Below are 57671 nucleotides of genomic sequence, written 5' to 3'. Positions count from 1 at the left end.
AGGACTGAAATTTCACCGTTGCTTCATAAACAAAGAAATTTCCGACCTCTGAAGATGATAAGATGAGTCCTGGTTGTTTCTTATCACTCTTTCCTCTGATTACACCATTTTTCTCCTGTACCCAAGATCCGGTTATAGGAATATATCCAAAGATTGCTGCATTTTGTTCTGTGGCCTGTACTTGAAAATGCTGATCGATATAAATGACTGAAAATACAAATACAAGTAGAATCACGAGCTTCGTCTTTTTTAAATTCTTCATCTCATCACAGCTCCCTTAATATAGTAAACGCTTTCATAAACTCACAATAGAAAAGGGATTAAGACAACGTTCCTTCATCCCTATCATTTTAACTTTATGTCCTCATACACAACAATTGGATCGTAATTTAGACCCTTCAGATATTGCCCCTATTTGAGTACAAGTAAATGCCCCAATCTTATTGCTAAATATAATGATATCTTTTAATTCTTGAAAAGATTGGACGATATCATGAGGATATTTCTTTTTTGCCAGTTGAAATAAAGCAGCCCCCACAAATGCATCGCCGGCTCCAGTTGAATCAATCGCATTTACTTCAATACTTGGAATAAGCTCTTTTTTATTTCCATTTGATACGAGAGTCCCGGTCTTTCCTAATGTGACAGCTATAATGGATGCTCCTAATTGATGAAGGTCATCTATTCCTGCTGTTACATCATGTTTTTTCGTGATAATCCCTATTTCCTCTTCACTTACCTTCACAAAATCAGCTAAGGCGATCGCTTCTTTAGTGAATTCAATAAATTGTGGTGTGCGTTCTTTCCATAAATCTTTTCTGTAATTAGGATCAAACGAAATAAACTTCTTATCTATTTTTGCTTGTTTCAACATATTCAGATATGTGCAGCGAAAGGGATCGTCTAATAGTGCAGTTGCAGATCCAAAATGAATAATGGCAGCTTGGTTAAATGCCGTTTTGTCTATTTCTTTTTCATGAAGATAAGCATCTGCTCCCCGGTTAAAGACGAAGTCACGTTCACCGTTACCTTGTAAGGATACAAATGCCAGGGTGGTTGGATGCTCTCTATCAAATAAAAGCATGGATGTGTCAACATTCACGTTATCCAGTGTTTTTTTTAAGAAATGCCCAAATGGATCCGTCCCAACTTTTCCACAAAACATGGCATTTCCCCCCAAAGATGCGATCGTCGCACATACATTTGCAGGGGCTCCTCCGGCTTGTTTTTCAAAATTTTGCCCATCTATTAAATCAATGTTCACGTCTTTACAGAAAAAATCAATTAACAATTCCCCTATACAAATAATTGAATGTCCTATTGTGTCCAACCTCCTTATTCCCTACTCAGACCAAATAGAAGAAAGCTTTGTTAATTGCAGAGAGTGGATTTTTATACTTCCACGCTGTGATGATAATTCTAGTTTTTTACTTCCTTCCGTTGGAAAAATTAAACTAGTAACGGCTACGGCTCCATCATTTGCAAATACTTCAATTGATGAGGTATCAAGGAAGACTTGCAGTTTTATCCTGTTATGAACCATTGATAATGGTGCATGTTGTATGGCTTGAAAAGAAGATGAGAAGCTGTGTTCACCTGAGTTTGTGCGATCAACAATTAATTCTTCTTTTTCAGTGTCATATCGAATCAGCGTTTCTTCCTTAATTGAATGTTTAATCACACATTCGATTACCGAGGAATCTATGTTTTCAACTTCTATATTTATTTCCTGTAAAGCATCATCAAGAGTAATAGATAGGGGCTGAGTGTTGACTATTACCTCTTCATCATGATGGAAACCATTTTCTCTTAAACTGTTTACTTCTGTTACAGGTTTTTGGATCAATCGAATTCCATTAGTAGTTGAAACTAAGTTTAATTCTCTTGGCAGTGTCATCGCTCCTCGCCAATCAGTCGTCGGAACAAAATTGGCATATCTCCAATTGCTCATCCATCCGAGATATATTCTTCTGCCATCTGACTCAGGGATATCTGACCAACTAACACCTGCATAATTATCTCTGCCATAGTCAAGCCATAACACCGTTTGGGCATCGTTATCATTTTTAAAAGTAGTTCCATCAAAATCTCCAATAAAATATTGAGTTCTTGAACCTTCCCTAAACTCACCGGTATCACCAAGGCTTACGATCATGACCCACTTCTGATTGCTAGGATCTTGATCAACCTGTAACGGAAAGAGATCAGGACATTCCCAGAATCCTGCATGTGAGCCATCATGGTCCCCAAATTGACTCGCAAATTCCCAATCTATTAAGTTTGGAGAGGTATATAAGGTAACGCATTGCCCTGTTGCAAGAATCATGATCCATTTATTTGTAGCCTCATGCCAAAACACTTTAGGATCACGGTAATCGGTCATTGAAGGATCTGTTAATACAGGATTTCCTTCGTATTTTATCCAGGTTCTCCCCTTGTCATGGCTATAGGCTATACTTTGTCTCTGACGGACTATATCTGTCTCCGGATAGGTATCATGGTGCGTAAAGATCGCTACTAAACCAGGCTCATCATCAAAAAATCCTGTTGTATTATTCCAGTCAACAACGGCACTTCCAGAAAAAATGGTGCCATGCTCGTCAGGATGCAGGGCAACCGGCAAATGCTCCCAATGGATTAAATCCTTACTCACCGCATGCCCCCAGTGCATCGGCCCCCAAATTGTATCAGATGGGTGAAATTGATAAAAAAGATGATACTCACCTTCAAAAAACACCATACCGTTCGGGTCATTCATCCACTTTTCTTTCGGTGAAAAGTGAAATTGCGGGCGGTACTTTTCAGTTAATTTTTGAATCATTATTTATACAGCTCCTTTTCATGAAAATTTTTATGATTGGAAGAGGAATATATCAACTTTCACAGAAAATCTATCAATCGACAGATTTCAACCCCTCATCCACAAAGGAGGCTAATTGTTAGCCTCCTTATATTTTTACGATTGATTTCGATCATATCCCGTTTGTTTAATTTCCAACCACTCTTGCAGACCTAAGCGATCAAGCTCTGCTAGATATTCATCCCATTCCTCTTCTACTTTTCCATTTGTCATCCATTCCGCTCTTTTTCTATTAACATAAGCGAATAAGTCTGTTTCAATTTCTGAAAGTTTATCTAACTCTTCTAGTGAGAAAAACACTTTAGGATACGTATTCTCCGCTTTCATATGAGGAACCATGACTTCTTTCATTAAGTCCAGTCTCCATGCTGCATCATCTGGTTTTGTTGTAACTTTGCCATAGTATTCATCTAGGATCGCCAAAGGTCCGTTAATACTTGTTTTTTGACGTACTTCAACAGGTGCAGCTCCATCTAACGGCAAATGCTTTAACATATCACTTGCTTCATCAAATTCAAAAATATTTTGCTCTGATTCATCACCATATGTCCCCCAGTTGTTTTGAACAGATTGATGTGGGTCATATAATTGATCAATCCACTTGGCTGTAAGTTCCAGGTTTTTATTTGCACTTGTAATCACCATTCTTCCACGGTCAAAGCCCATACCATTTGTTCTCGCCACATTCACATGACCATCAGGACCTGCTAATGGAGACATTAGCTCATATTTTTCATTCATGCCTGTAATATTTGCTTTATCCCATGTAAAATACATACCATAGCGTTCATCTTTTCCTTTAGCTAAGTAGTTATTCCAATCGTGCTCAAATGCTTCGACATCTATTAATCCTTCTTTATATAAATCACTAAAATAGGTGATGGCTTCTTTGTAGCCTTCATCAGCAGCTGTAAATAATACTTCACCTTTATTGCTTACAACTGTATGATCCCAATTATCCCCAAGTCCAAAAGAGCCGAATAAAAAGGCCGGATCCTCACCACCGTGATTAATAATAAATGACATTGGGATTTCGTCCGCTTCACCATTTCCATTTGGATCCTGTGTTTTAAAGGCCTTAAGGACTTCTTTTAATTCCTCTGTTGTTGTTGGCATTTCCAATCCTAATTTGTCTAACCACTCGACATTAATCCATGGAAAATCATCAACAGAGTGTATATTTTCTTTCCCTGTGCCTAGTTCTTCAATCCATGGAAAAGAATAGATATGCCCGTCCGGAGCTGTCATCATAGCTCTGTATTCAGGTGCTGCTTCTAGTACTTTTTGAAGATTTGGCATGTATTGATCGATCAAATCTTCAACAGGAATAATGGCTCCATCTTTTGCTAGTTTTAATAAATCATAATCTCCATAACCGGCATCCATAATAGCGTCAGGGAGATCTCCACTTGCTATCGCTAAATTTCTTTTTTCTACAAATACATCATTTGTGTAGTTCTTCCATTCAACATTAACTCCTGTTTTTTCTTCTAATCTTTGATAAATTAATTTTTCATTTGGATCTTTTGGTGCTAATGGAGAACTTTGTGTTAAAAATTTAAGTGTGACCTCTTCTTTTAATGGAAAGGAAATATCAGATAGCTCATAGTCTTCAGAAGAAGAGACATTTTTACTGCTGCAGCCGGATAACAGCAACATCGCTACAGCAGTAGAATAGACCACTTTTTTTACATGTTTCATAAACTTACCCCCAAAATAGTAGATTTATTATTTATATCTAATTGATTCATTATTTTAATGAACCAACCATAACACCCTTTTCAAAATACTTTTGGAAAAATGGATACATCACAATTAACGGTAGACTTGAGATGACAATAGCTGAGTACTTAATCATTTCAGATACTTTTGCCAATTCAGCCATAGCAAGCTGATCACTTATCATTCCCGGTTCAGCCTGGTTTTGAATTAAGATTGATCTTAAAACCAGTTGGAGTGGATGCAGGTTTGGATCTTCAAGATAAATCATGGCATCGAAATATGAGTTCCACTGACCAACAAAAGCATAAAGGGCCAGTACAAAAATGATTGGTTTAGAAAGCGGTAACACTATTTTGAAAAAGATAAGTAAATCCGATGCTCCATCAACCTTGGCTGCTTCATGTAATTCATGTGGAATTCCCTTGAAATAGGTTCTTGCCAGGATAATATTCCACACATTCACAGCTCCAGGAAGCAAAATCGCCCATATCGTATTTAACATTCCTAAATCTTTGACAACTAGATAAGTAGGAATCAATCCTCCACTAAAAAACATCGTGATAAGAAATAGAGTCATAAATACATTTTTTCCAACAAAACCTTGTACTGATAAAGGAAAAGCCGCAAAAACAGAGACAACAACAGTAATAACTGAAAATCCAACAGAATATAGAATGGCATTTAAAAATCCTCTCACCATTGCATCATCTGATAATATCCGCTTGTACCCCTCAATACTCCAATCAGATATATTGAAAGATAAACCTTTGTTCAGTAAAACTGTAGGGTCCATAAAGGATGCAATAACCACGTAAACCAAGGGAACGAAAACAACGAGAACCGCTAAACATAAGAAAATGCTATTTAAAGATAAAATCATTCGATCTATACGTGTGTGCTTAATCATTGTAAAATCCTCCTTTCAATCTAATATAGTCCTTCACCTTCATTTAACTTTTTCACAACGAAATTCACGACAACGAGCAATATGACATTAATAACAGAATTAAAGAGTCCAACAGCTGTTGAGTAAGCATAATCCCCAGCTTGTAATCCTACTTTATAAACATAGGTTGGAAGAATCTCAGATGCTGGTATATTCATCGATGTTTGCATTAAGTAAGCCTTCTCAAAACCAATCGCCATAATTCCTCCAGCGCCTAGAATGAAAATAATCGCCATTAGCGGTTTTAATGTTGGCAAATCAATATGAATGATTCGCTGTAAAATATTTGCACCATCAATTGTTGCTGCATTATGAAGCTCAGGATCAACATTTGCTAGTGCTGCCACATAAACAATGGATGACCAGCCTGCAGCCTGCCAAATGCCTGATAAAATATAAATGGATCTGAAATATTCCGGCTCTGACATGAACATAACGGGCTTTCCAGTCATAAATGAAATGATATGATTAATTGGTCCTGTAGGAGATAAGAAAATAAATAGCATCCCGACTATAACAACAACTGAAATAAAGTTTGGTGCATACAAGATCAATTGAACATTTTTCTTAATGGCATTTCTTCTAACTTGATTTAGCATCAAGGCTAAAATAATCGGAACTGGAAAACCAAGTAGTAACCCGTACAAGCTAAGCTTAAGAGTACTCATAAAAATAACTTCAAAATTTGGAGAGGTTAGAAAATCCTCAAAATGTTTAAAACCTACCCACTCGCTTCCTAAAATTCCTTTAATCGTACTAAAATCTTTAAAGGCAATGATCGCCCCGTACATTGGAACATACTTAAAAATAATCGTAAGAATAACAGCAGGAGCAATAAGTAAGTAAAGAAAATAATTCTTTTTGATATACTCAATATTGCTTTTAAGTTTTGTGTTTTTCACAGCTTGAACTGGTAGTTGGGTATCACTCTTCACATTTGTTAAATCTTGCAATCTATTAACCCCCTTTAGAAAATAAAATGACTTTTTAACTAGTTGTAACCGGAATTGGTAAGCGATTTCAAACAATGCTATAAAAACAAATCACTTCAATATTTTGTTTTGTCATTCTTTTTTCTTATCTTTGTGACTTCAACTATACTAAATGGTTAAAAGGAATTATTTTAATATCTTTGGATCTTGATATATAAAATTTTTGGATTTCTTACAAAATTGAGTAGGGTAAGCTTTTTCAAGGCTACCCCCTCATCATAGAGCCACAAGGTCGTTCCCCTTCCGTTCGATGATTGTTTAGTCAATCACCTACTTCCGTACTATGAGAACGTCTGACTTCTCTATCCACAAGGCTCACTTCGGATTATCCTTATAAAGCCTTGCCCTTATGGTGAGATAGAGACCTCACGGGGTTATCGTACTTTCCTTCTGTACATACCCAGCACCATCACCGATTAAGCTACGACAGATCGGCTGATTTCTCTGACCTGCCATTACAATTATTGTAGACTTCCCATTATTTGCGGATGGTCGCCAACTTATCCTGCCGCCGTGCTTCACACTTATTGCATTTGGGTCTGCACATCCGACTACGGTTCTCTCGATTAACCGCATCTCCATCAGACACAATCTCACGACCATGCCATAGATTAGTCTTCACTAGTTGTATCAGTACCCTAGTGGAAGGACTTTCACCTTCGAGAAAATGAGTCCTCTAGGATTTGGAAGCAGTTGTTATCGAAATAACCTACTCCAACCTTTAACAACTCATCCAGTGCAGATATCTGCACAAGGTACGACTGCCCGTCGCACACAAAAAGAGGTTGTCCAAAGACAACCTCACTCATTACTTTTAACATCTTGTAAACTCTTATTTATTTTTTCAACTGCTTCATTTGCAGATGATTCTACATCCTTTCCACCTATACCGACATCTTCAAATAGATCTTTTATAGCATCACTGATTACAGGATACACTGGAGTAACCGGTCGATTTTTCGAATAGTTTTGGGCTTGTTGAACAAAAATGTTTTTCGGATAATTATTAAGTTCCGGAAATTCAGCAGCTACCGAATATCTAGCAGGCAAATCTCCTGTCATTTCTACATATTTCATTGACCCCTCAAAGCTTGTTATATATTTAATAAATTCCCATGCTTCCTGAGGGTGCTTGGATTTTGTTGAAATCCCTAGAGCCCATCCTCCATTTGGTGTAACTTGATACGCTTCTTTCGGTAATGGTGCAACTCCAAAATCTTCTCCTAACTTAAATTCCGGAAAATTCTTTTCAAAATCAGCTAAAGTCCAAGACCCCATTACAGACATAGCAAGATGTCCTGAGACAAATGGATCGGGAGGCAGTTCAACAGCAGCCACTTTATGTGTATGATAAAGATCTTGATAAAATTGTAATGCATCTAAAGCTTGATCAGAATTCAAATATCCGTCTGCTGTATTTGACTCCAGGTTTAACACATCTGAACCAAATTGCCACAATAGTGGGAGCTTAAAATAAGCTGGAGATTCCCCATCGTTAAATCCTTGTGCAGGATCTATTCCAAAGACCTCATTAGTTGGATCATTGAGTTTTTTAGCAATTTCCAGCACCTTTGCCCATGTCAATGGTTTATGCGGATTTTGTGAAGGTAATGGAATGCCGGCTTGCTTGAACAAATGAATATTATAAAATAATGCGACTCCAGATTCTACTACCGGTGATAAATAGATTTCCCCGTTATACTCTAAACCTTCCAGGGTTGAAGGGGGAATATCATCAATATTACCTTCAGATTTCATCCATTGGTCGATAGACAATAGCGAACCGGAATGTGCATAAAGAGCAAGGTTTGGACTATCTATTGACATAATATCCGGAGGACTGCCTGCAGCAATTTCAGTTCGTAACCTTAACTCATAATCTCCATAAGGGACTGACACCATATTGATTTCTATGTGAGGATGTTCCTTCTCAAATAATGTAATTAGCTTCTTATAAGCATCATTCTCTGATTTTGTTCCATAATTTCTCCAAAACTGAAGTTGAATTTTTTCCTGTCTCTCCTCTTGGATCATATTTTGATCTTTAGTGTAAGTAAGAAAAAGAGAAAAGAGGTATCCGGCAATCGCTATTATGAAAAGAATAAAACAAATAATGACAACTCTTTTTTTCATAACATAGCATTTCCTTCCTAAGCAATTATTTAGTGATCTCTTTCCGAAATTCTGCAGGTGTTTTTCCAACATATTTTTTAAAAACTGTGCTAAAATAACCAGAATTTGAGAAACCAACTAAATATGCAACGTCAATAATTTTCAGCTGTCTGTCTAATAAAAATTCTTTAGCTTTCTCCATTCTCACCTGTATTAAATAGTCACTGAAGTTTTGTCCGATATGGTGTTTAAATAACTCAGATAAATACGCACTATTTATATGAAATTGCTCTGACAACGACGTTAATGAAATTTCGTTGGCATAATGCTTATTTATATACTCGCGAACATTTTCAACAATTTCAAATCCGTTTGAAGAACACCTTGCATCTCGAATTTTCTTTATAACGAGCTCTGCCAGCTTACATAGCTGATCGATCACAGTATGTTGTGTGTTTAATTGCCAAATACTTTGTTGGCAATTCCAAATAAGTTGGTGGCGTTCATTTGTGTCGAGATTATATTTAGTAGCTAAAGAGCTTAATAAAAACAGTACCCTGCTGGCTGCAAATGAAAATGACATCATCGATTGATTGTTTGTTTCACCTAGAATTCCTTTCATATTATCTTTAAAGTCATGTATACTGACATTTTCTATTGAGTTTACCAACCTCTTTTCTACATCAAGTGAAAACTCATACAATTCTTGATTCATTGTTCCGTCTATTACCTGGGAATGTGTGCCGAGTTTGCTCTGACTCCAAGAAAGCAGAGCCGATATATAGCCTGATTTAAATTCTTTCAGTCCTGTTACAATCTTTCCAATTCCCACAACCGTCTCTATCTTTAAGTACTTTTTTACATATTTTTGAACACTATCAACAATCAAAGTTGTTTGTTGACCTTTATCACAATCTACACGATGGATAAAGTGAAGCATATTTGAGTAATTTGCATCATAAAAACAGTATGTGTTGTCGTATTTCCGGGCAATTTCCTTGCATAGCATCTTAAATGGAAGCCATAGCTCTTTTAGCAGGTGAGGATCTTTTGTTCTCATTTCGATTGTGAAAAACTGGACATTTACATCTTTACTAGTAAATTCATTTAACTGTAGTTGCTGTAGCCGTTCAAGTGTACCTTTTAGCTCAGAAGATTCCTCTTTAGCTAAATGAAGGAGATATTGTTGTTTCATTTCTTCTAACTGATTATGAACGAATTTGTTCATTTTCTCTTTTTCAAGCTTTTTTCTCTTTTCTTCCTCTACCTCACTTCGAATTCTGTATAGAGCATGGATCAATTCATCTGGTGCAACTGGCTTTAATAAATAATCCTTAACACCTTCGACAAGTGAGGATCTTACGTACTCAAAATCTGAATAACCTGATAAAACAACAACTTTTACATGTGGAAATTCACGATTTGCTCGTTTAGCAAATTCAATCCCATCCATGATCGGCATTCTCATATCTGTGATGACAATATCAACATCGATTGAATATAAAAGATCAAGAGTTTCTTTACCATTGGAAGCTTCTCCAACAATCTGAAAACCTTCTTCTTCCCAATCTACTTTCATCTTCAGCCCTTTACGAATTTGTATTTCATCATCAGTAATCACTACCTTCATCATGTATAGCCCCCTCAGTTACTTTTATCCCATTCTTAACGAGCAGTAAAACTCCTCTACCCTACTTCAGGATTCGAGAGAAACAAGGAGCTGCCCGTAAAGATCCGACGAGCGATTGACGTCCAAGTCAGGCGAAGCCACAGGATGTGGCGTTCTAAGCGTGATAAGTTTCGCTAACCATCAGTGGGGGATGAAGTAAACTCCCACTGATGGAAGTCTCACTTTATCCCATTCTTAACGGGCAGTAAAACTCCTCCCCTTCTAGATTTGATAGAAGTAGAGAAGAAATAACTAGAGATAACTGCCCGTAAAGATCCGATAAGTTTCGCTAACCATCAGTGGGGGATGAAGTAAACCCCCACTGATGGAAGTCTCACTTTATACATAAGGTAATTTTCGTTCCGTGTCCTACTTCAGACTCTATGGAAAAAGAAAAGTCAGCTCCATAATATAAACTTAATCTCCCTAATACATTTTTAAGCCCGATACTATGACCATCACTATCTAAAGCAGAATCGGTTCCATCAATTTTCACAGAATGGCATATGTTCGCTATTTCTTCTTCTGACATTCCAATTCCTTTATCTTCTACGACAATAAATAATTGACCATTTTGCAGCATTGTTTTTATTTTAATTTCTGCTTCTTTATGGTGAATAAAACTATACTTGACTGCATTTTCAACTAGAGGCTGTATGATAAATTTAATAATGGAGATAGATTTCGTTTCTTCTGCCTCATCAATTTCACACACTAGTGCACCTTCATATCTTAATTTTAGTATTTCTATAAAACTTCGAATATAAGAAATTTCCTCACCTAATTTCACCACATCTGTTCGAGTGTTCAATGAGTATCTCATCATACGACCTAAATAAATACTTACATTCATGACTTCTTTCTTTTTTCCTTGAACAGCTAAGCCACCGATGACTTCAAGTGTATTATTTAAAAAATGAGGATTTATTTGTAACAATAATGCCTTGTATTCTGCATCCTTTCTACGAATGTTTGCTTCATACTCCGTTTCGATTAAATGATTTAATTGCTCAATCGTGTGATCAAAGACTTTTATCACATAACCAATTTCATGATGATGTGATTTTATGGAAGGCATTACCCGCTTTGCTCCATTGAAATCTCCACGTTCTACAAATTTCATTGCTTTTGTCAACTTCCCTAATGGACTTACAATATTAGAAGACAATAAATAAGAGGTTAGAATGGTCAACAGAAATATCAACGCACTTGTGATGAGTAAGTTTCTTTGAAGTTGATCGATTTTAGCAAATAACTCTGACTTCGTTATTTCACTTATTAAGATCCAATCACCGATTTTTTGTTTTTGAAAGAAAACAAGGTATTCCTCGTCATGATGGTTCACTTCGACTAAACCCTTTTCTATACCGCTTTTAATATTCTCAAGACTTTTTTTAAGACCTCCTTGGGGGTATGAACCTCTCCTGGTAAAACATTAATACCATCACCATCCAATAAGTAAACTCTGCCATTTTCACCAAGCTTAATTTTATTTAACGCCGTTTCTAGTAAAGAAGATGGAAAACTAACCTTTATAATCCCGGATAACTCCAGCATATTCATATCAAATAAAGGGATAAGATAGCCATTTAAGTTTGTTTCCCGCATTTCTTGATGGAGTTGAAAGGAGTCAATATGAGTATTCATCCACCTTTGATCATTCACTAAAAAATCTTGGTACCACTCTGTTTTCTGAAGGGAAGAATTATTTCCCCAAGTCCCGGTTCCGTCATTAAGAAATATAGAGATGGACATTTTATTTGAATTGTTTATCATCATGGATGATAACTGCATTTTAAGTTGGTTTTTGATCAATAGCTTTTGTGCATTAGTTGTTGTTTTATCCTCCTTTTCAGCCTTCAGCCAATCTTGTGTTGCCTGACCCACCAGCACTTGTTTGCCTAGATCTTCCGCCTGAGTTGTAATGGAATCAAGGTATAATGAATATTGATCCATCATTTCAATAGTTGAATCCTTTGTTTGCTGTTCTATGATTGAGGTAAACCAGGAAGGAATGATAATGGATAAAAGCAAGAATGGAATCGTTAACAGTAAAGTAAAGATTAAAAAAAGTCTATTCCTAAGCGAATAAAACATAGTTCCTCCTGAAATCTAACATTCTATTAACTAGTAATATACACCTTCCATTTTCAATTTTAAATAGCCAAAAGAGAATATTATATAAGGCAAAAACCTAAAATATATATTGCTGTCGTGATCATGTATATATGACACTTGTCATACTGTCCCTATGACACCTATGTCTACAACATTTTATTTCTTCTCTATATAATTAAGATACAAACGATGAAGGGAATTAAAAAGATGAGTAAAGAATTGCAAAGAAATTTAAGAAAGCAAGTTGCTCCTTATGAAAAATCCAATACAAAAGCTAGCATTTGGCAACTTATTACAACACTGGGCCCGTTTTTTATTCTTTGGACACTTGCGTATCAAAGTTTAACGATATCTTACCTCCTTACCTTTGCGTTTACGGTCATTGCAGGAGGATTCCTTGTACGGATATTCATTATTTTCCATGACTGTTGTCATTACTCATTCTTTAAAAATAGAACTGCTAACAAAGTGCTGGGAACGATTACTGGCATCTTAACATTATTTCCATATAGCCAGTGGCAGCATGATCACTCAATCCATCATGCAACAAGTGGTAACCTTGATAAACGAGGGACAGGTGATATATGGGTGCTAACAATCGATGAATATCTCGCTTCCTCAACTTGGCGGAAAATAGGCTATAGACTTTACCGTAATCCGTTTGTGATGTTTGGTCTTGGGCCAATTTATCAATTTTTAATTAAAAACCGCTTCAATAAAAAAGGTGCTAGAAAAAATGAACGCTTGAATACGTATTTAACAAATATTTCAGTAGTAGCTCTAATCGTACTCCTTTGCTGGGCACTTGGAACAGTACCGTTTCTTTTAGTACAAATCCCGATCTTTATGGTTTCAGGCTCGCTTGGTATATGGCTCTTTTATGTTCAACATACATTTGAAGATTCATATTATGAAGAAAATAATGGATGGGAATATGTATTAGCAGCTGTAGAAGGCAGCTCGTATTATAAGCTTCCAAAACTTTTACAATGGTTATCAGGCAATATCGGATATCACCATGTCCATCATTTAAGCCCGAGAGTACCAAATTATAAGCTTGAGGAAGTTCATAATCGTACAGAGCCATTACAAAACGTCCCTACCATCACGTTGGCTACCAGCTTACAATCTCTAAAATTCAAGTTATGGGATGCACATAACAAACGCTTTGTGGGCTTTAACGCATTAAGAAGCTACCAAAATAATTAACCTAAAGAGGATGACTCTTAGCGCATTACGATCCTAATTCATTTGGATAGTAAGATCTAAGTTGTCATCCTCTTAAAGCATGGTAAAAATGCATATGATAAAATATCACTAAAATCAATTTTTAAAGAAGGTTCAAAAAATGAAGAGAATTTTTCAAATAAGCAATGGTATTTCTCCATATATATGGGCTTTTTTAAGTATTTTACCTTTTTATTTCATTTTCCAATCATCTTCTACAGCTGAAATAATTACTGGTATTACTCTAACAATTATGTTTTTCATCACGTTTCGTTATGCTTTTCTCTCTAAGAGTTGGAGGGTCTATGCTTTCACACTCATTCTCATTGGGATTTCCTTTACATCTACGTACTTGTTTAATTATTTCTACTTTTCCTTTTATATTGCGTATTTTATTGGAAATATAAAGGACCGAGTTCACTTTTTGACGCTTTATATTATTCACTTAGTTGCAACAGCAGTAGCCATAAACTTTAGTATTATTTTACATGAGGAGTTACTATTAAAACAATTACCCTTTGTTCTGATTAGCTCCCTTAGTGTGATCTTCTTGCCTTTCAGTATTTACAATCGAAAGGTACGTGACAACCTTCAAGAAAAATTAGAGGATGCCAACAAACGAATTTCTGAATTAGTCATTTTAGAGGAGCGTCAAAGAATAGCTCGTGATCTTCACGATACATTAGGACAAAAACTGTCGATGATCGGACTAAAAAGTGATTTGGCTCGAAAAATTATCCATAAAGACCCTGAACAAGCAAAAAATGAGATGAAGGACATTCAACAAACGGCCCGGACAGCATTAAATGAGGTTAGAAATATGGTCTCACAAATGCGCGGGATTCGATTAAAAGAAGAAATGACGCATGTAAAACAAATTTTAAACGCTGCTCAAATTAAATTAGTTTGTGATGAGAATATATCGGTAACAAAAAATGTACCCCTACTAACAGAAAACATTTTAAGTATGTGCTTAAAGGAAGCTGTTACAAATGTTGTAAGACATAGTCAGGCATCGACTTGCTATATTTCATTAGAACAAACCCAAACTCAAATTATATTAAAAATAAGTGATGATGGAATTGGCAATACATCCACTGATTTTACCAAAGGAAATGGTTTAGCAGGGATGAGAGAACGTCTTGAATTTGTTAATGGCTACCTTAGCATTTTGACAGATAACGGTACAGCACTCTTCATAACCGTTCCACATGTCGTCAAACAAGCAGATTAGGAGGATACTTATGATTCGTATTATCATTGCTGAAGATCAACAAATGCTTTTAGGCGCCTTAGGTTCTTTACTTAATTTAGAGGAAGACATGGAAGTCGTAGGGAAAGCTGGTAATGGAAAAGAAGCACTCACTCTCGTTGAAGAATTTAATCCGGACATTTGTATTATGGATATTGAGATGCCGGGCATGACTGGTCTAGAGGCTGCAGAACATTTAAAGGAGAAAAACTGTAAAGTCATTATCCTTACAACGTTCTCCCGCTCCGGCTATTTTCAACGTGCATTAAAAGCAGGTGTGAAAGGGTATCTTTTAAAAGATAGCCCAAGCGAAGAATTAGCCAATTCAATCCGTAGTATCATGGCCGGAAAACGAATTTATGCTCCTGAGTTAATGGATGATCTATATAGCGAAGAAAACCCTCTAACAGAACGTGAAAAAGAGGTACTTGGCTTAGTCGCAGAAGGAATGAACACGAAAGAAATTGCAGATCAACTTAGCATTAAATCAGGCACTGTCCGGAACTATATTTCAACAATTTTAGAAAAGCTCAATGTAAAAAATAGAATCGAGGCTATTAGTCAGTCAAAGGAAAAAGGTTGGTTTAAATAAAAGATAAAGAGAGACTTCAGCTTATCGCTAGACTATACTCTAAGCAACAGGTAGAAAACAAAAAAACGCAGCGTTTATGGTTCAGACCATTCGCTGCGTTATATTAAGAAATCATTTAGTTTGATTGACTATTTGTTTCCCCTTTTAATAGGTTAAAATCTGTAACTGGCATCGTAATGATTTTCCCGCCAATCTGGATATGAACGGTATTATCAAAGATTGCTTTTACAATTCCTTTTAATGATATTGTTGAGTCAACAGTAATCGGATTTTTTATATTAGCTTCCATTCTATGACACACCTTTCTATTAAAATAGGTTTGTGTGAAACGAATATAAAGTGTTTCAACCAATGTTCGTTTTCAATTATCTATAAGTAAAAATGATTATATGCTTTATTATAAACCGCTAGAACCCAAAAGTCTCTTGAAATGACTCAAAAATAATCAACAAAAAGCTCCAATTTTCATCATATTAAAAGTCCCCAAAAATTAGGCTCATTTATTTGAAACGATATGATTATTCATTTCGTCTAATGTACTAAGTACGGCATCTTGAAAAGAACATGTAAATGGACCTCACTCTTCCAACTCATCCGTATATAGAATAAATATTGGGGGATCAAAATGAAAACAACGAAAGGCATTATAAAATTAGCAGCTTTAACATTAGGATTAACTGGAATTTGGGGTATTTCCAATGTAGAGGCTTCGACACAATATACGATAAAAAAAGGTGACACACTTTATCGTATTGCAGGTAAAAACGAGTTGACAGTATCGCAATTAAAACAAATGAACAACCTCTCTTCTTCACTCATTTATCCTGGTAACACATTAACCATCCCAACTACGATTACCATTAATAAAGGTGATACACTCTACAGTTTTGCAAAAAAATATAACACTACTGTACAACAATTAAAATTCCTTAATCAACTTTCTTCAAATACACTTTATGCAGGAGATAAGCTCATCATTCCTACAACCGTTACAGTAAAAAAAGGTGATACCTTATACAGTATTGCAACCAATTATGGTTTGACAGTGAAAGAATTAAAAACCATCAACTATTTAACCTCTGATTTGATTAAAGTCGGTCAAATTCTAAATGTCGCTCAAGCAGGGACAACATCCTTCACACCAACGAATTACCATGCATCTGAAATCATGATCAGTGCTTCTCCTAAAGAAGGATACAGCTTTGATGCTGAGGAACCTAGACGGTTTATAATAAGTTATGACAAAAATGGTGAATATTTTTCCAGAATTGAAGTGTTGGATGCAAATGCTACTATTAATGAGATAAAGGAAAACTCAAGGGCATACTTAAAGGACTATAAGATAACCGAATATCCAACCAAGACAAGTTCACACCCCTTCTATCAAGATGCTGAATTTTTCCTGCACGGAACAACAAGTAAAACCCAAGTGAATATTGTTATGAAAAAAGTAAATGGTGTTTGGATGCGTATGACGATTCATTATTTAAACAAAGAGGAGTCAGAAGGGATCACTCCAAAAATGATTGAAGCATTACAAACAATTAAGGTCAAATGACCTTGAAATCGTAACAAAACTGTAACATTTAAACAATTGACGATAACAGTTAAATACTTTATGATTAACTTAATTAAATAAGTCGTTCTCCTAAAGGGGAGTAGCTTTTACAACAAAGTCGTCATTACAGAGTGAATCACTCTCGGCTTCGTTGGCAACCTTAACGTTGTTAGCAAGACCTTTACTATATTTGGTAAAGGTCTTTTATGTTTTCTAAACCTTTACCATGACGGTAAAGGTTTTTCTTTTATACCTATAGGATAACGAATAAAGGAGATCACTATATTGGTAAAAAAACGATCAATGGACGAATTAATTAAGAAAAACAAAGAAGAGCTTCTTAATGATAAAGATCAACTAGATGAAATTGAAAAACGCCTTGAACAAAAATATGTTAAACAAAGCGAATATATTGGAGGAGATAAATGATGTTACTGAGGAAATATATGTCCCTTTTAGGTGTTGGTTCAGCTGTGATTGACCTCATTCTACCAAAAGACACATATAAACGCGGTGATTTAATTAAAGGTTTTTTTCACCTTAAAGGTGGAACAATTGAGCAACAATTAAAAAGGATTGATAGTGATCTTGTTTTAATTGATAGAAATACAGATATAGAGAAAGTCATTGATACAGCTACGATCTTATCATCAAAGCTTATCAATCCTGAAGAAGATAGCAAGGTATCTTTCACCTTTAAATTACCAGAAGATATCCCTGCTTCAACAGATAGTATTTCATATCGATTTAAAACTCGGCTTACTTTTAATGAAGGGGTTGAAAGTAAAGACCAGGATATCATTCAGGTCATATAAGATCACTTTATAGGGATAGTGCTATTAACAATTTTCGAAACAAAGCTTGTTGCCTCACTTACATTAGAGGTGAAAAATCCCCCCAGATTCTATCAAAGACTTGTTACTACATCCCAAGCTTATCGTTCAAACCATAAAGGGGTGATTAATATTGATGAAACGATTAAAGAGACTTAAGTTTATCATTACTTTTTGGAGATTCCTTCCGTTTTTAAAAGAGTTCTTCTTCTCCAAACAAGTAGAATCTCACAAAAAGTTATTGGGAACTTTACTCATTCTCACATATGCTTTCTTCCCATTTGATTTAATTCCTGACTATATTACAATTTTAGGAATTGTGGATGATGTTGTAATTGCGACATTTGTGCTGGATTGGATGATTAAGTTGGCTCCGGAGTCATTGAAAGAGAAATATAAACTCTAGTAAGTTATAAAAAAAACGTCCTTCATACCACTATGAAGGACGTTTCTGTTTATTCTCTCTCCCCTTTTGTCCGTCATCTCTGGTATGAAGAACATTCCTGCCTTCCTTCTCTTCCCCTTTGTCTGTCATCACTCATCTAAAAAACCAGTCTGTTCTGGCAGAGATTATTACTTAATAAAAAGCCACATTCCAAGTTTATTGAAATGTGGCTCAAACATATATTATTATTTACTAAATGCTTCTGTTAAGACAGGAACAATTTGCTTTTTACGTGATACAACACCTTGTAATGTCGCTTGATTATTATCTAACGATACATTAAATGCCTGCTCTACTTTTCCTGCTTGTTGACCGACTGCAACAGCAACTGAATCATTTGTTAAAATGTCCGTTACAACAAATAAGAATAGGTCTAAGCCTTTTTCAGAAACAACATTGTTAAGCGCAGCTTCAATATCTGCTTTATTTGCAAGAACGTCGTTTGTATCAACAGCATTTACTTGTGCAATTTCGACTTTGCTAGAACCCATTTGGAATTCTTTTGCATCTAATGAGATTAATTGCTCAACTGATTTATCACTTAAATCAGCACCGGCTTTTAACATGTCTAAGCCGTAAGCATTTGCATCAACACCAGCTATTTCAGCTAATTCTTTAGCTGCATCGATGTCTTCTTGAGTGCATGTTGGAGATTTGAATAATAAAGAATCAGAAATAATCGCTGAAAGCATTAATCCTGCTGTTTCTTTTTCAATTTCTACACCATGTTCTTTGTAAAGCTTATTTAAAATTGTTGCAGTACAACCAACTGGTTCAGCACGATAGTACAAAGGATCACTTGTTTCAAAGTTTGCAATGCGGTGATGATCAATTACTTCAAGAACACGAACATCATCGATATCGTCAGCACTCTGTTGACGCTCATTATGGTCAACTAAAATAACTTCGCTTGCTTCTCCGGCTACTTTTTCTACTAAACGTGGAGCATCTTTTTTGAAGAAATCAAGTGCGTATTGAGTTTCACCACTTACTTCCCCTAAACGTACAGGTTCAGCGTTTTGTCCGATTTTATTTTTTAACTCAGCGTATGCAATCGCAGAACAGATTGTATCTGTATCAGGATTTTTGTGACCAAAAACAAGTACTTTTTCCATAATTAACTCCTTTACACATTGAAATATACTCTATCATATCATAACTACTATGGTTTAATTAACTAGGATTTGTGAAAAAATTGTATTAATCTCTTTTAAAATGGATGGAAACCCATTCATTTGTTTGTGATTTTTCTTCAATAGAGAAGCCACCTTTAGCAAATACATTGATTAAGTCATCAAGATGCCATTCCACAAGACCAGATATAAAAAAGTCGTCACTATTTTTAAGAAGATTATGTCTTTCAATAATACTTATCGTTTCATTTGCACCGATATTAATCAAGATTAAATCATAGTTTTCATTAATCTCATAATCTCCTGTGATTAAATCCGCTTGAACAACCTGAAGATCATTTGTTAAGTCATTTAGCTCCGCATTATGGTAAAGTTCACGTCCAACCTCCTCATAATCAACTGCCACAACTTTTTCTGCTCCTTTTAAAGATGCAGCAATTACAAGCATACCAGAGCCTGTACCAAGATCAAGAACGGATTTACCCGTAAGATCCTTATTAAGAATCATACGTAAACAGCCTTGTGTTGTTTCATGTAGACCTGTACCAAATGCCGCAAGTGGATCAAATTTCAATACATGCTTGTCATCGTATTCCTGTTCTGAGCTAGGATACTTTATGATCCATTCATTTCCTAAATCAATGTCCTCAAAATCATAGGATTGCTCCCAATTTGTTTCATCGTATGTTTTATATGTAATGTCATCTCTAGAAATAGAAAGAGTTGCTTCCAATAAAGGGTAGTATGCATCTGGTAGATGGTCTACTTCTTGATCACTTGCATAAATTTTCAGTTCAACAAGCTGATCTTCTTTTTCCTCATACCCATAGCCATTTTGTACCTTAATAATTTCAATAGGTGATTCATAGTAAAGATTGTAAATACCGGCAGCATTAAGCAGATCAGTGACTTCATTAATCTCGTTAAAAGGTACATTTATTGAAAATTCGTGTAACATGTATCGATTCCTCTCTTCATGTAGTGCTTCACTACAAATTGTCCATACACAGTTTAATATACAATGAAAGAGGATAGCAAATTTTATTTTTTCTTGTACTTAGTTTACTGTAAGTTAAAAAGCTGGAATCTCTCAAAAATGAAGTAAAATCTTTTAACTTTCCGGACAAATCTATCCACTTTATTCAAATCCATCATTCGACAATTTCTGTGTAAGAATCAAAAAAACCTAGCATTAAGCTAGGCCTGGTTATCTTTATTTTTGGCTGTTTTCTCAAACATTGTTGCTTTGTAATAAGTGTAGAGGTTGTTGATTTGAGCTCCAGGCTGCTCGCTTTCCGTGGGGTGGGCGGTGAGCATCCTCAACGCTTTGCGTCTCCGGGGTCTCACCTGTCCCACAGCTCCCACAGGAGTCTCGCATATCCGTTCAAATCAACCCTATTTAGTTTTTTTAAGTAATTATGAAAAACAACAACCTTTTAGAAAAGAGCCTTATTTTTCAACGTCCACATAGTCTCTCCATCTATGTTTTGGCTGCCAATTTAATAGCTTCTTTGCCTTTTCATTTGAAAACAAAGTTTCATACCCCTGTAATGGTCTTCTAATTTCTGCAGCAGGATAAATGGTTTCCATTAACTGATGACTTTCGATATTAACGCTCGTTTCATCTGCAGCAATATTAAGAGCTACTGAACCTAGCCCTTCTGTTTCAATCGCTAGTCGGAAAGCGGTTGCTGCATCCCTTGCATCAATATAACTCCACATAATCACCTTTCGTTGTTCAGGATCATGAATAAAACTTGGAAAGTTGTTATACATATGAGGAGCAATAATATTACCAAGTCTCATTGAAACAACTTGGAGACCTGTTCTTCGATGAATCATATCTGCTGTTTGTTCATTTACAATTTTGGATAACCCATAGCTATCTTCCGGTAATTGTGGATGCTCTTCATCAAGTGGTACATATTGTGGTGAAAGCTCCTTTAGCGGAAACACCAAACCATATGAGGACTCACTTGAAGCAATGACCGCTTTTTTGACTCCCAATGTTCCAGCTGCTTCCAACACATTATAAGTTGACATCACATTGTTTTTAAATGTTACTTCATTAGGATGTGAGTATGCGACCGGAATGGCTGCTAAATGAACAACAGCATCCGCTCCAGCTAATACCCCATACACTTCTCCTAAATTTTGCAAATCTACTAAGACCGTTTTACATATAGGTTCTTGTGGATATGTTCTATCTGCATTTACGACTTCATATCCATTATCAAGAAATTCCTTTATAACGGATGATCCTAGTAATCCGCTCCCACCTGTTACAACAACTTTTTTCATTCGTTCACATCCTTATTTTAAAATTCCCTCAATTTGTGCAAGAACATCACTTGGTATTGTCACATCAGACCCTTTTGCATTTTCTATGATTTGTTCAGGTTTTGTTGCCCCTACCAAAGTACTTGCAATACCCGGTAAACGAAGAATCCAAGCAATTGCTAATTGTGACAAACTAATATCTAATTCCTTCGCAATCCCATCTAATTTTTCTACCTTTGATAAAACCTCATCTGTTAAAAGCCTGTTCATATGCATGTTCGAATTCGGATCAGTAGCACGACTTCCTTCAGGAGCACGATTACTTAAACTATATTTCCCAGTTAATAATCCTTGAGCTAATGGAGAGAAAACAATTTGACTAATTCCGTGTTGCTCACTAACCGGCAGAACTTCATCCTCAATATAACGATGTAACATACTATAATTAGGTTGGTTAACGACAATTCGATCCAATAAATATTTATCAGCTGTTCCAATTGCTTCTTGAATTTGCTGTGCTGTCCATTCACTCACACCGGCATATAAAATTTTTCCTTGACGTACCAAATCATCAATTGTGCGTAATGTTTCATCAACAGGTGTTTCTGGGTCATAACGGTGACAGTAATAAATATCCACATAATCTGTTTTTAATCTTTTTAAACTTGCATGCAGTTGCTCAAAAACATGCTTTCTTGATAGACCCCGATCATTCGGTCCTTCATTCATCGGCCAAAACACCTTAGTAGCCAACACGTATGAATCACGACGATACTTCCCTAAAGCCTCACCAACTACTTTCTCAGATTCCCCTTTGGCATAAACATTCGCTGTATCAAAAGAATTAATTCCTAAATCATACGCTGTTTCAATTGTTTTTATCGCTTTTTCATTTTCCGTAGAAGCTCCATACGTGAGCCAGCTTCCCAAGCTAACTTCACTTACTTTAAGCCCTGATCTTCCAAGACGTCTATACTTCATTCAACCCCAACCCCTTTATAAATTATGTATTAATAGAAATCGTTTACATTTTTAAATTATAAATTTTTTGAAGATTGTATACAAGTACTGAAATTTTGTTGATATAATTAAAAACAAGTAATCTACTATACTTTTTATAGTAACTATAAGGGGGTACTATGGAAAAAGTAAATGAACTACATATTGAATGTTCAATTGAAAAAGCACTGAATATTATTGGTGGAAAATGGTCTTTTCTTGTCATTAAACAACTTTTTGATGGCACAAAACGATTTGGTGAATTACAACGGGCTATTCCGAAAATCAGTCCAAAGGCATTAACAGATACGCTTCGTCATTTAGAAAATCATCAGGTCTTAACTAGAGAAACATTTGCAACAGTACCTGTCACTGTGGAATATACGTTGACAGAAAAAGGCCATTCTCTTCATCCTATGATTAAAGAAATGAAAAAATGGGGTTCACATTGGGGATAAACCTGTCACAAATAAGGTCCAGCAGAAAGAGGATGACTCAAAAGGTCGTTAAATGACGACTTTTTGAGCATCTTTTTCTTATGTGTTTTTGAAAAGAACCCAATAGTGGGGTTTTTTAATAAAAAGGGATATTCCTCCCTCCTTATTGGTATCTATTTTCCTCACTTTCTTTATTTCCCTCCCCGCGGAAAGCAAGTGTCTGGAGCGCAATGGAACGTCCCGGTTTTTACATTTGTCTGAATTAAAAGGTCAAAGTATGAAAAAAGGCTAACCCAAGGTCTAAAATCTAGATCTTCGGGTCAGCTCCTTTGTTTACCGATTTATTAATTTTTCAACATGTTATAAACCTGTTCAACATCCTTATCTCCGCGCCCTGAAAGATTAACGATAATTGAGTCTTCTGAACCTAGTTGTTTTGCCAGTTTCATTGCATAAGCAACAGCATGTGAGCTTTCAAGTGCCGGAATAATGCCTTCTACTTTTGACAAAATTTGAAATGCTTCTAAAGCTTCCTCGCCTGTTACTGTTACATATTCAGCTCTGTTTGTTGTTTTCAAATAGCTATGTTCAGGTCCAATCCCGGGGTAATCCAGTCCTGCTGCAATCGAAAAAGTAGGCTTTGGTTCTCCCTTCTCGTCAAGTAATGTTAAGCATTTAAAACCATGTATAACAGCGGGTTTTCCTTCTGTTAATGAAGGAGCTTCTGCAGGTTCCACTCCAATTAATCGTACTTCTTGTTCATCAATATAATGAGCAAATGCCCCGATGGCATTACTTCCTCCACCTGCACATGCAATGACGGCTGCCGGCAGCTTTCCTTCCTTCTCTATAATCTGCTTTTTCGATTCTTCACTAATGATGGATTGAAAATGCTTGACCATCGTTGGGAAAGGATGTGGCCCAACTGCAGAGCCTAAAAGATAAAAGGTATTTTCATAGTTTTCAACTAGATCATTTAAAGCCGCATCTACGGCATCTTTTAACCTACCTTGCCCCTTATCGACTGAAACTACCTTCGCTCCTAAAAGCTCCATACGAAATACATTTAATGCTTGTCGTTCAGTATCTAATTTCCCCATATAAATCGTGCAATCCATACCACCAACGATCGCACAAGCAGTTGCTGTTGCAACACCATGCTGTCCGGCACCAGTTTCGGCAATAATTCTTGTTGCTCCCATTCGCTTAGCTAATAATATTTGTCCAATTGCATTGTTAATTTTATGTGCCCCTGTATGGTTTAAATCTTCACGTTTTAAATATATTTTGGCTCCACTTACTTGCTTCGAGAGATTTTCAGCATATGTTAGTGGGTTTTCCCGCCCGATATATTCTTTCATATAGTATTGAAACTCTTGAATAAACTCAGGGTCGTTTTTATACTTTTCAAAGTTTTCATCTAGTATGGTTAAAACATTTTTTAAATCTTCAGGAACAAAACTACCACCAAACTCACCAAAATAGCCTTTTTTAATCGTATGATTACTCATCAATGCTTCTCCCCTTTGTTTAAAAATATGAAAATTCAGATTTTATCTATTATTATATCATTGATTATATTTTAGCCGTAACAAAAAAGAGCCACAGGGGCTCCTTTATTATTCTGATAGGTAGTTCTTAACATCATATTCTTTTTGTTTTTCCTCTAACCATGTAGGATATTCAGTTGTCATTTTCTCATCTAGTAAAATTCCTTTTATTTCTTCTTTACTCTTTTCGAAGTTTGCTTCTGCGGCTTCTTGGGTATCAGTTACTTTAATAATATGATAACCATAATCAGACTTCACAGGATCACTTATTTCATCCACTTTCATTGAAAAGGCCGCTTCTTCAAATTCAGCCACCATACTTCCTTCACCAAAGAACCCTAAATCTCCACCTGATTCAGCTGAAGCTGTATCTGTTGAATACTCTTTCGCCAGCTCAGCAAAGTCTTCACCATTATCAAGTTTCTCTTGTACTTTTTTTGCTGTTTCTTCATCTTCCACAAGAATGTGACTTGCTTTTACCTGCTTCGCTTGTGCGAAAGAGTCTTTGTTTTCATCAAAATACGTTTGCATTTCTTCCTCAGTAATCTCGATTTGAGGTTCTAAGAGTTTTTCAATTTTAAGATTAACTTCAATATCTTCTTTAATATCATCCTGTGTTAATCCACTTGCTGTTAACTGTTGTTCAAATGTTTCTTCTCCACCATAAGAGGCAATCAACTCTTGCAGCTCTGCGTCTATTTCCTTACTTGAAACGGTTATCTTCTCTTTTTCCACCTCTTGATTAATCAGGTTTTTTGTAATAAGTGTGTCTAAAGCTGCTTCACCGTTTTGTTCCACAAAAAATGTATATAAATCGTCCTTTGTGAGTGATTCACTACCAACCTTAGCGACAACATCGCTGCGAGTTGATAAAAAGATAAAAACAGCAATAGCTGCTACTATTAGGACTGCTAGAATAGCTAATGTTTTTTTACTTGCAAATATTTTTTCAATCATCAAATTCTCCTCAATCTTATTTATTGTTAACCTTCATCTCTCTGCTATCTACTATAAGAGACAAGTATGGGATAAATATGGACGAATTATGGGAAATTGTAAAACAAGCCCCATTTCCAAATAAAAAAGACTCCTAAACGGAGTCTTTTATAGAGCTGCTTCTGCAGCGTTATGCTTATTTTTGAACGTTAGCAGCTTGTGGTCCACGAGCTCCTTGCTCTACTTCAAAAGTAACTGTTTGGCCTTCTTCTAAAGTTTTGAAACCATCACCTTGGATAGCTGAGAAGTGTACAAATACATCGTCTTGTCCTTCAACTTCGATGAAACCGAAACCTTTTTCTGAATTAAACCATTTTACTTTACCTTGTAGCATTGTTTTTCCTCCTGTGTGGAATCTAACGTCCACTTTGTATTACTATTCTTGCTAGACAACGATTCATCAAGAGGAAAACACTTTTTAAAGCTACTTCCATCTCTCAATCTTATCCGAACAAAAATAATTAACTCAATTCTAACACTTAATTTTGTTTAAATCAAGGAACTGGGCAACCTTTTATACACAAATATTCGATAATATTCTACATATATTTTACTGAACAAAGTGGGTAAATAATAAGATATTATGCTCGTTTAAACGGCCACCAATTTGCTGCACCAAAAGTTTTCACCATGACAGGTATGAATAACGGAAGCACGATTAACGCGTATAAGAATAAGCCTGTTAAGATGATGGCAGCAATTTGAATAAGGGAAAGCATACCTGATGGAATCATTGCAGCGAAGGTACCACCTAATATAATAACAGCTGAAATGATGACGGTTCCCATCTTCTTCATTGCCAATAACATCGCTTGACCTACAGATAAATTTTTGTATTCATTAAAGCGGTCCATTAAGAAGATACTGTAATCAACACCAAGTGCAACAAGGATGACAAATGCAAAGAATGGAACTGCCCAACTAATACCTGTGTATCCCAAAATATTCACGAAAATCACTTCATTTATTCCCATTGCCGTATAGTACGTTAATATCAATGAACCAATAATATAAATCGGCATAATAATGGAACGGAATAAGAATACGAGAATGATAGATATACCGATTAACATTAACACAACTGTGCGTGAGTAATCGTTATTTGACATCGTGTTTAGGTCGGCATTCGTACTTGTAATTCCGCCAATTGCCACCTCGGCATTTTCAAGCTTTGTATCTTTTGTTGCTCTCTCAATCGCTGCATTTACCTCATCCATTTGATTAATTGCCTCATTTGAGTATGGATTACTTGAAAAGATCACATCTAATGTCATAACTTTACGATTATTAGACATATACGTATTCAATGACTCCTCAAAGTCCTCACTTTCTAAAACATCTTCAGGCAGATAAAAGCCTGCTGAGTCATCTGATTTTGACAAATCAGCCAAGTATTCCTGTGCTGACCCTAATCCATCTGAAACTTGGTTTAAACCATCCACACTTTCACTTAGTCCATCTGTTAGCTGACTCATTTGCCCATCAAGGTCGCCAAATCCGTCCAAGAGCTGTTGCTGACCATTTGTAACTCCAGCAAGACCATTTGTTAGCTGTGGGATGTTATCCACAATTTGTCCCTGACCATCAGCCAACTGATTTAATCCTGCTTGCTGCTGTTCAATTCCGGCAATTAGTTGGGATAAGCCTGTAGTAAGTTCTTTTTGGCCATCTACAAGTTTAGCAAAGTTTGTGTTTGCCAGATTTACACCATTTGAAAGTTCATTTAACCCATTATTTAATTGATCAATAGTACCTGCTAGCACTGGTAATTGTTTATTTGCTTCAAGAACTGTACCTTTAATTGCTAAATAATTTGGATCCTTTTCTATATTTGGATAGGCTTCATTTGCTTCTAGATCTCCGAATTTACCTTCTATTGCAGATAAAGCGCCTGATAGACTGGAAACACCTTTACCAACTTCTCCATAATTTTTATAAAGAGTATTAAGAGTACTTTCAACTTCTTCATATCCGGCTAAAAGTTGAGCACTTCCTGCTTGAAGCTCTTCTGCTCCTGCCTTTGCTTCTTCTAACCCTTTTTTAATTTCGGTGGATCCAGCTGAACCTTGACGAATACCATCCTCAATTTTTGCAAGGTTTGTTTGAATTTCGGACATTCCTGAATTGATTTTTGTCGTCCCTGTGATCAGCTCGTTGATGCCGTCTGTTGCATCTTTCAATTGTGGTGAAGAGTTTGAGAGCTCACTTTCAGCTTCTGCAAGTCCTTCACTTATTTTCCCGATCCCCTCGTTTCCTTCTCCAAGACCTTCTTCAAGTGTTTCCACTTGTTTTGAAACATAGAAATCTTCTATTTTCTCTCCAGTTGGCCTCGTCACAGAACGAACGGAATCAACAAGGTCAACCTTTTCTAACTCATTGCTAATTGTTTCTGCCAAAGCAATGTATTCAGTTGAATTCATTTCTTCATCATTTTTTAATACAACTTGTGTTGGCATAGATTCACCTGGACCAAAGCTGTCTGAAATTGCGTTAAATGCTTTAATAGAATTCACATCAGAACCGATCTCCTCTAAAGAGTTGTAAGATAGTTCTCCATCATAGGTGAATAAGAACGGCACACATACTGCTGCTACGACTAACAAAGCAATGAGTGGTCTTGCTAATGAAAATCTGCCTACAATTTCCCAGAATTTACTGTCCTTATGCTCTAATGTGCCTTTTGATGGCCAGAATATTTTGTTACCTAATACAGCCATAAAAAACGGTACAACCGTAAACAATGCAATGAGTAAAATAGCTACACCCACTGCAACAGCTGATGCTGATTGGTAAAGTTTAAATTGTGAAAATCCGATTGCTGCAAAACCAATCATAACGGCTACACCGCTAAAAAACACTGTTCTTCCGGCATTACGATATGTTTCAATAATTGCTTCTACAGTACTCTCTCGGTGTGAGAGCTCTTCTTTAAAACGACTTAGTAATAAAATACAATAATCTGTTCCAATTCCAAATAATACGGCTACCAGGAAAATCTGGGTAAAGTTTGAAATAGGAAAATTAACAATATCTACAAGGATCGCCACAATGGATTGTGAAGCCAAATACGTAAGTCCAACTGTAATTAAAGGAATAATAGGTGCGATAACCGATCTAAATACTAATAATAAAACACCAAGAATAAAAACAACTGTGATTCCCTCAGTTTTCTTTAACCCTTCTTGTGAACTTGTCATCACATCCTGATCTATCATCCATCCGCTTGTGTAATAATGTTCAACATTTACGTCTTCAATTGCCTTATACAATAATTCTGAGATTTCACTACCTTCACGATCATTTTGATTTATGCTAATCGAGGCTAATATCGTCTTACCATCATCAGAAACAAGCTGGTCCTCCAATGCTTTTTCGTTGAAGTGAGTGAGGATATTCGCTACGTCTAATTCTTTATTTTTTTCCAGGAGGCGAATGGCTTTCTCTGCTTCTTTGATTTCATCATTTGTTAGCTTTTCTTTATTATGAAAAACAAGAGCAGCGGTTATTTCATCACCAACACTATCTTGTTCCTGGACCTCATTTAAGATCTCCTCAGCTAAAGATGAGGAATAGCCTTCGGGAACACTTATTTGTCCCTTCTCACTAACGAGGTCACCCATATTAGGGGCTACTAAAAACAGCCCAATAACAACTGCAATCCAACCAATAATAACGAACCATTTCCCTTTAATTATTGCACTCACAGTTATTCCCCCATTTTACAATCTTTTAAATTATCTAATTGCTCATTTAACTTTTCATATGTCTCAATAAACGAAACAATTTCTTTTTCATTAAAGCTTGTGATAATGGATTCCACAAGCTTATGAATTTTTTCTTCTGTTTTTTCAAATAAGACTTTACCTTTATCAGTTAGAGTTAGATAAATAACACGACGATCGCTCTCATCACGTGTTCTCTTAATCAATTCTTTCTCTGTTAAACGATTAACAATAGCGGTAATCGCACTTTTCTTCACATCAAAAACTTCTGAAAGCTCTGTCGATGTACATGTACCAGCTTTATGTATATAGCGAAGTGTGTAATGCTGGTCATTCGTAATTGTGTCACCTATACTCTCTTTAATAAGATTTTCTGCTTTTTTTGTCACTGCAAAACTAACATTGACATACCGATTAATTAAATCTTGTATCAAAATATCATTCATTGGATTTCCATCCTCCAAAAAGTAATTAAACAATTTAACTATTAACGTGTTTAACTATAAAACGACTTAACCTGCTTGTCAATAACATCATCATATTCAACCAGAAACAAAAAATTCTCTGTCTCTGATTCAGGTTCCGAGGACATGAAAAAAGAAGGAGTTTAATTCTCCTTCTCGGCTTTCACATGTTCAATTGTTTCTATTGCGGATTGCAAATATAGATTATATTTTATTGCCTCAGCTGATTGATGTGTATGTAATGCCTTTTTTATTCTATCAAAATTATCTATTAGATGATCTTCCTTCATCCCCCGGGATGTTAACACGTTATTTAGCCAAAGAGCATAGTCAGTGAAAATCTTTTCCTCATCTAGAGAAAATGCTGTGTTCAGATGTTTAAAATGATGATGATTATCTTCCCTACATTTATTTTTGCCAACTTCTCCATATTTTTCAACTAACATTGGAAAAGCCTCATATATCCCCTCAACCACTTCATCAATAATAGCTTCTACAATTTCCTTTTTCATTCCGCCACCACATTAAACCTTTGCACAATCGGCTTTATCGCAGCCAACTCTTGGTCAGGATAATTCTTTTCCAGTTCATGTACTTTTTTATATGCATCACTTGTTACCCAGTTTACATAGTCTCTTGCTTGGTTTCCCATATAATTTGTACAGTTAATTCACCGGTCTTCACCTCATTTTGTAAGAGTTGAAATGATATAAAACCATCATATTTATCGACCAATTTAGATCTTGTCTGATAAATCTGAATAACCTCTTCGGCCTTCTCTGGCGGGACATGGAATGTTGAATGAACAATGTACATGTGAAAATCTCCCTGTCTTTAAATTAGGCTCTTTTCTAAAAGATTGTTGTTTTAAAAAAGTACTTAAAAAACTAAATAGGGTTGATTTGAACGGATATGCGAGACTCCTGTGGGACAGGTGAGACCCCGGAGACGCAAAGCGTTGAGGATGCTCACCGCCCACCCCACGGAAAGCGAGCAGCCTGGAGCTCAAATCAACAACCTCTACACTTATTACAAAGCAACAATGTTTGCGAAAACAGCCTTAAATTATTTTGTCTACTTTTCATTATAGTTCAAGATACGATAGGAGAAAAACGATATCCATTCCTCTTAAACACATCATACTCTGCGAATTTTAAGAAATACTAACACTACTATAGAAAAATGGAGGTTATTATAGTGGAGAAAATGCCCCTTACTTCAATGACAAGTGGAATGGGTTTTGAGGTTTTACCAGATATTTATTGCTTTACTGTTCAAATCGTTAATATCATTTTTGTCGGGAACCCTAGAGATTCTAATGAATTTATATTAATAGACGCGGGTATGCCCGGCTCAGAAGAGGTCATTTTAGCAGAGGCGAAAAAAAGATTCGGTGAAAACTGCCGTCCCTTGGGAATTGTCCTGACTCATGGGCATTTCGATCATGTAGGTGCATTAAACGAATTACTGAGAATATGGGATGTTCCTGTATATGCTCATCCTCTCGAACAACCGTACTTAACAGGAAAAAGTGATTATCCACCGCCAAATACCAAAGCAGAGGGTCTTGTTGCAAAAATGTCACCATTATTTCCAAGGCACAGCATAGATATAAGCTCTCATTTAAGGTTATTTAATGGTGATGGTAGCATACCATGTTTACCAAATTGGCGTTTTATTCACACTCCTGGCCATACACCTGGACATGTTTCCTTATTTAGAGACAGTGACAAAGTCTTAATTGCCGGAGATGCAATAACTACCGTGGAGCAGGAATCTTTATACGAGGTTATCACACAAAAACAGGAATTGCATGGACCACCGGCATACTTCACCCTTGATTGGGAAGCAGCCGAACAATCCGTGAAAAAAATTGAGGCCCTTCATCCAGAAATCGCTATTACCGGACATGGTCTACCAATGACCGGTAATGAGTTACAAAGCAATTTAGGCATTCTAACAGACAACTTTGTACTCACGGAAATTCCTGATAACATTAAACAATCAGGCGATATTACGTTATTGTAGGAAAAGTATAATCTAAAGTAAGAATTCACCATTTTGTTTCTATCTTTGATTGCACCACCATACAATATGATATGACAAATTCTTTAGGAGGGTCATCATGATTGTTATTGGTAACCGTGTGGTGGATGCAAACACATTAAAATCCTCCGGTTTTCCACCAGAAAAAAATGAAATGATCGACAAAATGAGCCGTTATCAAGAAAATTATTCTTATTTAAATAGTCAGCATTTTGAATTCACCCTGAACCTTCGTTACAGCATCATACAAGCCGCTCGTCATTTATTAGCTAGTAAAGCAAAGTTCGCAACCTTTGAAAAAGCTAGATGTAATGAACAGTATTGGCATTTAACAGAGCAAGGCGGATTTAAACTAAGAGCAGGGATAAACCCTTCCGTTGCCATATCAGATATTTTTCACAATGGAAAAGAATATGCATTTGAGTGTGCAACAAGCATTGTCATTATCTTTTATAAGGCTGTACTCGACTCGATTGACGTTTCTCAATTTAATCGTATATACCAAGGCATATATCTGCGTGACTGGCAAACTGATAATGACTTGCCGATTTTTACCCGACGCGGAAATGATTATATTCCGGGGGACTGTTTATACTTTGATAATCCTCAATTTAATCCCCAAACCCCCCAATGGCAAGGTGAGAATGTGATCGATTTAGGAAACGATCTTTACTTCGGACATGGTATTGGAATAAAAACTTCTGAGGGAATTATAGATTCCTTAAATAAACGCCGAAAGCCATACCCGACAGAATCTGCTTTTCTTCTTTCACAAGTTACAAGACTCGATGATCAATATCTGTACCGTTTTTCACTTTCAAGGGTAAATCTGATGACTCAATTTATTGAAACAAGAACAATAGTTGGAAGGATTGGATCGCAAAAATATTATATCTAAGTTAGGGTTCCATAAAAAAAGCACCAGTTTTAACACAGGTGCTTTTTCGTAATTGATGTTGCTATTTTTCTTTTCTGCTTTTAAATAATAAAAACATGATGAATGTTATGAAAAGGGAGAAACAGGTATATATGATGACCCATATAAAAAATGTTTCATTAAAATAGAGTAACATCAAAAAGGAGAAGAGGACAAAGATAAGCGCTGGTGGTACATATATTTTCCTAGTAATGATATATCCAAAAATGGAAGTTATGAAGACAACCCCAGCGAATATAAAAAGGAGAGTATACAATTCCATATGTCACCTCATAAGCGTACTGCTCTTACATTCCTCTTATTTTACCATAAAAAAAGGATTGCACCCATTCATCTATGCCAATTCACCTATTTGTCAAAAATTTGACTATTCAGCCCAGCAGCACTTTAACATCCTTTAAGATAGAAATTTCGTTGTCTTGGTCCATCAAACTCACAAAAATAAATACCTTGCCACGTTCCTAGTAAAAGGTTCCCTCCGGAAACGATAACCGATTGGGAAGCTCCGACCGTACTTGCCTTCATATGAGCCGCTGTATTTCCTTCCGCGTGAAGATCCTTCACAACTTTCCACGGAAACATTTCATCAAATCGTCTTATCATATCCGTCTTAACATCCGGATCCGCATTTTCATTAATTGTTATACCTGCAGTCGTATGCGGACAATATACAAGTACTTGGCCATCTTTCATTTGCTGTTCATTAACAAAAGCTTGGACGATATGAGTTATTTCAATCATTTGGTCGCGTTGATGAGTCTCAATCGTATACTTCTTTAACATCTAGACCACACCTCTCATTGGAAATCTATCCCTAGTATATACCATTAAAAGTGGGGGGTTAAACATATTCGTATTTGGTTTAAGTATTTTATGTTAGTTGTTATCATCGCTTTCTTCTTCACTTGGAATGAGGATTTGTCCACTCCAATCCTTTATCAATAATGTTTGGAGAATTAGTTTCGAGAGCTTACTAGGCTGATAAGGTTTAATTAAATACTCATTCACACCTAATGCTAAACCTTTCTCCTTTTCATCCAGTGCAGTAGATATAAAAATCGGAATTGCTTTTAATTCTTCAATACCTTTTAATTGTTTAATCATTTCCCAGCCATCTATTCCTTTTTCTTCCAACATGATATCAAGGACAATGGCATCAGGCCGTTCTTTTTTTATTGCTTCTAAAGCAAGCTCTCCATTACTGTAGGTTTTAACATGGAAGTTACTTTCTTCAAGCTCCGTTTGTAGTAAATTAGCCAGACTGTTGTCATCTTCAACAATAATGACATTCACTTTCCCTTTCTGCGATGGAACACCTTGATTATTTTTTGAATGCTCTCTATTTCCCATAACTAACGGAAAACTGACTGTAAAGGTACTTCCCTTTTTAAGTGCAGATTGAACACATACATCCCCATCATGGGACTTCATGATTTCCTTAACGATTGCCAGACCTAAGCCTGTTCCCCCAATTCTTCTCCTATCAGAATTATCCACTCTAAAAAACTTGGTGAATAATTTATCAATCGCTTCTTCCGGTATGCCCAGTCCTTCATCTTTTATCGATATGTTTAAATTTGCCCCTTCTTCATAGACTGTAATTACGATGTTTCCTCCATTTGGAGAATACTTAATTGCATTACTTATTAAATTCGTAAAAACCTGGCTAATTTTATCTTTATCACCAAAAACACAAGTATTAGTAGTTTGTACATCATATTGGATTGAATGACTGGGATGATTCACTTGATGTGTTTCAACGATATTGGAAATGAGAGGAACAATATCATCAAACTTTTTATCATAGGTTTGTTTGCCCGCTTCCATTCGTTGAACGTCTAAGAAGTCATTAATAAGGACAGTCAATCGTTTTGCTTCCTGGTAAATTGTCGTTAAATATTTCTTTTGCCGATCAGGTTTTACTTCTCTATTCAACATTAACTCTGTAAAACCAAGAACACTTGCTAGTGGTGTTCGTAATTCATGGCTAACTGTACTTACAAACTCAGATTTCATAACATCGACTTCATATTCTTTTGTAATATCACGATGGACAACGACCGTTCCGAATTTCTCCCCGTCTCGTGCAAGTGGTTCACAGTATACCTGAATGACTTGATTAGTTGGACTATGTTGATGGTAAACAAACGATTGACGCTCTGTTTTACCTTGAATCAAGATTTGGTCAAAAAACTGTTTTAGTTCATGGTGATTATCCACTTTCTCCATTATCATGTTTAACCAATATTTATAGGAGCTCTGAATCAAAATGTCTCTTCGGCAATCAATCATGTCACACATCTTTGTGTTAACCTGTAGGACAGTACCATTTACATCAATTAACTGAATACCCTCATTAATCGTATCCAGAATATCCTGAGTCAATTGACGTTCTCCTTCAGATAATTCAAAGATTTGAATTTTATCTAATGAAATCGCAATTTGCTTACTTAAGCCCTTCAATTCTCCTAATTCATCATCAGTAAAGGCTTGACCTAATCTTGAATACACCATAACAGCTTCCATGAGTCCTGATGAGGATAAAACAGGCATATAAATGTCGTAGCAATAAGATGCTTGAGTATGAAACCCTTTTTCTTCCTTTTTACATTTCCGTTTGATGATAAAAGGCTCTCTTTTCTCCTCTAGCCTGATCATTAAGCCTGAATCCAGATGTGCAATAAATTGTTTTACCCCTTTTTCTGATACTCCAAAGCTTGAATGTGGCAGACCACGGCTCAACAGGACTATTAATCCCTTATCTGCTCCTATTACTTCACACATCGTTTCCACTATACTCTTTAATACTTTCTCTTTATTAAGTGAGTTTGCCAGTCCATTTACTAAATCATTACGGCGTTTTAGGTCAAGCTCTCGTTTTTGAGTTGTCTCTAAAGCTTCTTCAAGCTCAGTTTGCTGTGCTTGTAACTCATCCTGTTGAGCATGCAACTCCTCATTTTGTGCACTTAAATCCTGTTCTTTTTCCTGAATGCTTTTTGTCATTTTTTCAAAAGCTACGGATAGAAGACCAAGTTCATCCTGACGGTTTGTGGTGTCATTGAAAAGGATCGGGTTACCTTCCGTAATTTCACCAGCTGCGACCGTTAATTTTTTAAGTGGATCTCTGATACTTATAAGCATTCTTCTCGTGAAAGTAGCCATACTAACAATTAATAAAAAAAGCAAAATTCCAAATACGACCTGGCTTATGAATATTTTATTATTGTGAGTATCGTGAAGACTCGAAAGCTGCTTCTCTAAACTCTCAGTGTAATCCTTGAAGTTGGCTTGATAAAGCCTAATTGTATTTGAAGCATTTTGATCAACTGCTATATTATAAACTTCTTCATATTGTTCATTATCATAGAGTTCTTTTGATTTTGGCATAACGTCTTCAAAATAATACTCAAAAAACCCGTTGGTTTGTTGCAAAAACAGTTCGTCTTCTTCATTTTCAACGACATCTTTTAACTTTGATATACTTTTCTCTGCTTTTGTTTTTTGTTCAAGAACCTTATCGTAATATATTTCCGTCCCATCATAAGCAAAATAGCCGCGCATTTCGGATATTGCTAGGTTGAATGAATAATCCAACTCTGATGCAATATAATCCTTTTGTTCCAAGCTATCATTTACATTCTCAAAATTTTCATTGATGGCTGCTTGGTATATCATTAATCCTGTCATCAATAAAGTAAAAGCTAAAATAATCGAAATCGTCAACAAACTAAACTGCCTTGCTAAACTTGTTTGTAAATATTTATTCAGCTTCACCTAAAATCTCCTCGATTCTTTCAACAAGCTGAATGGGACTGAAAGGTTTTGACATAAAAAAGTCAGCACCAGCTTCCAACACCTTTTGTTGATCTGATGTTTGACTTTTTGCACTTAGCATCATAATTTTTGTTTGAATTTGATCGTTTCTTATCATTTCGATTAATTCCAAACCTGTGTATACAGGCATCATATAGTCAAGAAGAATAAGATCATAGTCATTTTGTTTAATCAGATTATAAGCTTCTTCCCCGTCACAAGCTTCATCAATGATATATCCTACATCTTCAAGTGTATCTACTACAAGCATGCGTAACACTTCTTCATCCTCTGCAAGTAATATCCTTTGCATCATAAGTCTCTCCTTTGTTAAAAATCTCAGACTCGATTATTGCTCATATCGAGTCTGAGATTTTCTGTATTACTGTTATTTTATCCTTCCAAATGCTTCTTGTAGGTAGTCATAGGATTTTTTTAGTCGTTCGTGGTAGATTGGTTGGTCCCAATTATCCCATGTATACTCAATCCAATCTCCTTTTGCAGATGGAATTTGCTGTACAGCTTCTTTGTTTTTGCTTGAAACCACTATTTTGGCAAAAATAGAATCAATTGTTTCTGAGTTCTCTTCTAAAGGTTTCCCAGACCATAAATCACCTGTAATTTCTTTCTGACTAGGGTCTTTTACATTTAACATTAGCCACGGCAATCGGAGCTCAAGTGTTCCATCTTTCATATGAAAATCCGCTAAAGAATTGAATTTTTCCATTTCCGGATTACCAATACCATATGTTAATTTCCCTGTTTCATAGTCTGAAAAAGGAATAGTAAGTTGTCCCTCTTCTTTCTTTATCGTCAATTCCTTATTAAGTGTTAAGCGAATTGGATGATACACCCCATTATTTTTTTTATTCGCATAATCCTTCATCGGAATCATTTCGAGTAGATTTCCATAGTGATAATAGAACGTGTCGTAATAGCTATCAATTAGTACTCTTGACGTTTTTTCTCCATTAAGCTCTACAACAAAATCAATTCCATCTTCTTTTATACTATCTACACTTGGAAGAGTCGACTGACCTTGCCCTCTAATTGTGTCTAACAAGATAGATGTACTAAATTTCTCAGTGTCCCACTCGTTTTCATTATAATCAATACGGATATACAATCCTTGTTCATCACTAGACATAAATACATGTTTAATGAAGTCCTGCTCTTTAACCTTTACAACGGGTTGTTCATTCCGTTTCTCCCAATCTGAGGTTTCTCCATCAATAAGAAGTTGCTTTTTTTCTGTACCAGGGTCAAAACTCAGCAAACCAAAATGTTGTTCATTCGTTTGAATATTATCCCAAAATGGTCTGCGGTTAGGATTATCATAATCCATTGTGTTCCACGTTCGTTTGAACCACTCATCCTGCCATGCAAACACAAGTCCACCAGCCATTCCTTCTTCAACAATATCTTCATATAAAGAAACGAGATATTGACCCTGCTCTTGTTCTGAATGATGCCCCTGGTCATATCCATAAACATTTTCATGTGTTAACCCTCTGGATGCCGGGATGCCATACTCAGCTACTACTACAGGCATTTCGTGGTGTTTTTTCATATCATGCAGATACCCTGCATAGTTGTTCTTTTCACCCCGGTGATCAACATAGTTCACGTACTTTTCTTCATAATTTAAGAAATCCGGGTAGTAAGGATAAATATGATAAGACGCAAACATACCTGGATAGAAGGCTTCCTTCGCCTTAATATGGTTTGGATTTACTGACACCATATCTTCCTCTTCACTTGGTTCAGCAGGATGCTCTAATAAGTCTGTTGTTACCCAGTTTGTAAAACTCATTGGATGCTGCCAATTATAGGTGTCCGCCTCATATGTTGCTGTATAATCCATCATTTCAGCTAGCCATACTTCAAAAGGTGATGAGTCTGAGGTTGTGAAGTACTTCCCATCATAGCTTGTTTTATCTGGGTATTTTTCATTTGTCCTCACAACAGCCTTAGGATCCCACTCAACCCCAATTACCCAGCCTAATAAATACGGAGACAAGTCATGTACATATTTCCCGCTTGCATGTCCAGCTCTTTCTTCAATATCAGCATTTCCATGAATAATATCAATTGTTCGTTGTATCTCTGCTTTAAAGTCATCCGTAACTTCTGGATCATATGCTGCTCTTTGCTTTTTCTCATCAAAAAAGACATCTTCATTAACCCATACTCCATGAAATAAATAGATTGGATCTTCCCGACTACTATTATGTTCATACAAAGCTTGGTAAAATGCAGGCGGATGAATTGTGTAAACACGAAGAGCATTTGCATTCATTTCACTTATTTGGTCAAACCATCTTGCATATTCTTCCTTAGTAATTCCAGCTTCTCCCGGGAAAGTACCTGGCTTCGCGATCCCCATATTAACGCCTTTTATCAGCACGTCTTCCCATTTCCCATTTTTATATAGTTGAAGATATTCATCACTCGCAGCACCTGTCAGTTTTAGACCATCTTTTGTAAGAATATCAGGTTCAACGAGTGTATTTTTCTGGTTAATGGTAGAAACCTTCTCATTCGTTAAAATTTCTGTCATCAACGGTACATAAGCTTTCCAAAAGAAAGTGTCTGTTCTCCCTTCTTGTTCAAACGAAAATAACTTTTGCCACCATGAGAGACCATTCATTTGATAAATACTTGGAACCTTCTCTTGATCAACAAAATCACCTGCAAAGTAGTAGGTATCATAAATTTGATTTTGATGATGAATAACGGCCGGGAATTGAGTTGGAATCTCATAATCTTCTAACGTTTGCTTTCCGCTATCTGTTAAAGCTAATTCAAACGTTGCTTGGACCTCTTCCTCATTTCTGGCATTCACAATATCAAACCAATAATTATACTGAACAGCCTTTTTTATATGAAAATGTTTTTGTCCTTTTTCTGTTAACTGAAACAAAGCATGGTTTTCTGCCATATCTTTGTCTGTTAACACAACAACCTGATCTTCTTCATTAACAAAAACAAAGCCATTACCTTCATAGTCAAAAGGTTCCTTATATTGTTTTTCATAATTTTGTTTTACCCAGACAGGCACTTCACCATTAGATAAATCTTGAAAATATCTTCCCATCCAGCCAGTCCAATCCAAATTCAATAATTGGTAAAATTCTTTCCTGACATCCTCCTCAGTCGGTGATCCAAATGTATTAAACTCTGCAATTAAAGTTTGATTATTCTCAATTAATGAGTCGTTTAATGATTGAATCTCCTCTTGTGTTATACCTCCATATAGAAGCTCTGAACGCTTCCCTTCCTTGTTACCGTTCATATATTCATCCTCATAAACACCATATCCATCTGCAAGATATAAAATATCATAAGAGGATAAATCTTCCGGTAGCTCCCGGGTACGGAACTCTGGAGGATTGTCAGTTGGAACAAAACCTACATAATCCTCCTCTTGTTCATAATTGTCTGTTCCATCCTTTTTTAACTTCAAATGGTTAAGAATCCAGGTCAATCCTTTATGTTCACGGTAAGATTGATCTGGTACCGTTTTATCAATTATAAGTACGTTAAGATTTTGACTTGCTTTTAATTGCCATATCCAAAAAGGAGATGTGAATAGAATAAGCAGCATTAGAACTCCAACTGTTAAGAATACATTTTTTTTAGTCATTTGATACACCTTTTCTCACCATTTCTCCCCAGCCTTTTTTCCCAATTACCATCTCTATCATTCCCTCGACCCTCCATATAACTGTAAGAGGACGGTACCAAAGTGTTTCTGTCATTGAAACTAGAAAAAGAATAACAAAATGCTTTACTTTTGGATATCTTTCCATACTCCACTCCTCAAGTAAAACAGATGCCATGGAATAAATAGAACCATAAATAAGGGAGAGAAGGAAAAAGATAATGGCGTATTCAACATATATACTGCCTGTAAATATGGAAATAATTAATATGATATAACCGATTAATTCTATTAATGGTCCTAAAAACTCAACAAAAAAGAAATAAGGCATTGAAAACATCCCTATTGATCCATACTTAGGATTAAACATCAATTTTCGATGTTTCCATAGGCTATCAAACAACCCCTTGTGCCATCTTTTTCTTTGTCGCCGTAAAAATTTAATAGACTCAGGAGCTTCTGTCCAACAAACTGGATCTGGTACATAAATAATTTTTTTATTCGCCTTTTTTTCTTTAATTAATCGATGAAGACGAACAACTAACTCCATATCCTCCCCAACAGTATGAGCATAGCCTCCTGCATCAATAACCCATTTCTTTGAAAAAACACCAAAAGCACCTGACACAATGAGCAGCAAATTATTTTCACTTAATCCGACTCTACCTGTTAAAAACGCCCGGAGATACTCAATTATTTGCATAATAACAAGTGGTTTTCGCGAAAGTTCCACGTTAACCAGTTCACCATTTTGGATGTCACATCCATTTGCAATTCTTACACTACCTCCCGATGCAATCACTTCATCATTAGACTCAATTATTGGTTTTAAAACTTTCAGGAATGCATTGCGCTCGATAATTGAATCTCCATCAAGAGAGCAAAAATACGGATATCTTGATAGATTAATTCCAGCGTTTAACGCATCTGCCTTCCCTCCATTTTCTTTGTCAATTACGATTAGATTCGGATAGATTATGGATTGATAGATTCCTTTTACTTTCTTCGTTTCCAACTGCTTTCGTATAACACGATTTATTTTCACCATTTGAAAACGATCGATTAGTTTTTCTAAGGTATCATCTTTTGAACCATCATTAATGATGATGATTTCATATTCAGGATATTCAATACTGATCAAAGAACGTATACTCCCATAAATTCCGGCTGATTCATTATAAGCCGGAACAAGAATAGAGACCGGTTTGGTAAACTCTGATTGCAATATTTCTTCATAAGGCTCAATCTCGTCAAGCTCATATGTTTTTCGTATATGGAAAAGAGAAATGATTAACATTCCACCATAAACTGCAATAATCATAACCATATAAATGACAATAACCCAACTGCCGACAACTAAAAAATTAGACCAATTAATTATCATCACCGCTCTCTTTACTAATCCATTCCTTGGCCATATCCCTGGCAAATTCATCTGTTGTTTCCTCTATTACTCTCTTTAATCGATTAATTCCACCTTTTAAATGCAGGATGGCTTTAGCAGCCTCGGCTCGAACAACATACTCTTGATCTGATAGTAAGGTAATAAGTTGAGCTTCAAAAACACTTAACCTCCTTACTCCAGCTACCTTTGCTGCCATCATACGCACCTGCCAGCTTGATGATGAAAAAAGGCGCTTAACATTGTTTCATTAATCGGCGCACCAGTATAGGCATAGGCTTTTAATGTTCGTATTTTGAGTTCTTCATCATCACGTTGAAGCAATTTTTCAAGGAGAATGTGGTGATGCAAATATTGTTCTTTTCCAATTGTTTCAATGATCATATATTGTGTTTGCTTAGATAATGTATCAAAGTCATTGACTAACTTATTAAAAGATTCCTCCTCCAAGAGAGAAAGAATAGATAACAAAGCAAAATCAGAAATAGTTGTATCTAGTTCTTTCAAATAACCTACTATTCTTTGATCATTAAATTTAGCAAATAACCTTAGTATTTGAATTTTCTCAGGAACTGTTGTGTTCTTCTTTCTATACAAATCGTGCAATAGGTGTATCAAATGATCCATGTAAAAATCTTCAATCGAATACAGAGCATTCATTCTTAAGCTCCATCGCTTTTTCTTTAATTTATCAACAATATATTTTGTTAAATGCCTTTTAGCAAAATCACTTATTCTTTGCTTAATATCTTCACTATCCAATACGTCCGAGTACTCATTAAGCAACTCGATAAGCGCCATAAATTTTTCCTGACTTCCATTTGGATTTAAAGGACCCTCATTGCCAGATTGTAAAAAATGAAACATATCTAAACGATATGTTTCTTTATATCCATCGATTTTTTTCTTGTTTCATTACGAATTTTCTTTTGTATAACCAAGTATAGGAATAGACTTAACAGAAGGAAAAACAACCCTAGAAACAAGATAAAAAGAAAACTGAGACTTACTTCTATCATATTATTTCATCCTCTTAATTAAATGACCTAAACGGGTTTCAAGCTCTAAAAGCTTAAATGGCTTTGTAATATAATCATCCGCACCTAATTGCAAAGCCCTCGTGATGTCATGGTCGCTCTTACGTGATGTTAACATCATTACGGTAAATCGCTCTTGATACGAAAGCCCCTAAGCTTCTGTAACACTTCTAATCCATCCATTCTCGGCATCATACCATCTAAAATAATTAAATATTGCTCATTATTATTCAGATGCCAATCTGCTTCAATAAATTCCATTCCATCTTTAAATGTCTTAATATCAACAGTGAAACCGTCCGTAAACTTACTTTTACCAATTAAATCCTCCAGCATTGTTCGGATGATTGGATCATCATCCACGATCCCAACATGAATTGTTTTCTTCTTAATTTCTTTATAATCAATAGCCGCTACCTTAATTTGATTTCTCCCACCCTGTTTTGCTTCATAAAGGGCACCATCAGCAATTTCAATATTCCTTGTTATATCCGTTTCACTTGATTGAACTTCATGTATCCCTGACGAAAATGAACAATAAAACTCTTCTTCATTTGCTTCAAAAGGGATGTTGGAAAATTCCCTTAAGATTCTTTCAAGAACAAGCTTCGCTTCGTTGGCTTTTGTCTCTGGAAGAAGGATGATAAATTCTTCTCCGCCATATCGGATAATAATGTCATTAATTCGCAACCCTTTTCTTATCGTATCAGCAAATGTCGCTAAAACCTCGTCTCCCACAATATGGCCATATGTGTCATTTACTTGTTTAAAGTGATCAAGATCCAATAAAGCGATACAAAATGATACTCGCCTTCTTTTCAAGCTACTTACAAAACGTTCATACGTTTGCGGTAAAAACTTACGATTGTATACTCTTGTTAGTTCATCAATCAACATGACATTATCAATTGCTTGTTTTCTATCTAATTGACGATTTATTCGGACAATAAACTCTTCAATGTCGATTGGTTTTTGAATAAAATCATCCGTCCCTAATTGATAACTTTTCATTCGCATCTCTTTTGAGTGATCAATGCTGATCATAATTGTTGGTGTAAACTGTTGTTTCATCTTTTCCTTAAGTTGTACCAGCACGTCTAACCCATTTTTAGGTTTCATGTGAATATCAATGATGACACAATCTGGGTTTAAATCATAATAAGAGTTAATCGCACGATCAGGGTCAGCTACAGCTATGACAATCCAACCATGTTTTTCCAAATGCTCCTTTATGTACATTAACAGCGCTGTATCATCATCTATAAGTAAAATTAATTTTTTATCTTCAAATTTGCTTTTTCTCTCAATAATTTCATCAATATTGGAATATTCCTCATAATAAATAATGGAAATAAGAGGTAGTAGAAAAGACTGTAACTCTTCTTTTTTCCACTCTCTTTCTTCATCCAAATTTATTTGATCCATAAGCTTTCTTGCCATATCACCAGCTACTGTAAATCCAATCGTGGAAGCTGTTCCTGCTATTGAATGCAAAAATCGATATACTTCTTTATGTTGAATAATTTCCTTTTCATTAAGCCATGATTCAAGTTGTTTTCTTACGTTCTTTACCAATAATTGAAAATATTTATTCATTGGCCTCTCCCATTACTCACTATTTTTTCTAAAATCTTACTTTTAATGATGAAAATGTATCATATAACAGACAATTTTACTAGAAAAAACTTTTTATTTTGACAAAATTCGACTTTCGTCCTACTCATATAGAGGTTGCGTCATCCACTATATGATAAAAGACTCTCCTTATTCTCGATTACCTTGGGAAAAAATCGCTATAAACTTAAATAGTTGGAGCAATGATATAAGTGCAGCAGCTACATATGTTAAAGCAGCAGCATTTAACACTTTACTTACACCCCGTTCCTCTTCATATGTTATATAACCCTCAGTAATCATTAAATGCTTCGCTCTTGAACTAGCATTAAATTCCACTGGAAGTGTAACGAGCTGAAAAGCAACCACAGCCGAAAAAAAGATAATGCCTAATCCAATTAAATTTAAGCTTCTTAATAAAAACCCTCCCAGCAATAAAAATGGGGCAATACCGGATGTGAAATTTACAATAGGAAACATTTTATGACGAAGGACGAGTGCCCCATATGCCTCATTATGCTGGATTGCGTGACCAACTTCATGAGCAGCAACAGAAACAGCGGCTATTGATTTGCTGCCATAAACTGAATCAGATAGCCTGACTGTTTTTCTCATAGGATCATAATGATCTGTTAATGACCCTCTTATATGTTCTACCGGTACATCATATAACCCATTTCGGTCTAATAAATTTCTGGCGATTTCAGCACCTGTCAAACCTGAGGATGCATAGACTCCAACATATTTCTCAAAATTCCCTTTCACCCTGAATTGAGCCCATAAAGAAAGTCCAAAAGCAATTATAATTAAGAAATCCAATGGATGAAAAAACATCGTACTTACCCCTCCTATAGGTCGTAATCATTACTTATAGTTTGAGCAAAAGCTTTATTTCTACCATAGAAATTTAATTTCCATGAATTTCGCAAGCTAAATCTAAATATGTACATACTAAGCATAATTGTATAGGATGATCGTTCTTTTAAAGGAAGTGAAACAGCTTGAAATTAAATGAAGAAGAAAAAAACTTTTAAGCGAAGCGATAGATAAAATGAACGAAGGATTAGATACGTTTATCGGATTTTATAATGACTCTGAAGAAGATAAAGCATTAATTGAATTTACTGAAGACACAATCGAAACAATTGAGAAGGCTATAAGTTTCTATGGAAAAGATGAAGTAACAGCAAAAATCAATACCATTGTAAAAGAAGTGTTATCCTTTATCCCGAATAAGAAAGGAAGTTCATAATGGCAAGAACAAATAGAACGATTGTTCAGTGGCTACGATGGCCAATTCACTACCGAATTACCATTATTGTTCTCCTTATTGTGCTTATATTTGGGGAAATCATTTCACTCGTCGAGCCTGATGAATTCCCTACAATTTTTGATGGAATTTGGTGGGCTGTTGTCACTGTTTCAACGGTAGGATTTGGAGATTATGTACCGCAAACCTATGTTGGCAGAGGGATTGCTATGCTCATGATATTAGCCGGGGCCAGCTTTGTAACCGCCTATTTTGCGAGTGTTTCTACTGCAGCAATAAAAAGGCAGCATTCTTACTTGGAAGGAAGAGTACGGTTTACTGGGAAAAATCATGTTGTATTAATTGGATGGAATGAGAAGGCAAAAGAAATGGTAGAATCTCTCCAAACGGTTAAACCTTTTAAACAAATTGTCCTTATAGATGAATCATTGAAAGAATCGCCTTTAATTGAGAATGTTCATTTCATTAAAGGAAACCCGATACACGATGATACCTTATTAAAAGCAAAGGTGCTGGAAGCTGATGCTGCGATCATAACCGCCGATCAGCACAAAAACGAACAAGACGCTGATATGTGTTCTATTCTCGTCTTATTAGCTTTAAAAGGGATTAATCCTAACCTGTATTGTGTTATTGAGATATTAACTGAACAGCAAACGAATAATGCAACAAGAGCAGGAGCAGATGAAATCATTAAAACCTATAAACTAACAAGTCATTTGATGATGAGCAGCTACCTTGCGAAAAGCGGATTATCATCTTTTTACTCTGAATTTAACCCGGCCAACGGGAATTCTTTCAAAGTCCTTCCGGCTGATCAATGGCTAATAGGAAAAACCTTTAAAGAAGCAAGTTATGAACTATTGAAAAATGAATCAATTTTAATTGGAATAAAAAGAGGAGATGAAGCAAAAGTAAATCCGCCTCTCTCCTTTACCATTCAACAAGATGATTACTTAATTGTCTTTACCCACTAATCTAATAATTCAGCCTCAAGCTCTTTCACAAGTGCCTTCCCTAAATCAAGATATTCTTTAGGGAAGGTTGCATCCTTATCAACCGGCTCCTGAAACTGATCAAAGGAAGCACTAAAGTTTCCAATATGAACATGGTCATCTAAACCAATTTGATATTTATGTGATAAAAGAAATGGTGTTCCAAGCTTAACTGTTGTATTACGTGAGTCAAGCTGCCCATCTACTGCTGTAAATGGAATTCTTAAAAATTGATAGCCAACTTCTGAATCAATTTTATAATCGAAAGACCCGTGGTCATAATCCCAATTTCCCCCAATATCATATCCCAAAGGCTTAAGTGTTTGTTCTAAATTATATAATTGAAATGTTTGTCCTTCTAATCTTGAACGAACCTCAATCATGGCAAACCCTCCTTTTTCTTTAGATTTGCCCATTTATGAAAAAACATGCTTTCGTGCAGCGCACAAATTAAAAAGGCCGACAATTACACTTGTCAGCCCTTCATTACCTAAATTATTTTTCTAAACGTTTTTCAAGCTCTGCTTTCTTCTCTTCAAAACCAGGTTTACCAAGTAATGCAAACATATTTACTTTATAGGCTTCAACACCTGGTTGATCAAATGGGTTCACTCCTAATAAGTAACCACTCATTGCACATGCTTTTTCGAAGAAATATACTAAGTAACCAAATGTGTACTCGTCCATTTGTGGAATAGATACAACTAAGTTTGGTACACCGCCGTCAGTATGAGCAAGCATTGTACCTTGGAATGCCTTTTTGTTAACAAAATCAACTGATTTTCCAGCAAGGTAATTTAATCCGTCTAAATCACTTTCTTCAGCTTCAACAATTAGTTCATGGCGAGGAGCTTCAACATTAATAACTGTTTCAAAAATGTCGCGACGGCCTTCTTGAACATATTGACCTAATGAATGCAGATCTGTTGAGAAGTTTGCGGAAGAAGGATAAATTCCTTTTTGGTCTTTTCCTTCACTTTCACCAAATAATTGTTTCCACCATTCAGCAAAATATTGAAGACCAGGCTCATAGTTAATAAGCATTTCGATTGTTTTCCCTTTATTATAAAGAACATTACGTACAGCCGCATATTGGTAGGCAGGGTTTTCTTCAAGCTCTGATTTACCAAAGTCATCACTAGCTGCTGCTGCCCCTTTCATCATTGCTTCAATATCCACTCCAGTAACAGCAATTGGGAGTAACCCTACAGCTGTTAAGACGGAATATCGTCCACCAACATCATCAGGAATAATGAATGATTCATAACCTTCTTCTGTTGCAAGTGTTTTAAGAGCACCGCGTGCTTTATCTGTTGTTGCATAAATACGTTGCTTTGCTTCAGATTTTCCATACTTTTCTTCAAGAAGCTTTCTGAAGATACGGAACGCTAATGCAGGTTCAGTTGTCGTTCCTGATTTAGAAATAACATTGATTGAGAAATCTTTTCCTTCTAATAAGTCATGAAGATCCTTCATATATGTAGAACTGATGTTATTACCAACAAAGATCACTTGTGGAGTTTTTCGTTGTTCTTTCGCTAAAGAATTGTAAAAAGAATGATTCAGCATTTCAATTGCTGCACGAGCTCCTAGGTATGAACCGCCAATTCCAATAACAAGAAGAACATCAGAATCATTTTTGATTTTTTCTGCACTTTTTTGAATGCGTGCAAATTCTTCTTTATCATAGTTTTTCGGCAGATCCACCCAGCCTAAGAAATCACTTCCAGCGCCAGTTTGTTCATGAATAGAATGGTGTGCAACTTTTACAAAGTCACGTAAGTATGTAATTTCATGTTCGTTAAAAAAAGATAAGGCATTCGAGTAGTCAAAGCGTACATGCGTCATAACAGTTTTTCCTCCATTAATCATCATTATATTATAGCTTATTATCACTTTATCTAAACTGATAGGTTAAATCAAGCAAAGATATCAATTGTAAACGTTATCACTCTGTTTTATTTTTCATATTACTTTTGCATGCTCTGTTTTTTAAAAATTTATTTAAGTGCGAGAATTAGTTCGTTCCATTGCATTGCAGACACTCCATGCGCCGGGGAGGAGCTGAGCCTCGGCTTCGCCTGTGGGGTCTCAGCCTTTCCTCACTTCCCACAGGAGTCGAGTGTCTTTCGCTTCATTCCACTATAGTTTTCAAAGTATTTAATAGCAACCAATCTTTGTATAACCGCCTAGTTCTTTTACACTTAGACTGATATCAAATAATTTATCGTTCTAATATATTGACCAAAGAGTGGCTGAATTAAGCTTCAGTACAAATAACTTGTCATGAAAAAAGAAAACACGGAGAACCCGTGTTTTCCCTTTATAAAGAAGCCGTTAAAATAGCAACAACATCTTCCTTGTTAAGCTTTTTAAAGTTTCCGAATTCACCGTTGACCATGGCTTTATCTGCCATTAGATCAATATATTCATCGGTGATGTTATAATCCTGTAATCGGCTTGGAGCACCTATGCTGCTCCAGAATTCACGCAGTCGATCAATTCCTTCTAATGCAACAGTTCGGTCATCTTTACCTGTTGGATCAACGTCAAACACGTTTACCGCCAGCTGAACAAAGCGAGAAACATTAACGTCAAGATTATGCTTCATCCAGTTTGGAAAAAGTATTGCCAGACCACCAGCGTGAGGAATATCATATACAGCAGATACCGCATGCTCAATATTATGACTTGCCCAATCACCACGATATCCCATTTGCAACTGTCCATTTAAAGCAATTGTTCCTGAATAAAGAATGGTCTCACGAAGCTCATAATTCTCTAAATCCTCAATTAGTTTAGGTGCTGCTTCGATAACAGTTTTAAGTGTTGATTCACAGAAACGGTCTTGTAATGGGGTATTTTTCGTATGATGAAAATATTGTTCAAAAATATGTGACATCATATCAACAATACCATAGACCGTATGATCCTTTGGAACCGAAAATGTATTAACAGGATCTAAAATTGAAAATTTAGGAAAAGTTAGCGGACTTCCCCAGCCGTACTTCTCTTTTGTTTCCCAATTTGTAATAACAGATCCTGAATTCATTTCTGAACCAGTTGCAGCTAATGTTAAAACTGTACCAAATGGTAAAGCTTCTGATGGAATGTGTTTCTTTGTGACAATATCCCAAGCATCACCTTCATATTTCGCCCCGGCAGCAATCGCCTTTGTGCAGTCAATAACGCTGCCTCCACCCACAGCTAATATAAAATCTATGTTTTCCTCTTTACAAATTTCAACTCCGCGATGAACCGTCGACAATCTCGGATTCGGTTCAACCCCGGCTAATTCAAACAATTGAAGTTTGGATTTATTCAGTATCTCAACAACTTGGTCATATAGACCGTTACGCTTAATGCTTCCTCCACCATAAACAAGGAGTACATTCCTTCCATACTTAGGAACCTCTGCTTCTAATTGCTCGACTTGTCCCTTACCAAAAATAAGTTTTGTGGGATTATAATATGTAAAGTTTTCCATTCATTATCGCCTCCATATTTAGATTATGTAATTTTCACGTTTTCTTGTAAAGAAATGTGCATGAGGAGAAAAAAATTTTTGAATAGAAATGATTATTTTTCACAACATAATAATGTACTTCACAACTAAGGAGGTTGCACAATGAGCGCAATTCAACGTATAGCACTTGTACTTACAATAATCGGAGCCATTAACTGGGGGTTAATCGGATTCTTTCAATTCGATTTAGTAGCCTCTATCTTTGGTGGACAATCGTCAGCACTATCAAGAATTATCTACGGATTAGTTGGTATTGCTGGCTTAATCAACCTTGGGCTATTATTTAAGCCTTCTGAAGAAGTGTCAAGAGAACCACGTCCAGAAGCAAGATAAACACAAAAGCGCAAGTGCCTTGGTTAGCCTCGGGCAAATAAGACGAGTTAGAATAAAGGAGTTCTTTGCCTTCAATTCTAAATTAGCTAAACCCTAGAGGAAGTCAAAAACGCGACGTCCCGTCGCATTGACTGCACTTGCACATCCTTTGCGATCTAAGGCTAGGCGCTGGATGGTAAAGCAGTTAAGTTCTTGCAGTTAATAATGTCATAACAAGATAGAAAAGACTAACATTACGTTAGTCTTTTCTATTTAGGTAAACAAAAGGATGTCCGCAAAGTAAGTGGACATCCTTTTTACCGTTCATTCTTATTTTTTTACTTCTTCGCGTTTTGATTGCTCAATCCACTCTTCTAGTTTATCCTTTAATGTATTAAAACCTTGAGGAGTTTCAGTTTCAGCCTTAACAGTTGCTTGACGTTTTTTTGGTTTTTTAGGAGCTTCTTTTTTCTCTTCAACAGGTGCTTCTTGAGTCGCACGGATTGATAAGCTAATTTTTCCTGATTTCTCGTCAATTGAAAGAACTTTCACTTGCACTTCATCATTTACATTTAAGTGCTCGTTTACATCCTTAACAAAACCATGTGTAATTTCAGAGATGTGTACTAGTCCTTGTGTTTCTTCATCAAGTGCAACGAATGCTCCGTATGGTTGAATTCCTGTTACTTTTCCTGTATGAACACTACCTATTTCAAACTTAGTTGTCATATTTAACACTCCTATTTTTCTTATATTTATATGTCCCAATATACGCAATTAAAAATTATACCACAGCTTAATGCATTTGACAAAAGATTTTGAACTGCTCTCACAATGTAGTATACCCTAAAAAAAGCAACGATGAACCCGTTACTTTAAAATAGTGACCGATGTTCTACTTTTGGAACCCCATTTTCAAGTCGAAGCTTGAGGTGAGCTGTTTCTCCACCTTTTTTAATATAAATATGCTCAATTCTTTCTCCATTTTGTGTATAGGTGATATCAACCATTTTCACTTCATTTGATAAATGTTGAATATCCAAGCCCTCATTATTTAGCTCAGATGTGAATTGCTCAAGTGTTGGTACATCAGCCTCTGGACCTTTATAAATTAAAGCATATGCCATTTCGTAGTCCTCTTTTTCAAGAGCATGCATATACATTCTCGCTACAACCAAATCAATTGTATTGTTACCAGCAAAAGGACCATCCAATAGCTGATTATTTTCAGTTTCCTTGTAGGATTTATATGTTTCCATCATTTGATCTGTTAATGGAAGTAAATTCACATTTAATCCATTTGGAACAACTTTTAAATTGGATGGAATAAGGGTTTCTACCTCTTGTTTTAAATCGTCTGTTAATTGATTGTCTTGGTCTCTGAGTTTATTTAAAAAGCTCTGTACAATCTTAGATGTTTCACTATTAGGGTTTGCTGAAATAAACCGATCAAACTCGTTTAGTGTTTCATCCTCAATATATCCCTGTTCATTTTCTATTGGAGTATTGTTTAACCCGGTCAAATAATACTGAATCCATTGTTGGTATAATGACTTTAATTCATTAAGGTCTTCAAAATTTGGATTTTTTAAGATAATGCCCTCTAAATGAATGATTCTCTCCTCAAGCTCTTTCCTAGTAATAATTAAAGCATCATCAGACGCAATTTTAGCTCCTTGCTGAATGTCAAGATAACCCTGTACTTCTTTTGACATTTGACCATTAAAAGCTTCTGAGATTTTTGTATAGTCAATCTTAAAATAAATAATACCTTCACCATCATCTATAAAGATATATCCGATACGTTTCATTTCTTCAACTAAATCAACATATTCTTTAGAGCCGCTGCTAAAATCAGGTGAATTTAACTTCTCCACATATTCGGATATGTTTGTTACTTCCGCTTGATTCTCTCCATAAACTTTTTCCCATTTATCTGTATATCTTTCTTTTAAGTATTCCAGCTTTTCAATATATTTGATAATTTCCTCGTCACTCACTTGATCGTCTTCAGCCATGGTACGAATTAATTCAAATTCTTCGTTAGGAAGAGATACACGTAAATCAATGATTTGCTTTACATTGTCCGAGTAATTTTTCAGCTCTGTTTGCGTTTTGTACGATGTTCGTTCTTCAAATTTTTGAACAGCTTCTTTGGCTTCCTGTACAAAAGCATATTGTTCCACATCCTGAAAACCTAGTTCTTCTTCAAGCTCATCCACTTTTCTTTCATAATATCCTCTTATTTCGTTTATTGCATTCTCAATGTCATTGGCTGTTACAGGCTGATTTTCAGTTGTATTCTGAGAAGGTGGTGAGTTTGTACCTGTATTTTCAGGCTGAGTTAATAGCTGTGTTGCAAGTAAGCCGGCAATGAACAAAACTCCGATAAATGATGCGACATAAGGTAATGTGAGCTTTACTTTCCGCTTATATGGTTTTTCTGCTTTTTTTACTTCCCCGACAATTTTTTCGACAGAAGAGATCGTTGACATTTGGTCATATGAGTTCTTAAGATTCTTCATTTGTTCTTCAAATAATTTGTCATCCATAAATGTCACCTTCCTTCTTCTTGAACTCTTCTATTACTTTCTTTAGCATGGTTTTTCCTCTGAGAATCCTTGTTTTAACAGTTGATAACGAAATGGACATAATATCAGCGATTTCTTCATATTTTTTTTCATGAAAGTAAAATAGTACGATTGGAACTCGGTATTTTTCATCCAGTTTTTGGATGGCTAAATGCAGCATCCGGTCTTCTTCATTTCGAATCACTTCTGCTTCAGTTTCAGGATAGTCATCATTTATAAAGTCCTGTTGTATTTTAAATACCTTACGAAGGTTGGACTGTCGTTTCCGAGCAAAGTCTCTCGTGACATTTAAGGTGATTTTATATAACCACGTTGAAAATTTAGCTTTCGTAAATTGATCAAGAAACCGATATACGCGAATAAATACTTCCTGTGTAATATCTTCAATTTCATCCTGCCTATTTCCTAATTGGTAGGCAAATTTCTCAACAACGGGATAATGCATCTCTACAAGTTGCTGAAATGCATTCATATTGCCTTGTTTCGCTTTTTTGATTAAGTCATCTTCATTCATGTTACACTGCCCTCCTCTTTCACTCATTAAACGGATGGTTACAGGAATTTGTTGCACATTTGAATGGAAACTGGATTGGAGAAATAAAATGAGGAAAAAACAAAAAAATGTGTTTAATATATACAAATAGAGGGGAATACTATATCCATAAGGCTTTCTAGTATTCCCCCCTTTTTTTCTCTATATATGCTGATCTAAAAGGTCAGCATTTTTTTTGTACAAAACGTTGCATTCTTCTCAAAGCTTCTTGGAGTTGCTCTAGGGAAGATGCATAAGAGCAACGGATATACCCCTCTCCACTTTCACCAAAGACACTTCCAGGTACAACCGCTACCTTCTCTTCCATTAATAATTCTTCTGCAAATTCTTCTGAAGAAAGATTTGTTTTTTGAATTGATGGGAATGCATAAAAAGCTCCTCCAGGCACATGACAAGAAAGCCCCATTTCATTTAACGCACTAACAAACAGGTTTCTTCGTTGTCTGTAGCTTTTTTCATATGCATAACATCTTCTTTTCCATTTTTGATCGCTTCAACTGCAGCATATTGTGCCATTGTTGGAGCACACATCATCGCATATTGATGAATTTTGAGCATAGCACTTAAAAACTCCTGGTTTGCTGCCACATATCCCAGACGCCAGCCTGTCATTGCAAAACCTTTTGAAAAACCAGAGACTAGAATTGTACGTTCAGCCATACCCTCGATTGAAACAAAGCTTGTATATGCTTCATCGTATGTCAGCTCTGCATAAATTTCATCTGAGATGACTAATAAATCATGTTTTTCAATAATACTAGCTATTTTTTCAAGGTCCTCTTTATTGAGAACTGTTCCGGTTGGATTGCTCGGGGAACACAAAATGATCGCTTTTGTTTTTTCGGTAATTGCCTTTTCCAGATCTGATGGTTGTAATTTAAATTCCATTTCTCCGCTTGTTTGAACAGAGACAGGAACTCCTCCAGCTAATGAGACAAGAGACGAGTATGCAACAAAACTTGGTTCGATTACAATTACTTCATCGCCCGGATTTACAATTGCTCTTAATGCAATATCAAGTGCCTGGCTTGCGCCTACTGTAACAAGAATCTCTTCTTTTGCACTGTAAGTGATATCTGTTTTTTCTTTTAGGTAATAGCTAATTTCGTTTCTCAACTCAAGCAATCCAGCATTAGCTGTATAAGATGTATACCCTTGCTCAAGCGAAAGAATACTTGCTTCCCTTACGTTCCAGGGAGTAACAAAATCAGGCTCACCTACACCTAAGGAGATTACGCCCTCCATGCTAGAAGCCAAGTCAAAAAACTTTCGAATTCCTGATGGTTTTAAGTTTTTGACTGTACTTGACAGATAATGAGATGGTTCAATCATGGTGATACCACAATTCTTTTGTCCTCATCATCTTGTTCGAATATAGTACCATCATGCTTATATTTCTTTAAGATAAAATGAGTTGTTGTTGATAATACTGAATCTAATGTTGACAGCTTCTCGGATACAAACTGTGCAATTGCCGACATAGATTTCCCCTCAATAATGACGGAAAGATCATATGCTCCTGACATAAGGTAGACAGATTTCACTTCATTGAAACGGTAAATACGCTTCGCGATATCGTCAAATCCAACGCCTCGCTTCGGTTGGACTTTCACATCAATCATTGCCTTAACACCTTCATGACCTTCCACTTTGGCCCAGTTTACCTGTGCTGTATAGTCAACAATAATCCGCTGCTCTTCAAGTTTTTTTATGATGTTATTTGTTTCTTCCACCGATAGATCAATCATTTTGGCGATTTGTTCTGCAGTCAAGCGGCAGTCGTCTTGTAATATTTCTAAGAGCTCCACTTCTTTTTCATTAAACTTCATCTAAATACCACTCCTACTTTTCAAATCTTCAGACAATTATACCACCATATTACTTGTTTTTCATATGTTTCACAAAAAGAAATAGGGGTAGATTTTTACATGTGTGTTTTTTATATTTCCGTAAATCCTAAAAAAAACAACATGTTAAATCAATCTAATATTTTATCATACAATCGACAATATTTTATAGGAAAATTGGAGTGAATGCTTATGGATTATTATTGCAGTGCCATGAAAATACTTGGCATTAACGTTCACTATGAGGTATATAAACATCATCCTCATAATCCAACCATTGTCTTAATTCATGGATTTCTTTCCTCCAGCTTTTGTTATCGTAAGATTATTCCAATCTTACAGGAGGATTTTACACTTGTGACAATTGATTTACCTCCCTTTGGTAAAACAGAAAAATCAACAAATTTTGTCCATTCTTACTCAAACATGGCAAAGGTCGTTATTCAATTAGTAGAAGGGTTAAATATAAAGAAAGCATACCTTGTGGGACATTCAATGGGTGGACAGGTTTCTCTAAATGCCGCTAAGCAGAGACCTGATTTATTCGAAAAAGTGGCATTACTATGCAGCTCAGGCTATATGAAAGGTGTCCACCCTAGTTTAAAGCTCGGTTCTTATTTTCCCTATTTCTATTTAGGGATAAAACATTGGCTGGCAAGACAAGGTGTTTTAAAAAATTTATACAATGTTGTGCATGACCGGTCTCTTATTGACCAGGAAATGATGGATGGATATATGAAGCCGTTTCTAGATGATAAAATTTTCAGAGCATTAAACCGGATGATTCGTGATCATGAAGGTGATCTTTCGTCAGAAGAATTAAAGCTAATTGAACAACCAAGCTTACTTCTTTGGGGAAATGAAGACAAAGTCGTACCAGTTCATATCGGGGAAAGATTAAAAAAGGATTTACCAAATTCTACGTTTTTTTCCTTTAAACAAACAGGGCACCTTGTCCCTGAAGAAAGACCTGAACACGTATCTGAAAAAATTGCTTCATTTTTTTACCAGGCAACATAAAAAAAGCCCTTATGTCCATAAGGGCTGCCTCTATATCCTACTTCAAAGTATTACATCTCACAGCTTGAGTTGTTTTTTATGTATAAAAGTTTTTTGGCCATCCTTTCACAATCGGAAAGTGGAATAATTTCTTCAAAAGAAAATTCAAAAATGGCTTGTATTTTTCTTGCAAGTTTTATTTCTTCTTCAAAAAGATGTACTGCTTGCAACACATCAACTACCTCTGTTTCATAATGGCCTGCCCCATAACCTAAAGGATCCCATTGTAACAATACATCCATAATTTTCAAATTCGTTTGTTGTGCTTCCAATTTTTTCACCTTTGATAATCTTATTTTTTGCACTGCCATTGTAACATACTTATAGTAAGAGTATATATTAGAATCTATCCTATAAAAAGATGAGGTGTGATGATCAATGAGTCGATTTGATAAAGTGATTAATCGAAAACAAACAGATTCAGTTAAGTGGGACTATACAAAGAAAATTTTCGGTGTGGAAAATGTCTTGCCAATGTGGGTAGCTGACATGGATTTTTCAGTACCTGAAGAAGTAACAGCTGCATTACACTCCCGTGTTGATCATGGAATTTTTGGTTATACAATGCCGGGGGCAAATATGGAAAAAGCTGTGCAGAGCTGGTTAAAAAAACGGCATAGTTGGGAGATTGATCCTAAAACCATCACATATAGCCCCGGGATTGTAACGGCAATTAGTTTAGCTATTCATGCTTTTACATCTCATGACGAAAAAATCGTCGTTCAACCACCTGTTTATTATCCGTTCTTTGAAATTGCTCAAAAGCATGAAAGAGAAGTATTATACAATAAATTAATTCTTAATGAAGATTTCCGCTATGAGATTGATTTTAATGACCTTGAAGCGAAGCTTTCTGACGAAAAAACAAAGTTGTTTATCCTTTGTAATCCGCATAATCCTAGTGGACGTGTTTGGTCGCGGGAAGAATTGACTAAAATCGGTGATCTTTGTATTAAGCATAATGTTATCATCATTTCAGATGATATTCATTCAGATCTTTTATTATTCGGTAGTAGTTATACACCAATCGCATCACTTAGAGAGGATATCGCTAAGCAGACAGTCACATGTATCGCACCAAGTAAAACATTTAATTTA

At 35.8% G+C, this 57671-nt stretch carries 56 protein-coding genes and 2 pseudogenes (2 of these 58 only partly in view); 15 read left to right on the top strand and 43 right to left on the bottom strand.

The annotated features are described in order from the left end of the window. The 11 genes from AC0L8O_RS03025 to AC0L8O_RS02975 form a co-directional block, all read right to left on the bottom strand. On the bottom strand, positions 1-262 hold the beginning of the coding sequence (locus AC0L8O_RS03025) for a GH32 C-terminal domain-containing protein (protein ID WP_473446544.1). The gene continues 3458 nt to the left of window position 1, outside the view; the window shows 262 of its 3720 coding nt (coding positions 1-262); it begins with the start codon at positions 260-262; its stop codon lies off the left edge, out of view. A 102-nt stretch (positions 263-364) separates the two neighbouring features. Then, positions 365-1330, bottom strand: coding sequence for a carbohydrate kinase family protein (locus AC0L8O_RS03020; RefSeq protein ID WP_473446543.1), 966 nt, complete (start codon positions 1328-1330; stop codon positions 365-367). Between the two features lie 12 nt (positions 1331-1342). Beyond that, a complete protein-coding gene (locus tag AC0L8O_RS03015; RefSeq protein WP_473446542.1) occupies positions 1343-2821 on the bottom strand; it encodes a glycoside hydrolase family 32 protein in 1479 nt (492 codons plus the stop codon). 135 nt (positions 2822-2956) lie between these two features. Then, the gene (locus tag AC0L8O_RS03010; RefSeq protein WP_473446541.1) at positions 2957-4561 is read right to left on the bottom strand and encodes an ABC transporter substrate-binding protein; all 1605 of its coding nucleotides are present in this window, start codon (positions 4559-4561) and stop codon (positions 2957-2959) included. Positions 4562-4610: 49 nt separating this feature from the next. Next, positions 4611-5489, bottom strand: a complete 879-nt coding sequence (locus AC0L8O_RS03005; RefSeq protein WP_026562211.1) for a carbohydrate ABC transporter permease — start codon at positions 5487-5489, stop codon at positions 4611-4613. A gap of 20 nt (positions 5490-5509) precedes the next feature. Continuing rightward, on the bottom strand, positions 5510-6430 hold the full coding sequence (locus AC0L8O_RS03000) for an ABC transporter permease (protein WP_226530064.1): 921 nt from the start codon (positions 6428-6430) through the stop codon (positions 5510-5512). A 456-nt stretch (positions 6431-6886) separates the two neighbouring features. Beyond that, the gene (locus AC0L8O_RS02995) at positions 6887-7102 is read right to left on the bottom strand and encodes a hypothetical protein (protein ID WP_473446540.1); all 216 of its coding nucleotides are present in this window, start codon (positions 7100-7102) and stop codon (positions 6887-6889) included. Between the two features lie 219 nt (positions 7103-7321). Further along, complete coding sequence (locus tag AC0L8O_RS02990) at positions 7322-8653, bottom strand: ABC transporter substrate-binding protein (protein WP_473446539.1); 1332 nt, start codon at positions 8651-8653, stop codon at positions 7322-7324. 25 nt (positions 8654-8678) lie between these two features. Beyond that, on the bottom strand, positions 8679-10265 hold the full coding sequence (locus AC0L8O_RS02985) for a response regulator transcription factor (RefSeq protein WP_473446538.1): 1587 nt from the start codon (positions 10263-10265) through the stop codon (positions 8679-8681). 370 nt (positions 10266-10635) lie between these two features. After that, complete coding sequence (locus tag AC0L8O_RS02980; protein WP_473446537.1) at positions 10636-11646, bottom strand: sensor histidine kinase; 1011 nt, start codon at positions 11644-11646, stop codon at positions 10636-10638. Between the two features lie 17 nt (positions 11647-11663). Continuing rightward, on the bottom strand, positions 11664-12398 hold the full coding sequence (locus AC0L8O_RS02975) for a cache domain-containing protein (RefSeq protein WP_473446536.1): 735 nt from the start codon (positions 12396-12398) through the stop codon (positions 11664-11666). Positions 12399-12626: 228 nt separating this feature from the next. Here AC0L8O_RS02975 and desA point away from each other — a divergent pair, with 228 nt between their 5' ends. The 3 genes from desA (at position 12627) to AC0L8O_RS02960 (ending at position 15490) form a co-directional block, all read left to right on the top strand. Then, positions 12627-13628 carry a Delta(5) desaturase DesA gene (desA, locus tag AC0L8O_RS02970; protein ID WP_473446535.1) on the top strand — a complete coding sequence of 334 codons (1002 nt, stop codon included), beginning with the start codon at positions 12627-12629 and terminating at the stop codon, positions 13626-13628. 139 nt (positions 13629-13767) lie between these two features. Then, positions 13768-14880 carry a sensor histidine kinase gene (locus tag AC0L8O_RS02965; protein ID WP_473446534.1) on the top strand — a complete coding sequence of 371 codons (1113 nt, stop codon included), beginning with the start codon at positions 13768-13770 and terminating at the stop codon, positions 14878-14880. Positions 14881-14890: 10 nt separating this feature from the next. Then, positions 14891-15490 (top strand): response regulator transcription factor, encoded by a 600-nt coding sequence (locus AC0L8O_RS02960; RefSeq protein WP_078432954.1) that lies wholly within the window; start codon positions 14891-14893, stop codon positions 15488-15490. Between the two features lie 115 nt (positions 15491-15605). Here the strand turns inward: AC0L8O_RS02960 and AC0L8O_RS02955 are convergent, their stop codons facing one another. Then, positions 15606-15779, bottom strand: a complete 174-nt coding sequence (locus AC0L8O_RS02955) for a hypothetical protein (RefSeq protein WP_198025672.1) — start codon at positions 15777-15779, stop codon at positions 15606-15608. A 336-nt stretch (positions 15780-16115) separates the two neighbouring features. Here AC0L8O_RS02955 and AC0L8O_RS02950 point away from each other — a divergent pair, with 336 nt between their 5' ends. From AC0L8O_RS02950 to AC0L8O_RS02935, 4 genes are all read left to right on the top strand, one after another. After that, positions 16116-17048, top strand: coding sequence for a LysM peptidoglycan-binding domain-containing protein (locus AC0L8O_RS02950; protein WP_473446532.1), 933 nt, complete (start codon positions 16116-16118; stop codon positions 17046-17048). A 285-nt stretch (positions 17049-17333) separates the two neighbouring features. Continuing rightward, positions 17334-17477 (top strand): FbpB family small basic protein, encoded by a 144-nt coding sequence (locus tag AC0L8O_RS02945; protein WP_473446531.1) that lies wholly within the window; start codon positions 17334-17336, stop codon positions 17475-17477. Then, positions 17474-17863 (top strand): sporulation protein, encoded by a 390-nt coding sequence (locus tag AC0L8O_RS02940; protein WP_473446530.1) that lies wholly within the window; start codon positions 17474-17476, stop codon positions 17861-17863. Before AC0L8O_RS02945 ends, AC0L8O_RS02940 begins: the two co-directional genes overlap by 4 nt. 154 nt (positions 17864-18017) lie before the next feature. Beyond that, positions 18018-18287 carry a YkvA family protein gene (locus AC0L8O_RS02935; protein ID WP_473448626.1) on the top strand — a complete coding sequence of 90 codons (270 nt, stop codon included), beginning with the start codon at positions 18018-18020 and terminating at the stop codon, positions 18285-18287. 224 nt (positions 18288-18511) lie between these two features. On the opposite strand, the gene AC0L8O_RS02930 is transcribed toward AC0L8O_RS02935, so the two are convergent. From AC0L8O_RS02930 to AC0L8O_RS02915, 4 genes are all read right to left on the bottom strand, one after another. Beyond that, positions 18512-19441: a manganese-dependent inorganic pyrophosphatase gene (locus tag AC0L8O_RS02930; RefSeq protein WP_473446529.1), complete on the bottom strand. Its 930-nt coding sequence runs from the start codon at positions 19439-19441 to the stop codon at positions 18512-18514. Positions 19442-19526: 85 nt separating this feature from the next. Further along, positions 19527-20417, bottom strand: coding sequence for a 50S ribosomal protein L11 methyltransferase (locus AC0L8O_RS02925; protein ID WP_473446528.1), 891 nt, complete (start codon positions 20415-20417; stop codon positions 19527-19529). Positions 20418-20908: 491 nt separating this feature from the next. Beyond that, on the bottom strand, positions 20909-21760 hold the full coding sequence (locus tag AC0L8O_RS02920) for an NAD-dependent epimerase/dehydratase family protein (protein ID WP_473446527.1): 852 nt from the start codon (positions 21758-21760) through the stop codon (positions 20909-20911). A gap of 12 nt (positions 21761-21772) precedes the next feature. Then, positions 21773-22720 (bottom strand): aldo/keto reductase family protein, encoded by a 948-nt coding sequence (locus AC0L8O_RS02915; protein WP_473446525.1) that lies wholly within the window; start codon positions 22718-22720, stop codon positions 21773-21775. A 158-nt stretch (positions 22721-22878) separates the two neighbouring features. Here AC0L8O_RS02915 and AC0L8O_RS02910 point away from each other — a divergent pair, with 158 nt between their 5' ends. Beyond that, on the top strand, positions 22879-23196 hold the full coding sequence (locus AC0L8O_RS02910) for a winged helix-turn-helix transcriptional regulator (protein WP_078432946.1): 318 nt from the start codon (positions 22879-22881) through the stop codon (positions 23194-23196). Positions 23197-23519: 323 nt separating this feature from the next. Here the strand turns inward: AC0L8O_RS02910 and trpB are convergent, their stop codons facing one another. The 7 genes and pseudogenes from trpB to AC0L8O_RS02875 all read right to left on the bottom strand — a co-directional run bounded on the left by trpB (position 23520) and on the right by AC0L8O_RS02875 (position 30723). Then, positions 23520-24686 carry a tryptophan synthase subunit beta gene (gene trpB, locus AC0L8O_RS02905; protein ID WP_473446524.1) on the bottom strand — a complete coding sequence of 389 codons (1167 nt, stop codon included), beginning with the start codon at positions 24684-24686 and terminating at the stop codon, positions 23520-23522. Between the two features lie 108 nt (positions 24687-24794). Further along, a complete protein-coding gene (locus AC0L8O_RS02900; protein ID WP_473446523.1) occupies positions 24795-25682 on the bottom strand; it encodes a peptidylprolyl isomerase in 888 nt (295 codons plus the stop codon). A 175-nt stretch (positions 25683-25857) separates the two neighbouring features. After that, positions 25858-26055, bottom strand: coding sequence for a cold-shock protein (locus AC0L8O_RS02895; protein WP_026558957.1), 198 nt, complete (start codon positions 26053-26055; stop codon positions 25858-25860). A gap of 247 nt (positions 26056-26302) precedes the next feature. Beyond that, positions 26303-29425, bottom strand: a complete 3123-nt coding sequence (locus AC0L8O_RS02890; RefSeq protein WP_473446522.1) for an MMPL family transporter — start codon at positions 29423-29425, stop codon at positions 26303-26305. Between the two features lie 2 nt (positions 29426-29427). Beyond that, the gene (locus AC0L8O_RS02885) at positions 29428-29889 is read right to left on the bottom strand and encodes a MarR family winged helix-turn-helix transcriptional regulator (RefSeq protein ID WP_026558959.1); all 462 of its coding nucleotides are present in this window, start codon (positions 29887-29889) and stop codon (positions 29428-29430) included. A 161-nt stretch (positions 29890-30050) separates the two neighbouring features. Beyond that, complete coding sequence (locus AC0L8O_RS02880) at positions 30051-30419, bottom strand: hypothetical protein (RefSeq protein WP_473446521.1); 369 nt, start codon at positions 30417-30419, stop codon at positions 30051-30053. Continuing rightward, positions 30416-30723 (bottom strand): annotated as a pseudogene (locus AC0L8O_RS02875) (antibiotic biosynthesis monooxygenase family protein). The gene AC0L8O_RS02880 and the pseudogene AC0L8O_RS02875 overlap by 4 nt, the downstream one beginning before the upstream one ends. 390 nt (positions 30724-31113) lie before the next feature. On the opposite strand from AC0L8O_RS02875, the gene AC0L8O_RS02870 reads away from it, so the two are divergent. Both AC0L8O_RS02870 and AC0L8O_RS02865 read left to right on the top strand, forming a co-directional pair. Continuing rightward, complete coding sequence (locus AC0L8O_RS02870; RefSeq protein WP_473448623.1) at positions 31114-31935, top strand: MBL fold metallo-hydrolase; 822 nt, start codon at positions 31114-31116, stop codon at positions 31933-31935. Positions 31936-32032: 97 nt separating this feature from the next. Next, complete coding sequence (locus tag AC0L8O_RS02865) at positions 32033-32851, top strand: protein-glutamine gamma-glutamyltransferase (RefSeq protein ID WP_473446520.1); 819 nt, start codon at positions 32033-32035, stop codon at positions 32849-32851. Between the two features lie 61 nt (positions 32852-32912). Here the strand turns inward: AC0L8O_RS02865 and AC0L8O_RS02860 are convergent, their stop codons facing one another. The 11 genes from AC0L8O_RS02860 to AC0L8O_RS02810 all read right to left on the bottom strand — a co-directional run bounded on the left by AC0L8O_RS02860 (position 32913) and on the right by AC0L8O_RS02810 (position 45254). Continuing rightward, entirely contained in the window at positions 32913-33152 is a 240-nt protein-coding gene (locus AC0L8O_RS02860; RefSeq protein ID WP_473446519.1) for a DUF2651 family protein, read from the bottom strand. Positions 33153-33277: 125 nt separating this feature from the next. After that, positions 33278-33673: a secondary thiamine-phosphate synthase enzyme YjbQ gene (locus AC0L8O_RS02855; RefSeq protein ID WP_226529173.1), complete on the bottom strand. Its 396-nt coding sequence runs from the start codon at positions 33671-33673 to the stop codon at positions 33278-33280. Positions 33674-33766: 93 nt separating this feature from the next. Then, entirely contained in the window at positions 33767-36664 is a 2898-nt protein-coding gene (locus tag AC0L8O_RS02850; protein ID WP_473446518.1) for an ATP-binding protein, read from the bottom strand. Further along, a complete protein-coding gene (locus AC0L8O_RS02845; protein ID WP_473448621.1) occupies positions 36651-37016 on the bottom strand; it encodes a response regulator transcription factor in 366 nt (121 codons plus the stop codon). The genes AC0L8O_RS02850 and AC0L8O_RS02845 overlap by 14 nt, the downstream gene beginning before the upstream one ends. A gap of 75 nt (positions 37017-37091) precedes the next feature. Further along, complete coding sequence (locus tag AC0L8O_RS02840; RefSeq protein ID WP_473446517.1) at positions 37092-40349, bottom strand: hypothetical protein; 3258 nt, start codon at positions 40347-40349, stop codon at positions 37092-37094. Continuing rightward, entirely contained in the window at positions 40342-41751 is a 1410-nt protein-coding gene (locus AC0L8O_RS02835; protein ID WP_473446516.1) for a glycosyltransferase family 2 protein, read from the bottom strand. Before AC0L8O_RS02835 ends, AC0L8O_RS02840 begins: the two co-directional genes overlap by 8 nt. Continuing rightward, positions 41741-41971 (bottom strand): hypothetical protein, encoded by a 231-nt coding sequence (locus AC0L8O_RS02830; protein WP_473446515.1) that lies wholly within the window; start codon positions 41969-41971, stop codon positions 41741-41743. The genes AC0L8O_RS02835 and AC0L8O_RS02830 overlap by 11 nt, the downstream gene beginning before the upstream one ends. Beyond that, positions 41968-42570: a hypothetical protein gene (locus AC0L8O_RS02825; RefSeq protein WP_473446514.1), complete on the bottom strand. Its 603-nt coding sequence runs from the start codon at positions 42568-42570 to the stop codon at positions 41968-41970. Before AC0L8O_RS02825 ends, AC0L8O_RS02830 begins: the two co-directional genes overlap by 4 nt. A 219-nt stretch (positions 42571-42789) precedes the next feature. Next, a complete protein-coding gene (locus tag AC0L8O_RS02820) occupies positions 42790-42927 on the bottom strand; it encodes a hypothetical protein (RefSeq protein ID WP_473446513.1) in 138 nt (45 codons plus the stop codon). Next, a complete protein-coding gene (locus AC0L8O_RS02815) occupies positions 42927-44402 on the bottom strand; it encodes a diguanylate cyclase (protein WP_473446512.1) in 1476 nt (491 codons plus the stop codon). Before AC0L8O_RS02815 ends, AC0L8O_RS02820 begins: the two co-directional genes overlap by 1 nt. A 168-nt stretch (positions 44403-44570) precedes the next feature. Continuing rightward, the gene (locus AC0L8O_RS02810) at positions 44571-45254 is read right to left on the bottom strand and encodes a zinc metallopeptidase (RefSeq protein ID WP_473446511.1); all 684 of its coding nucleotides are present in this window, start codon (positions 45252-45254) and stop codon (positions 44571-44573) included. Positions 45255-45471: 217 nt separating this feature from the next. Here AC0L8O_RS02810 and AC0L8O_RS02805 point away from each other — a divergent pair, with 217 nt between their 5' ends. Together AC0L8O_RS02805 and AC0L8O_RS02800 are read left to right on the top strand one after the other, a co-directional pair. Then, a complete protein-coding gene (locus tag AC0L8O_RS02805) occupies positions 45472-45672 on the top strand; it encodes a hypothetical protein (RefSeq protein WP_473446510.1) in 201 nt (66 codons plus the stop codon). After that, positions 45672-46667 (top strand): potassium channel family protein, encoded by a 996-nt coding sequence (locus AC0L8O_RS02800; RefSeq protein WP_473446509.1) that lies wholly within the window; start codon positions 45672-45674, stop codon positions 46665-46667. Before AC0L8O_RS02805 ends, AC0L8O_RS02800 begins: the two co-directional genes overlap by 1 nt. Here the strand turns inward: AC0L8O_RS02800 and AC0L8O_RS02795 are convergent. The 3 genes from AC0L8O_RS02795 to AC0L8O_RS02785 all read right to left on the bottom strand — a co-directional run bounded on the left by AC0L8O_RS02795 (position 46664) and on the right by AC0L8O_RS02785 (position 50172). After that, entirely contained in the window at positions 46664-47068 is a 405-nt protein-coding gene (locus tag AC0L8O_RS02795; protein ID WP_026558968.1) for a YugN-like family protein, read from the bottom strand. The genes AC0L8O_RS02800 and AC0L8O_RS02795 overlap by 4 nt on opposite strands. A gap of 112 nt (positions 47069-47180) precedes the next feature. Beyond that, entirely contained in the window at positions 47181-48533 is a 1353-nt protein-coding gene (locus AC0L8O_RS02790) for a glucose-6-phosphate isomerase (RefSeq protein WP_473446508.1), read from the bottom strand. 475 nt (positions 48534-49008) lie between these two features. Beyond that, the gene (locus tag AC0L8O_RS02785) at positions 49009-50172 is read right to left on the bottom strand and encodes an iron-containing alcohol dehydrogenase (RefSeq protein ID WP_473446507.1); all 1164 of its coding nucleotides are present in this window, start codon (positions 50170-50172) and stop codon (positions 49009-49011) included. Between the two features lie 141 nt (positions 50173-50313). Here AC0L8O_RS02785 and AC0L8O_RS02780 point away from each other — a divergent pair, with 141 nt between their 5' ends. Beyond that, positions 50314-50544 carry a DUF378 domain-containing protein gene (locus tag AC0L8O_RS02780; RefSeq protein ID WP_473446506.1) on the top strand — a complete coding sequence of 77 codons (231 nt, stop codon included), beginning with the start codon at positions 50314-50316 and terminating at the stop codon, positions 50542-50544. A 309-nt stretch (positions 50545-50853) separates the two neighbouring features. On the opposite strand, the gene yugI is transcribed toward AC0L8O_RS02780, so the two are convergent. From yugI to AC0L8O_RS02755, 5 genes and pseudogenes are all read right to left on the bottom strand, one after another. Then, positions 50854-51252, bottom strand: a complete 399-nt coding sequence (gene yugI, locus AC0L8O_RS02775; protein ID WP_026558972.1) for a S1 domain-containing post-transcriptional regulator GSP13 — start codon at positions 51250-51252, stop codon at positions 50854-50856. Between the two features lie 146 nt (positions 51253-51398). Continuing rightward, positions 51399-53075, bottom strand: a complete 1677-nt coding sequence (locus tag AC0L8O_RS02770; protein WP_473446505.1) for a hypothetical protein — start codon at positions 53073-53075, stop codon at positions 51399-51401. Beyond that, complete coding sequence (locus AC0L8O_RS02765) at positions 53068-53628, bottom strand: RNA polymerase sigma factor (RefSeq protein WP_473446504.1); 561 nt, start codon at positions 53626-53628, stop codon at positions 53068-53070. Before AC0L8O_RS02765 ends, AC0L8O_RS02770 begins: the two co-directional genes overlap by 8 nt. A gap of 202 nt (positions 53629-53830) precedes the next feature. Continuing rightward, positions 53831-54999, bottom strand: a pseudogene (locus tag AC0L8O_RS02760) (aminotransferase). Further along, complete coding sequence (locus AC0L8O_RS02755; protein ID WP_473446503.1) at positions 54996-55496, bottom strand: Lrp/AsnC family transcriptional regulator; 501 nt, start codon at positions 55494-55496, stop codon at positions 54996-54998. Before AC0L8O_RS02755 ends, AC0L8O_RS02760 begins: the two are co-directional and overlap by 4 nt. A gap of 210 nt (positions 55497-55706) precedes the next feature. On the opposite strand from AC0L8O_RS02755, the gene AC0L8O_RS02750 reads away from it, so the two are divergent. Further along, on the top strand, positions 55707-56534 hold the full coding sequence (locus tag AC0L8O_RS02750; protein WP_473446502.1) for an alpha/beta fold hydrolase: 828 nt from the start codon (positions 55707-55709) through the stop codon (positions 56532-56534). A 50-nt stretch (positions 56535-56584) separates the two neighbouring features. Here AC0L8O_RS02750 and AC0L8O_RS02745 read toward each other — a convergent pair whose 3' ends face one another. Then, the gene (locus AC0L8O_RS02745; protein WP_473448618.1) at positions 56585-56854 is read right to left on the bottom strand and encodes a DUF1871 family protein; all 270 of its coding nucleotides are present in this window, start codon (positions 56852-56854) and stop codon (positions 56585-56587) included. A gap of 97 nt (positions 56855-56951) precedes the next feature. Here AC0L8O_RS02745 and AC0L8O_RS02740 point away from each other — a divergent pair, with 97 nt between their 5' ends. Further along, positions 56952-57671, top strand: the 5' portion of a protein-coding gene (locus tag AC0L8O_RS02740) for a MalY/PatB family protein (protein ID WP_473446501.1). 453 nt of this gene lie beyond the right edge of the window; the window shows 720 of its 1173 coding nt (coding positions 1-720); its start codon is at positions 56952-56954; its stop codon lies beyond the right edge, outside the window.

This window comes from Metabacillus sp. KJ11-3 (assembly GCF_055808295.1).
This window is presented reverse-complemented; position numbering and strand designations above follow the sequence as displayed.

Excerpts from the sequence above, each read along its gene's own strand:
- AC0L8O_RS03015 (WP_473446542.1), bottom strand. The coding sequence starts at position 2,821 with ATGATTCAAAAATTAACTGAAAAGTACCGCCCGCAATTTCACTTTTCA.
- AC0L8O_RS03010 (WP_473446541.1), bottom strand. The coding sequence starts at position 4,561 with ATGAAACATGTAAAAAAAGTGGTCTATTCTACTGCTGTAGCGATGTTG.
- AC0L8O_RS03005 (WP_026562211.1), bottom strand. The coding sequence starts at position 5,489 with ATGATTAAGCACACACGTATAGATCGAATGATTTTATCTTTAAATAGC.
- AC0L8O_RS02995 (WP_473446540.1), bottom strand. The coding sequence starts at position 7,102 with ATGGAGATGCGGTTAATCGAGAGAACCGTAGTCGGATGTGCAGACCCA.
- AC0L8O_RS02990 (WP_473446539.1), bottom strand. The coding sequence starts at position 8,653 with ATGAAAAAAAGAGTTGTCATTATTTGTTTTATTCTTTTCATAATAGCG.
- AC0L8O_RS02985 (WP_473446538.1), bottom strand. The coding sequence starts at position 10,265 with ATGATGAAGGTAGTGATTACTGATGATGAAATACAAATTCGTAAAGGG.
- AC0L8O_RS02975 (WP_473446536.1), bottom strand. The coding sequence starts at position 12,398 with ATGTTTTATTCGCTTAGGAATAGACTTTTTTTAATCTTTACTTTACTG.
- desA (WP_473446535.1), top strand. The coding sequence starts at position 12,627 with ATGAGTAAAGAATTGCAAAGAAATTTAAGAAAGCAAGTTGCTCCTTAT.
- AC0L8O_RS02965 (WP_473446534.1), top strand. The coding sequence starts at position 13,768 with ATGAAGAGAATTTTTCAAATAAGCAATGGTATTTCTCCATATATATGG.
- AC0L8O_RS02960 (WP_078432954.1), top strand. The coding sequence starts at position 14,891 with ATGATTCGTATTATCATTGCTGAAGATCAACAAATGCTTTTAGGCGCC.
- AC0L8O_RS02955 (WP_198025672.1), bottom strand. The coding sequence starts at position 15,779 with ATGGAAGCTAATATAAAAAATCCGATTACTGTTGACTCAACAATATCA.
- AC0L8O_RS02950 (WP_473446532.1), top strand. The coding sequence starts at position 16,116 with ATGAAAACAACGAAAGGCATTATAAAATTAGCAGCTTTAACATTAGGA.
- AC0L8O_RS02940 (WP_473446530.1), top strand. The coding sequence starts at position 17,474 with ATGATGTTACTGAGGAAATATATGTCCCTTTTAGGTGTTGGTTCAGCT.
- AC0L8O_RS02935 (WP_473448626.1), top strand. The coding sequence starts at position 18,018 with ATGAAACGATTAAAGAGACTTAAGTTTATCATTACTTTTTGGAGATTC.
- AC0L8O_RS02930 (WP_473446529.1), bottom strand. The coding sequence starts at position 19,441 with ATGGAAAAAGTACTTGTTTTTGGTCACAAAAATCCTGATACAGATACA.
- AC0L8O_RS02925 (WP_473446528.1), bottom strand. The coding sequence starts at position 20,417 with ATGTTACACGAATTTTCAATAAATGTACCTTTTAACGAGATTAATGAA.
- AC0L8O_RS02920 (WP_473446527.1), bottom strand. The coding sequence starts at position 21,760 with ATGAAAAAAGTTGTTGTAACAGGTGGGAGCGGATTACTAGGATCATCC.
- AC0L8O_RS02915 (WP_473446525.1), bottom strand. The coding sequence starts at position 22,720 with ATGAAGTATAGACGTCTTGGAAGATCAGGGCTTAAAGTAAGTGAAGTT.
- AC0L8O_RS02910 (WP_078432946.1), top strand. The coding sequence starts at position 22,879 with ATGGAAAAAGTAAATGAACTACATATTGAATGTTCAATTGAAAAAGCA.
- trpB (WP_473446524.1), bottom strand. The coding sequence starts at position 24,686 with ATGAGTAATCATACGATTAAAAAAGGCTATTTTGGTGAGTTTGGTGGT.
- AC0L8O_RS02900 (WP_473446523.1), bottom strand. The coding sequence starts at position 25,682 with ATGATTGAAAAAATATTTGCAAGTAAAAAAACATTAGCTATTCTAGCA.
- AC0L8O_RS02895 (WP_026558957.1), bottom strand. The coding sequence starts at position 26,055 with ATGCTACAAGGTAAAGTAAAATGGTTTAATTCAGAAAAAGGTTTCGGT.
- AC0L8O_RS02885 (WP_026558959.1), bottom strand. The coding sequence starts at position 29,889 with ATGAATGATATTTTGATACAAGATTTAATTAATCGGTATGTCAATGTT.
- AC0L8O_RS02880 (WP_473446521.1), bottom strand. The coding sequence starts at position 30,419 with ATGAAAAAGGAAATTGTAGAAGCTATTATTGATGAAGTGGTTGAGGGG.
- AC0L8O_RS02870 (WP_473448623.1), top strand. The coding sequence starts at position 31,114 with ATGCCCCTTACTTCAATGACAAGTGGAATGGGTTTTGAGGTTTTACCA.
- AC0L8O_RS02865 (WP_473446520.1), top strand. The coding sequence starts at position 32,033 with ATGATTGTTATTGGTAACCGTGTGGTGGATGCAAACACATTAAAATCC.
- AC0L8O_RS02860 (WP_473446519.1), bottom strand. The coding sequence starts at position 33,152 with ATGGAATTGTATACTCTCCTTTTTATATTCGCTGGGGTTGTCTTCATA.
- AC0L8O_RS02855 (WP_226529173.1), bottom strand. The coding sequence starts at position 33,673 with ATGTTAAAGAAGTATACGATTGAGACTCATCAACGCGACCAAATGATT.
- AC0L8O_RS02845 (WP_473448621.1), bottom strand. The coding sequence starts at position 37,016 with ATGCAAAGGATATTACTTGCAGAGGATGAAGAAGTGTTACGCATGCTT.
- AC0L8O_RS02840 (WP_473446517.1), bottom strand. The coding sequence starts at position 40,349 with ATGACTAAAAAAAATGTATTCTTAACAGTTGGAGTTCTAATGCTGCTT.
- AC0L8O_RS02835 (WP_473446516.1), bottom strand. The coding sequence starts at position 41,751 with ATGATAATTAATTGGTCTAATTTTTTAGTTGTCGGCAGTTGGGTTATT.
- AC0L8O_RS02830 (WP_473446515.1), bottom strand. The coding sequence starts at position 41,971 with ATGATGGCAGCAAAGGTAGCTGGAGTAAGGAGGTTAAGTGTTTTTGAA.
- AC0L8O_RS02825 (WP_473446514.1), bottom strand. The coding sequence starts at position 42,570 with ATGGCGCTTATCGAGTTGCTTAATGAGTACTCGGACGTATTGGATAGT.
- AC0L8O_RS02820 (WP_473446513.1), bottom strand. The coding sequence starts at position 42,927 with ATGATGTTAACATCACGTAAGAGCGACCATGACATCACGAGGGCTTTG.
- AC0L8O_RS02815 (WP_473446512.1), bottom strand. The coding sequence starts at position 44,402 with ATGAATAAATATTTTCAATTATTGGTAAAGAACGTAAGAAAACAACTT.
- AC0L8O_RS02810 (WP_473446511.1), bottom strand. The coding sequence starts at position 45,254 with ATGTTTTTTCATCCATTGGATTTCTTAATTATAATTGCTTTTGGACTT.
- AC0L8O_RS02805 (WP_473446510.1), top strand. The coding sequence starts at position 45,472 with ATGAACGAAGGATTAGATACGTTTATCGGATTTTATAATGACTCTGAA.
- AC0L8O_RS02800 (WP_473446509.1), top strand. The coding sequence starts at position 45,672 with ATGGCAAGAACAAATAGAACGATTGTTCAGTGGCTACGATGGCCAATT.
- AC0L8O_RS02795 (WP_026558968.1), bottom strand. The coding sequence starts at position 47,068 with ATGATTGAGGTTCGTTCAAGATTAGAAGGACAAACATTTCAATTATAT.
- AC0L8O_RS02790 (WP_473446508.1), bottom strand. The coding sequence starts at position 48,533 with ATGACGCATGTACGCTTTGACTACTCGAATGCCTTATCTTTTTTTAAC.
- AC0L8O_RS02785 (WP_473446507.1), bottom strand. The coding sequence starts at position 50,172 with ATGGAAAACTTTACATATTATAATCCCACAAAACTTATTTTTGGTAAG.
- AC0L8O_RS02780 (WP_473446506.1), top strand. The coding sequence starts at position 50,314 with ATGAGCGCAATTCAACGTATAGCACTTGTACTTACAATAATCGGAGCC.
- yugI (WP_026558972.1), bottom strand. The coding sequence starts at position 51,252 with ATGACAACTAAGTTTGAAATAGGTAGTGTTCATACAGGAAAAGTAACA.
- AC0L8O_RS02770 (WP_473446505.1), bottom strand. The coding sequence starts at position 53,075 with ATGGATGACAAATTATTTGAAGAACAAATGAAGAATCTTAAGAACTCA.
- AC0L8O_RS02765 (WP_473446504.1), bottom strand. The coding sequence starts at position 53,628 with ATGAATGAAGATGACTTAATCAAAAAAGCGAAACAAGGCAATATGAAT.
- AC0L8O_RS02755 (WP_473446503.1), bottom strand. The coding sequence starts at position 55,496 with ATGAAGTTTAATGAAAAAGAAGTGGAGCTCTTAGAAATATTACAAGAC.
- AC0L8O_RS02750 (WP_473446502.1), top strand. The coding sequence starts at position 55,707 with ATGGATTATTATTGCAGTGCCATGAAAATACTTGGCATTAACGTTCAC.